Consider the following 57,476-nt stretch of genomic DNA (forward strand, 5'->3'; position numbering starts at 1 on the left):
CCCAGGGGACTTTTACAGTTTCGGTCTTGCCATCAGCTGTTTGTACTCTGGGAACCCGTGCATGAAGGAAACATTTATGTTGGAAAAAATTGAGATGCTGCCAGGTCCTTTCGACCGTATCATGGGTCTTCCCGTTCGGGAATTTAAAACCCTTCTCGAAGTCAAGATATATATCGATCTGGCCGTGGTGCCCAGCCTCAGGCTTTGTCATTATTATCTCCTTTACATGCCATGGCTTCTCTAGACCTAGGGCCATCTCAAAAATCTGATTGCTGTTCATGAAACTAAAATAGATACTTTCCCTAAATCAGTTTCCAGTTACCCACTATAAATCATCTAGAGCCTCTTTTACTCAAGTCAATTGGAATTACAGTTGAAGATATTTTTTCAAAGGTAACCTACGGCCACCACTGGAAGGAATATTCTGCGCAGGAAATCAAGCAGTATTTCTCATTACTATCCGATGATTTTGAGGTTCAAATCAATCCCTATCATTACAAAAACCATGAACTAAAGCCTCCCTTTTTGTTTTTTAAGCTTTTGTCAAAAATTGGAAACAAAACAAAAATCTTTGCTGATGATCTTGAAGTAATTGTTTCACTTAAGGATAAAACCAATTGGAAAATTGACCCTCCTCAATATTGATTTTAGCCAATATTAATTGTCGCGTTTCTCCAAAAAGTAGTTAACTCATTTCGAAAAAGAAGCAAAACAGCTCAATCAATTACAACTAGGCGATCAGGCGGGGTTTTATTTTAGGAGGTACTGAACATTTTGAATTTATAAAACCTCAAAAAATAAAATTAAATGCCCTTTATCTTGGGACTTTGTCTCACATCGAAGAATGAAAGAATAATAATTTTATCGCCTTTTAACCGATAAAGAATTCGTGTCTGGGGTGTAATTTGGAAACCTCTAATTTCTTTTTCTTCCACTTGTCCCATTTGAGGAAAGTTTTTGAGGAGATTGAAGATGTCATCTACCTTGACTATAAACGCTTGGGCTACGCCGTCTCCCCATTCTTTTTTGATAAAATCTACGATATTTTCAAAATTCCTCTTTGCTCTCGGAGTTAAGAAAATTCGGTTCATTATTTTTTCTTTATAGATTCCCAGTCAATTAAGTTCTGATCATCTTCAGATTCCTCGAAAGACAAATAAACCTCTTTCTTTTCTTCCTCAGATAAGGTTTTCCAAATCAGGCCTTCAGGAGCATTTTCTTTTAATTTAAGAAAATCATAAACAGTCTGGAGTAGCTCTTCATTTTCAATTCTATCTAGAATTTTATATAAGTCAGATTTTAATTCTAAAGTCCCCATTTTCTTTTTGATTTGTTTAAAATTACAAATTTTCTCTCAATCTATATTTCCCTTAATCCAAAAGTTCGAGGATGTTACTTTGCTCAAATCAGCTTAAATGCCACAAAGCCCAATCCCTTTGCCTACAATTAATCAGAAACTATTGAATAGTTGATTCTTCTAAATTTGGTACTCCCGCTCCAAACCGCCAAATTAGATATCTATTCTACGAAAAGGGTTTATGGCACAATTTTAACCACCGTTAGCAAGCAATCTTCCACAAATCTCCATTCTTTTGAAAGTCCTCCTTGATCTGCAATACCTCAATGTCGCCACCACCGGGATCAAAACCTACATGGTCGAGCTTGCCAAGGCCGCTCGAAAATACCCGCATCCGGAGGTGCAGTGGATTTTTACTCACGAACCTGAGGAGCAATCGAATAATGAAAAATTTAAGCAGTCCCAATCCAAATTGCAGCGACTCAATTACCACATGGATTACTTTCGCTGGAAAGAATTCCAACTTCCCGATTTGGTCAAAAAGCATGGTGCTGATGTACTGATCTGCCCTGATTTTGTCTCTCCTGCCGCCTCCTTGTCCTGCAGGAGACTGACAGTCATCCACGATGCATTTTTTTGGCAAACCCCTCAAAATTACCCGGCTTGGTGGCGCAAATATTTTATAAGCCTCATCAAAAAAGGGCTGAAAGAAAAAACCCATATTATCACTACCACTGCTTATTCGAAAAGATCTCTTCAAGAATATTTGAGTAAAGACTGGCCGATTTCAGTAATTTATCAGGCTCCGAAAGGCCTGAAAAATGCAGCCGACCCTCAGTTTTTAAATACCCTCAAACTTCAAGCCTCCGAGTACTTTATCCACATTGGGACCTTTGACCGAAGAAAAAATATCCCCCTATTAGTTCAAGCTTTCTGGGGTTATTTACAGCGCACCAATTCCAATAAAAAGCTGGTTCTAGCTGGTGGCCCTGGCCAAAGCAAGCAAATGAATGACTTTCCAAAAGTCCAAAAACTAGTCGAAAAACTTGGCCTGCAAGAAAAAGTCCTAGTGACAGGCTATCTCAGCGACACAGAAATCAAAGCCCTTTATGATAAGGCTTTCGCTTATGTTTTTCCTTCCGAAAATGAAGGCTTTGGCATTCCAATTCTGGAAGCCATGGGTTTTGGGATTCCCGTAATTCACTCCAATCAACCTGCCCTTCTCGAGGTAGCAGGAGAAGCTGGTCTTCCTTTTCAGACGGGAAGTTTGGAAGATCTAACTCAAAAGCTAATACTCTTGGATGAAGATGATAAACTCAGAAAAAGCCTGATCCAAAAGGGAAGTAAGCGATCAGAAGACTTTTCGGCTAAAAAATTTATTGATGGCTTTTATGATATAATCCTAAACGCAAAGCCTACTAAAAAGTGAAAATTCTGGCTTTACATTCCAGTGCTGATCTCTACGGCTCCTCCCGGATTTTTTTGCAGACAATGGAAGTCTATCTGGGGCAGAATATGGAAGTCCACGTGATATTACCGCATGCTGGCCCTTTAGAAAGAAAGCTCCTGGAATCAGGCGCCAAAGTCCATATCCAAAATCTTGGAATTCTCCGTAGAAAATATTTTAACCCAACAGGACTTGTTAACCGGCTAAAAAGAACGGTGCTTGCTTATCGTTTTTTGAATCAGCTCCATCAAACTCATCAGTTCGGTCTAGTCTACTCCAATACGCTAGCAGTAACTGTGGGTGCTTTTTGGGCTAAAAGAAATCAAGTCCCACATATATGGCATATTCACGAGATCATTCCTGGGCCTAAAATTCTCCTTCGATTTCTGGCGAATCTGTTAGATCAAAGTACAGCACAGCCCATTGCTGTTTCTCAAGCTGTGACCGATCATTGGCAAAAGCAATTAAGAAAATCCCAAATTCAGATTATTCACAACGGAATTTCCTATGAAGCTTTTTTAAAAGCCAAACCAATCCTCAGAAAGGAACTGAAGCTAGATGAAAACACCCTATTGATCGGAATGATCGGCCGAATCAATCCCGGAAAAGGGCAACTTTTCTTTCTCCAATTAGCTGAAAAGCTACTTTCTTCAAATCAAAATCTTCACTTTGTGCTGGTCGGCGATCCTTATCCTGGCTACGAATCGATTTTAGAAGAATTAAATAAAGAAATTAGAGCCAAGAAATTAGAAGCGAAAATAAGTTATTTGGGCTTTAGAAGTGATATTCCAGAAGTGATGACTTCTTTTGATATTTTTGTGCTTCCGTCCATTTTGCCAGATTCCTTTCCGACCGTGATTTTGGAAGCTATGGCTTGTGGCAAACCCACCGTGGCAACTCTTTCCGGAGGAGCAAAAGAGATGGTCAAACAGGGAGAAACAGGCTTTTTGATTCCCATTGGAAATGTAAATTCTGGGGTAGAATGGTTAGAAAAATTGATCCAAAACCCAGAGCTTCGCAACAAAATGGGATATGCGGCAAGGAATCGTGTCTTGCAGGAGTTTAGCTTGGAAGCTTACAAAGAGAAAATCGAAAATCACCTATGGCTGCAACTAAGAAAAAATTGAAAGTAGCCATAATGGGTGCCAAAGGATATCCCTACGTTTATGGCGGTTATGACACGATGATTAAGGAGCTTGGAGAGCGTTTGGTCCAAAAAAATGTACATGTCCGCGTGTACAATCATCGGGCACTATTTAGCGAAAAACCTCGCTTCGTTAACGGCATAGAATGCATTTACACACCCGCTATCGAGTCCAAAAGTTTAACTCAACTGACGCATACTTTTTTCTCAATGATCCATGCCTGCTTCTCGGATGTGGACGTAATTTTTGTAGTCAATTCCGGAAACGGACCTTTTGGATTGATCTCAAGAATCTTCCGAAAACCTACTGCCATCAATGTGGATGGATTGGAATGGCTCCGTCCCAAATGGAAAGGACTAGGCGCCAAGTATTTCTTTTGGGCCTCCAAAATGGCAACCAAATTTTACGATCAAATTATCAATGATTCAGATGAAATGCGAAGGGTCTATTTAGAACTTTTTGACACAGACTCCAAAGTCATCGCCTATGGGGCAAACTCCCGTGAAAGTGTCGACCAAGAGCCAATTAGAAAATGGAAACTTGAGAGCAGAGGCTATTACTTGATCGTCGGTCGGCTCGTTCCTGATAATAATGCTGATTTAATCATCGAGGGCTTTTTGAAGTCCCATTCGGATAAAAAGCTGGTCGTAGTCGGAGATGTGCCCTTTCAGGATACTTGGGCCAGTTCCCTAAAAAAAATTCAAGATTCCCGTTTATTGTTTACCGGCTATGTGACCGACCCGAATGAATTGGCTGCTTTGTATTCACACTGCTATGGGTATTTTCATGGGCATGAATTTGGGGGCACCAACCCCGCCATGCTAAAGGCGCTGGGCTATGGCTGTGCGATTTTGGCTTTGGATACGCCCTTCAATCAAGAAATGCTACAAAATGGAAAACATGGCTGGTACTTTACCAAAAAAGCAGATGCCGTAAAGCTACTTGTCGAAAAAGCAGAAGCCGAACCTCAAGTCATGGGTCAGCTCAGAAACACGGCCAGACAAGGATTGACCCAAAAATACAATTGGGATTATGTAACAGAACAGTATTTGAAGGTCTTTGAGGAATTGGCGAATAGGTAGATTTTAGCACCTGGGATAGGCGTTTGAATTTATTTTACGATATCCGACTCCAATTTACCGCTGTTTTCTTTTGGCTTCTAACCTGTCGAAGAATGGGTTGGTTTTGAGGCAAACTTAAATTGGGATCCTCAGCCAATACCTGCTGTGCCGCATCTCGTGCCAAAGTCAAGATCGGAGCATCCTTGCTCAGGTCCGCGATCAACAAATCGGTTATCCCACTTTGCTGCGTTCCCATCAGATCTCCCGGACCTCTCAGGCGCAGATCCACATCGGCGATTTCGAAGCCATCATTCGTTCTGACCATGGTTTCCAAGCGGACTCGGGAATCCTTCGAAAGCTCATATTTACTCATCAGGATACAATAGCTTTGCTCCGCACCCCGGCCGACTCGTCCCCGCAGCTGATGCAATTGTGATAGACCAAAACGCTCTGCATTTTCGATCACCATCACCGAGGCATTGGGCACGTTGACACCGACCTCAATGACTGTGGTGGCCACCATGATTTTGGTCTCGCCTTTGACAAAGCGCTGCATCTCATATTCTTTGTCCTGTGCTTTCTGAGACCCGTTGACGATGCTGAGTGGGTATTGGGGGAAAGCTCGGGCAATACTCTCATAGCCATCCATGAGGTTTTTTAAATCCAAGGTCTCGGACTCCTCAATCAAGGGGTAAACAATATACACCTGACGTCCTTTTTGAATTTCTTGATGGAGAAAACCAAACACCTTCAGTCGGTCTTTGTCATAGCGATGCACTGTCTGAATGGGTTTTCTTCCAGCGGGCAATTCATCAATGACAGACACATCCAAGTCCCCATAAAGCGTCATCGCCAAGGTCCTTGGAATCGGTGTGGCCGTCATCACCAAAACATGAGGATAATAGATTTCATTTTTAGCCCAAAGCTTGGCTCGCTGAGCGACTCCAAAGCGATGCTGCTCATCCACGATGGCCAATCCTAAGTTTTTGAATTGTACCACATCCTCCAAAAGCGCATGCGTTCCGATCAAAATTTTGAGTTCGCCAGACAGCAATTCCTCATGAATAATTTTTCTGCTCGATTTTTTCACCGAGCCAGTCAGCAAAGCGATTTTCATTCCCATCAGATCCGCATATTCTTTAAGCCCTTCGTAATGCTGATTGGCCAAGATTTCCGTAGGTGCCATCAGGCATGCCTGAGCTCCCGAACTGATAGCTATCAGCGCACAGATAAATGCTACCATGGTCTTCCCGCTACCCACATCGCCTTGGATCAGCCGGTTCATCTGTTTTCCGGATTTCATGTCATGATAAGCCTCACGAATTACCCTTTTTTGTGCTCCTGTCAGTTCGAAGGGAATATGGTTTTGATAAAAGTCTGTGAGCAACTCCGTGTTGTCTAGGACCTGTCCCCTGTACTTATCTGTTCGGGCGACTTTCATCATCAGGAGCCTGAGCTGAAGAAAGAAAAACTCTTCGAATTTGAGTCGCTTTCGGGCATTTTGTAATAGCGACGGCTCGGTCGGAAAGTGAATCTGTCTCACCGCCTCCCGCTTTCCGATCAGCTGATAGCTAGTTAAAATATCCTCAGGAAGAGATTCCTGAATATGAGCATAACTCACCTGAACGAGCTGCTCCATGATCTTGGAGATGCCTTTAGAATCCAGAAAACGGGCTCGTAATTTTTCGGTTGTCGAATAGACCGGTTGGAAAGTATTTCGCTTTTCGGAAGATTGTGTCAGAGGCTCCATTTCGGGATGGGCAATACTCCATTTTCTCCCATAAAGTGCCGGTTTTCCAAAGAAAATAAACACCGCTCCTGCCGGCAGTTTCTTTTGAACCCATTGGATCCCTTTAAACCAGGTCATTTCCATTTCGCCTGTCTCATCGGCTACATGAGCTACCAAGCGTTTTTTATTTCCCATTCCGATCAACTCTACTTTCTGAATTCGGGCGATCACTTGGACATTTTCGAGCTCGGCATGGAGGTGGCGAATTTTGTAAAACTTGCTGCGGTCTTCGTATCGAAAGGGATAGTGCTGCAGCAAATCCCCATAGGAAAAAATAGCAAGCTCCTTATTCAGCAGTTCTGCCTTCTGAGGACCTACACCTTTTAGAAATTCTATTTTCGTTTCAAAAAAACCGGGCAAAGCATCTGTTTTTAGCAAGAGGCAATTTAGTCCTCCGGTCAAAATTTTACTAGTCCATTGATACTTATTGTCTACTCAGGGTAGTTTTTTCCCAAATCAATTGGAGTTGACTCCGCTTTTCCTGCTGATCTCGAAGCAAAATCATTTGGTTTTTTGCACGATGTAAATTTTGCTCGGGATAATCGACCTTGTAATAGATATTTCCCTGGAGGTGATCGGTGAAAAATCGAAGTCCCATCATACAAGTCATTATTTCTCCTCCGATCAGCAACGACTGCAATTCTACTGCTGAAACAGTAGGCAAAATTCCCTCGAAATAACCCTCAAGAAGTGCTTCAAAAATACTTAGATCAAGCTGAATATCAGACCACTGGGTATTGATCTCCGAACGACTACAGGCCACGGTCCTTACCAAGTCCCCAAAATCATACAAAAGGTAACCCGGCATCACCGTATCCAAGTCGATAAGAGCAGCCACTTGCTTCAAGTTTTGAGAAAAAATCAGATTATTGATCTTCGTATCATTATGCGTCAATCTCAGCGGAAGGTTTTTGGTCTGCGCTTTATAATTTTCAATCAGGGGATTTTGACACAGGTAAAATCGCAGGATATCCGATTCCTCTTCGGTCCATGACGCTTTAGCTCCAGCTACCATTTGAAGCCTTTCGTAGCGAAGGTCTAGGCGATGAAAGTCTGGAATGGTTTCCTGAAAAAGTCTCATATCAAAAGTTGCAGTAGCTTTAGCAAATTCTCCGTAGGCCTTCCCTGCTAAGAATGCCAATTTCGGATCTGAGGTCTCCTGCACCGTCACTCCCTCCACAAAATCAAATAACCTGTACAATTTTCCATCTTCATCAAAGAGTGATTCTCCTGCTTCTGTCAGTTTGGGCAAAGGAAGCTCGTAGGGCAGCCGGTCAATATCAATTTCTGCTTTTAGCTGAGCTAGGTTGGAGGCTATCCTATCCGGGTACTGGAATACCTGATCATTAAAACCCTGGAGAACAAATTTTCCGATCTTACTTTCCACCAAAAAGGTCTCGTGAATTAATCCCTCTCCGAATGGGCGAAAGGAGAAATCGCCAAGACCATAAGATTGGGCTACTAAATTTTGAAGACTTTGCTGCATAGGGCAAAAATAGAAAGGAGTTTTGGGAATTAATTCGGCTACTTAATTTCTGTCGAAAATAATAGAAGAATAAAAAATCAGCCATTGTTTTTAAAAAATATTAAAAAAGTAAAAAGACATTTAGCCAAAATTTTGTTAATTGGCTCCTTCAAAAGAACCCAAAACCTATGAATGTCACCGCTATCGATTGGGCTATCATTGCTGCCTTTTTCGTTGTCTCATTATTGATTGGATTATTTACCTCCAAAAAAGCCGGTTCCTCTGCCAAAGAATTTTTTCTCTCTGGTAGAAATATGCCATGGTGGCTACTCGGTGTATCTATGGTGGCTACTACATTCTCTGCGGATACACCCAATTTGGTGACGGATATCGTTCGGAAAAACGGAGTAGCGGGCAATTGGGCTTGGTGGGCATTTTTGCTCACGGGTATGCTCACGGTATTTGTCTACGCCAAACTCTGGAGAAGATCCGAGGTGACTACCGATTTGGAGTTTTACGAATTACGGTATTCAGGCAAAGGCGCGGCTTTTTTGCGTGCATTTAGAGCGATCTATCTCGGGGTATTTTTCAATGTGGTCATCATGGCTACGGTTTCCCTGGCTGCGATCAAAATCGGCGGAGTAATGCTAGGTCTGAGTCCTGTAGAGACATTATTGATTGCCTCAGTCGTCACGGTAGTTTATAGCTCATTGGGAGGTCTCAAGGGGGTTTTGCTTACTGATTTCTTTCAGTTTTTCATTGCTATGATAGGGGCTTTTGGAGCTGCGTATTATATTTTGGATTTACCGGAAATCGGAAGCTTGCAAAACTTACTCACTCATGAAAATGTAGCCGATAAATTAGACTTTATCCCTGATTTCCAAGACCCCAATGTGTACGTTCCTCTCTTTATATTGCCAATCGCCATTCAATGGTGGGCTACTTGGTATCCGGGTGCTGAGCCTGGTGGTGGTGGCTACATCGCGCAGCGTATGCTTTCGGCCAAGGATGAACGAAATGCAATTGGAGCCACACTATTTTTCAATATTGCTCACTATGCCTTACGCCCTTGGCCTTGGATCATCATTGCCCTTTCCTCACTGATTATTTTCCCTAATATTTCAGATATGCAAGCGGCCTTTCCTGATGTGGCGGTGGATAAACTTGGGGATGATTTGGGCTATCCTGCCATGTTGACCTTTTTGCCCACCGGCCTACTTGGTATTGTACTGGCATCTTTGATAGCAGCGGTCATGTCCACGCTATCCACACACCTCAATTGGGGTTCATCCTATATCGTAAATGATTTCTACCTGCGATTTATCAAGCCGGAAGCCGAGGATAAGGAATTAGTAGCTGTGGGCCGGATTTCTACCGTTGTACTGATGGTTTTGTCGGCTTTTTTAGCCTTGGCTTTATCCTCAGCTCTTGATGCTTTTAATATTTTGCTACAAATCGGAGCTGGAACCGGATTGATATTCATTCTACGTTGGTTCTGGTGGCGTATCAATGCCTACACAGAAATTTCCGCCATGGCCATTTCTTTTGTAGTAGCGATTTTCTTTGAGGTAATCAATCCCAAGGTCAATTGGATCATGATCCCAGAAAACCAAGCTTACCTCAAGCTCGTCTATTCTGTATCTATCACTACGGTTGGTTGGTTATTAGTGACCTTTTTGACACGTCCTGAAAAAGACGAGGTGCTCCTTAGCTTTTATCGCAAAGTCTATCCTGCAGCCTATGGTTGGAAAAAAGTGTTGGATCGCTATCCAGAGGAAAAACAAACCGTCGGAAGTCTTCCCAAAGAAATTGGATTGATGCTCGTGGGTTCGATAATGGTTTATGCAGCACTATTTGCCACCGGTTTTTGGATTTACGGAGAAGTACTCGGCGGAGTCATCGCCACTGTAGTTGCTCTTGCCGGAGGCATAATCATCATCAAATCCTGGAAAAATCTCCGTTAATTATCAAATTTGACCGAATTCATCAGGTGGGCCATGTCCACCTTGATGTATTCGATTACGGGAGCGAGGGAGTCATTTTTCATCGCCGTATTGAAGTATAGCGCTCCTCTCAAAAAGTGATCCGTGGAGTCTGTCACAAAAAACTGAAACTGCGTAGGGACCTCACCGGTCAACTCCGCCACAACTCCAGTATATCCATTGGGAGTCAGCAATACCGCCTCTTCTATGCCATAGGCTTTGATCTGATGCTGCGCTGTCAGCTTAAAAGCATCTGTGGCAAGCGTCCTGAAATCAACATTTTGTTCACCGATGGCTTTATAAGTCAAATGAACCTTAGCGCCAAAATCTTCATAGTTGAGATTGATCCAATATTTTTCTTGGGGATTGAAAGAATCAAGCTCTACGGTACTATGCTGTGAATATTCCAACTCATAGGGAAACTCTCCTTCTAATTCCAAAAATTGATGGGGGGGAAGGTCTATCCTATTATATCCGGGAGGCTTGGGTAGATATGCTTTTTCACAAGCCATACAAAAAATCAACAGTAGGAAAGATAGTCTTAGAAAATACTTCATGGGGTAAAATTACAATTCGAATTTGATATGAATACTGAAACACCGAAATTTAAGCAACAAACTAAATAACAGTGATATGAAAAGAAAATTGGATACCCTTTTGAAAGTCCTATTCTCAGGACTAATGGTGTTTGCTTTTGCCACAGCCTCTGCACAGACGACTATGGAAGAGTTTATGGCCAAATGGGAAAACAGCAAGCAGTTTACAATAGATGTATTGAATAAAATGCCAGATTCGGGAATGGACTATAAAACAGACCCGGAGGCGATGACCTTCAAAGAACAAATTCATCATATTGGTTCTGCAGTCGCGGGTATTTCTCAAGGATACCTTATGGGACAAGACCCTGGCTTCAGCATAGACTTGGCTTCGGCTAGTAAGGCTGAGTTGGCGGATTATGTGGGGAAATGTTTTGATTATGCAGCAGCTACGATGAAAGCTTTGCCAGCTGATAAGGCGGGAGAGGTAATCGAGGTTTTCGGAAATCAAGTGAGCAGAAGACAAGTCATGGCTCTTTTAATGGACCACAGTACACACCATAGAGGTGCTGCGATAGCCTACCTTCGCGCCAATGGCGTCACACCTCCTGCCTTTGTAGGATTTTAATTTATTTCTAAAAAAGGGCTGTTGAAAAATCAACAGCCCTTTTTTTATTCTCTTATCCAGCCTACTTTATCAGCTATAGGTTCTCGCTTGCCGGTTGGCCACCTATCAGAAGCGGGCTTTGCTACGTAGAAAAAGCCCATCAGCATATCTTCACCTTCTAGACCAAAGTCCTCTCTCGCCTCTGGCCAAAAAGTCGGTCCACCCGTACCCCAATATGCAGCTAAACCATAAGCAGAGGCAGTCAAATACATGTTTTGAACAGCCATGGAAACCGCTGCTATTTCTTCCATCACAGGAATCCCTGAATTTTCGGTTCGCTTCATTAGGATTGCGATCACATGAGAAGCCTTTAATGGGTTTTCTTTAAACTTTTGATACGTAGCTTCGATAAATGGAGTCCCATTTTTCGCTGCTCTGCTCTTGTACATTTCTGCCTGATAGTTGGCAAATTTTTTCAAGCCTTCTCCCGTGTAGACGATAAATCTCCAAGGCTGAGTCAACTTGTGAGTAGGAGCCCAGTTGGCGTTTTCCAGCATTTCTTCTATGACGGAGTCGTCGACAGGGTCATTTTCTTTAAACTGTGCCACAAACATGGAACGACGCCCACGAATAATTTTGGTCACTTCTTCGATATTGAAATCGGGTTTTTCCATAAATCAAATAGGGTTTTATACTGCTTTTGCAGTTTCCATTTTGTCGATAATATCCGAATAATCCAGCTTGTCCCAGTTTTCTGTGATAAGGGGGTCAGCCATTACTTTGTCCATAATAGCTTGTTGCAATTTGCCCTGTGCATAGGCCTCTGCATAGCCCATATCAGAAAAAGTCACCATCGAATACAAAGGAATCCAATCATTAGGATACAATTCATTAAGTCTAGCCTCAATCTTCTTTCTAAGGATAAATTTGGGGTCAGCCACTGAATCTCGCATTTCTACAAAATTTTCCATGGCAAGCTGACAAATAGCATCCGTATCAGGCTTACGCTTCTTCTGAAATTTTTCGAAAACTAAGTCCCATGAATTCAATCCAAATTTGTCAATCAACTGATTGAGCACATAACAATCCTCAAATCCACAATTCATTCCCTGACCGTAGAAAGGCACCATAGCATGCGAGGCATCACCAATCAACAAACTATGTCCCTGCACCCAGGGATAGCATTCAATATTGATCAGTGCAGAGGTAGGATTCCTGAAAAACTCCTCTTTCAGATCTGGCATCAGTTGATAGGCGTCATCAAAATAAGATCTGAATACTTGCTCCAAATCTGCCGGATCATTAATTTTTTCGAAACATACCTTAGTCCCCTCAAAAGGAAGGAAAAGTGTGCAGGTGAAAGACTTATCTGGGTTGGGCAATGCAATCAGCATAAACTTACCTCTAGGCCAGATATGGAGGGCATTGGGATCCATGGCAAATTCTCCCTCCACTGTAGCAGGAATCGTCAATTCCTTGTATCCATGAGAAATATACTCTTGCTGATAATTGAATCGAATCTGCTTTTGCATGGCCAGTCTAAGGGATGAGTAAGCTCCGTCAGCTCCGATAATTACAGGCGCTGTTAGCTTTTTAATTCCTTCTTTGTGCTCAAAGCTGATCTCTTGTGTACGGAAATCTACATCCACACATTTGTGCTCAAACTCGATTTCGGCACCTAATCGCTCGGCTTCTTCGGCTAGCAATTGATTGAATTTTCCCCGTGAAATAGAATAAATAGCCTGATCTTCTTTTCCATAGGAGATAAAAGTCGTCCCCCCATGCTCATCATGCACTTTTCGACCGTACATGGGTATAGCCAAAGGCATGACCTTATCTTTCAGGCCTACCTGTTCTAGACTTTTCCAGCCTCGATGACTCAAAGCCATATTGATGGACCTTCCACCTTCGAAATAGGGTGTTTTTCTTTTGTCAGGACGCTTGTCGTAGACAGTGACAGCTAGTCCTTGTTTTCTGAGATATATGGCCATGAGGGAGCCGATCAAACCGGCACCCAAAATGGTAATTTCGTTATTTTCCATGAGGAGGTTGTTTCCCACGCTTTATTTAAGCGAATTTTTTGAGGGATTGTTCCAAAATCTTTGCAAAGCGGAACACATCCATGTAGCTGTTGTATAGCGGGGTAGGAGCAAGGCGAATGACATTGGGATTTCTCCAATCACCTACTACACCTTGCTGATACCATTCATCGAAGACGGCTTTTCCGCCACGATGAATCAGCAAAGATAGCTGACATCCCCTTTCACTAGGGTTTTCCGGAGTAATTATTTCCAAAATACCAGTACTGCCGCTGATTTCTTTGATTAGAAACTCCAAATACCCAGTCAATCGTTCACTTTTCTGACGTAGACGCTGTATTCCAGCCTCTTGAAATATATCCAAGGAAGCCTGATGCGCAGCCAAAGCCAAGACATTAGAATTAGCCAACTGCCAGCCATCAGCTCCATACATCGGAATAAATCCCTTTTCCATAAGAAAACGCTGCCCTTCATCATGTCCCCACCATCCTGCAAAGCGAAGTAAATCCGGGCGCTGAGCAAAGCGCTCATGAATGTAAATTCCAGACACATTCCCTGGTCCTGAGTTCATGTATTTGTAGCTACACCAAGTCGCAAAATCCACGTCCCAATCGTGAAGAGCCAAAGGGACATTGCCGGCTGCATGTGCCAAATCAAAGCCTGCAAGGGCTCCCACTTCGTGAGCCGCTGCTGAAATAGCTTTCATATCAAACACTTGACCTGTATAATATTGTAATCCAGCCATATTGACCAAGGCGAGTTGCTCGCCCTGCTTTCGAATCTCCGCTAAAATATCTGCTGTCCTTAGGGTATGCTCTCCAGGTCTCGGATTGAGTTCTACAATCACATCATCAGGGTTCAAGCCATGATATTTGACTTGAGTCTCCAACATGTATTGATCGGAAGGAAAAGCTCCTTTCTCAATTATGATTTTAAATCGCTTAGCAGTAGGCCGGTAAAATGAAACCATCAGGAGATGTAAGTTGACCGTCAGGTTATTCATCGCCACCACTTCATGCTCATGGGTGCCTAGGATTTCCGCCAAAGCCGGTTTGGACTTTTTCCGAATATGGTACCAAGCGTCTTCTCCATGAAAATGTCCGTCCACAGCCAAGTTTGCCCAGTTACTTAACTCCTTATCAATGTATTTCGAAACTGACTTGGGCTGTAAGCCTAGGGAATTACCACAGAAATAAATGGCTTCTTGACCATACACTTTTGGGAAAAAAAACTGACTTCTAAAATGGGAAAGGGGATCCTCTCGGTCCATTCTCAATGCAAAATCCTCCGAAAATTCAAAATTCATCTCGCTCATGTATCGCTATCTATCTACTACTTTTCCATGACAGTACCGCATTTTTTGCAGGTCCTGTTTTCCATATTGTTCCAAAAACGCTCCATAATCGGAGGCAGCTGATTGACTATGTCTGTGAGCTCTACATACTCTTCGTGGAGTAAGTTCCCACAATTTTCACAATGCCAGATAAAACCATCTTTCTCTCCGGCCCTTCGATAGCGCTCTACTACCAAACCGACGGTATTGGCCGGCCGACGTGGTGAATGGGGTACTCTTGGAGGTAATAAAAAAATCTCCCCTTCTTTGATTTCAATATCTTTTGGCTTCCCATCCTCAATCACCTTGAGGACAATGTCTCCTTCCAGCTGATAAAAAAACTCTTCTCCTTCGTCGTAATGATAATCTTTACGGGAATTGGGTCCTCCTACGACCATGATAATAAAATCATCATTTCCTTTGAATACCTGCTGATTTCCTACAGGAGGTTTCAGAAGATGTCTATTTTCATCAATCCAGGTTTTAAAATTAAAGGGTGAGCTCAAGGCCATAGTATTTGTTTTTTTGGGTGAAAGGATCTTTCCCTGATAAAACTAATTTTCAACATAAAAGTATTAAAAAAGCCCCGTTTTTTTGATTTACTTTGTTTAAAAGCCTACTCGAATGCCATTACCTATCTTTGATCTGCATTGTGACCTGCTCTCTTATTTGGCAAAATTTGATGATACTGATCCTTTTGACCCAAAAGAAATAGCCTGTGCCGTCCCTCATCTTTTAAAAGGAAATGTAAAGGCTCAGGTAACTGCCATTTATACCGATGTCAGGGCTGATTCGATGAACTTAGGGCTGAAGCAGGCAAATTTATTTGCTAAGCTAATCGAAAACTATCCCGAGACTTTTTATGCTTACGAGCCTGGAACAGCCTTTCAAAATGAAGGCATTGGGATTTTTGCAGCTATCGAAAACGCAGCTGGACTGGGGACAGAAAATGCCACTTGGAGTGAAATTTACCATCAATTCGATTGCATTGTAGAAAAAGTCGGTACTCTGGCTTATGTCAGTCTGACCCATCATACTGAAAACCGCTTTGGAGGAGGTAATTATACAGAAGGAGTCGGGCTGAAAGAGGATGGCAAAAAACTATTGGACCATCTATCCGGCAAAAAAATACCCATCGACCTCTCGCATACTTCAGATCTGCTGGCTGAGGGAATTTTAAACCATATCAATGCTCAAAAACTCGATATTCCCGTGATTGCCAGTCATTCCAATTACCGCACTATCTGGAATCATAAACGTAACCTCAGTGATGAATTTGCCCAGGAAATCCTTCAGCGAAAGGGGATCATTGGGGTGAATTTCTTAAGGGCATTTTTGGACAATGACGTCCCTGAGCGGCTTTTTGAGCATATTCTACATGGATTTGAACTAGGTGGCGAGAATGCACAGTGCTTTGGGGCTGATTTCTTTTATACCAAAGATTTTCCTGATAAAAGCAGACACCCTTTTTATTTTCCTTTGGCAGAAAATGCTTCCAAGTATCCCTCCATCCTGTCTAGTCTTAGCGAGCAGCTGACTCCTTCTCATTTAGAAAGAGTGGCTTGGAAAAATCCTTTTGAGTTTTATAAAAACCTCCACAGCTGATGTCTTCTCACCATTTTGTAAAAGAACAGCAAGAACCTGCAGTCGTAATCTTAAACACTGATTCAGTACGGTTTGAGCAGGTAGCCCCACTTTTGGAGTGGGTTCCTACGGTTTTGGTTTGGCAAAACTGTCTGGATGATGTCCTAAGCTGGGGTGTAAAAATTGACGTCATACTGGCAGAAGAAGAATTCCAAAGAAAAAATCTTCAGCTCTTGGAGGAGCAGTACCCCATTCGGTTTTTGAGTACTACACCACAAAATGTAGTTTCAGATAGCTTGCATTATTTAAAGGCTTCCTCCCATAGCGCTGCTCATTTGGTAGGTTTTCAGCATACTGAGGTTTCACAGTTGGAGTCTTTTTTGGATTGGATGGACCTTACACTTTTAGAAGGGAATTGGCGGTTTTACCCTGTAAAATCTAGGCATTTCAAAAAATGGTTTCCTAAATCCACAATAGAAATCTACGGAGAAGAAAAACTGCCGCTGGAAATCGAAAATTCAAATGGTAAACTTCTATTTCCCCTTTATTATGCTACCCTACTCGATGTCCCAGAAGGAATCACCGAGATCCAAGCACCAAAACTTTTTTGGATAGGGGAGAAGGTTTGATTTAGATTCGTTCTGCGAGGATGGACATGATTTTTTCCAGTCCTGTCTGATCCTGCTCATCAAAATCATTCAACTGATCACTGTCTACATCCAAAACCATTATTACTTGGCCCTCCTTGATTACAGGAACTACAATCTCCGATTTACTTGCTGAACTGCAGGCAATATGACCGGGAAAGGCATCTACATCGGGTACCAATTGGGTCTTAGCTTCTTTCCAAGCCGTCCCACAAACACCCCTTCCATAAGAAATCCTAGTACAGGCAATTGGGCCCTGAAAGGGTCCTAAAACCAACTGGTTTTCTTTTACCAGATAAAACCCCACCCAAAAGAAATCAAAAGTTTGCTTAAGCGCAGCGGCAATATTTGAGAGGTTGGCATAGAGATCCGGCTCTCCTGTGATCAGCGCCTCTATTTGAGGAAGGAGGGCTTCATATTTTTCTGATTTATGGGCAGTAGAAGGAATAAATAAATTCTCAGACATGGTAATAAATAGCTAATTGATCAGATTGAATTTGGATTTGCTCTGAAGGCATTTGGTTCATGAATGGGGCTTTGATCCCCATTTCAAATTTATTTTGGCTAGTAAACACTCGAGCTTCATCCCAAAGTTCGGCCTCCAAAAATTGATTGATCACAAAGGGTCCTCCCTCCACGATCAAGCTTTGTGTTTTTCGCTCCTGAAGGTCAGATACTATCTCATGAACGATAGAATCAAATGAGATTTTTTTGAATTCAAGATTTGCTTTGATCTCATCTAACTTTTGGTTGTAGCAGACCGTCGGCACAGCTTGATCAAACAATTTCAACTCTTTGGGGAGCGAAAGCTGCCGGTCTATCACCAGCCTAAGTGGGTTTTTCCCCACCCAATCCCTGACATTCAAAGCTGGATCATCATAGAAGGCCGTATTTTTTCCTACCAGAATAGCATCTTCTTCTGCTCTCCACTTATGAACCAATTGTCTACTTTGAGCATTGGAAATCCATTTGGATGAAAAATCATTTCTAGCTACCAGACCATCTCGGGTTTGTGCCCATTTGAGGATGATATAGGGACGGTTTTTTTCAATTGAGGTGAAAAAACGACGGTTTTGCCAGCGGGCAGCCTTTTCCAAACAACCCGTTTCAACCTCAATTCCTGCTTTTTTTAAAATTGCAATTCCTTTTCCTCCCACCAGCGGATTAGAATCTACAGCGGCGATGACGACTTTTTTTACATTTTTTTCTACTAGGAGGTTAGCACAAGGGGGGGTTTTACCAAAATGAGCACAAGGCTCCAAAGTGACGTAGACTGTCGCTTCTTTCAGCAATTCTTGATTTTCTACCGCATGAATTGCGTTGACCTCGGCATGAGCTTCACCATACTGCTGATGGTATCCTTCACCGATGATAGCATCCTCATGAACTATCACGCAACCTACAAGAGGGTTGGGACTGACTGCTCCACGGCCCCACTCGGCTAGCTCCAATGCCCGACGCATGTACTGCTCATCCCTATTCATCGTCCACAGGGGCAAGGTTGAAGGTAATCGGTTCCAGAGAAAGAGATTCTCCTAGGATGACCTCTACATTTCTGAGTGTGTCCGGTAAATACCGGTCGTCTTTTGGGTCTAGATACAAGTCGTAAGTGCCAGGAGAAAGTCTCATTACAAAGCTACCCGAGCTATTGGTATGCGTGCTGCTTGAGCCGCTACTTCCTACAGCCAAAATCGACGGCTTAATAGTAGTAGGTCCAAGCCTCCCTTGAATCTCACCAAAAGTACCAGGTAAAACAGCATCCACCTGCGGGGTCAATGCTAAGGTGAGCGGATCGGATTGAATCGTTTGGATAGATTGCTCTAGATCAAAATCTAAGATTACATCATAGGAAAGACCCGCTTCAAGGTCAAAAAGAATGGGTATTGGTACCTCATCGGAAAAATCGGAAGCAATAGGGATAGCAAAACGATCTTCATCTTGCCATAAAAAATGTCGAGTCCCAAGAATCATTTTCATACCAATCAATCTACCCGGAGGTAAAACGCCTCTGCCCAAAAGCAAGACTTCGCCAGCCACAAGATCTGAAACTTTGATTTGCTTATCTCCTAGGTCATAGGGAATAAAAATACTTTGGGATTCGGTCTCCCTTCCCACCGCATTGATTGATACCTCTACTCCTAGGATTTCTACAAAAACAGAATCATAAGAAGGAGGTGCGTCTACAAGAACTATGTTTAAAAGTGCTTCAGGACGATTCTCTGAGCTAGTACATGCCCCCAAAATACAGGAGCACAAAATTGAAATAAAGAAAAAGCGGCTAACAATCACAGTATAAATTTAGTCCAAATTTGACAAAGGAAGAAAGGTATAAAAATAAGAAAGCCGGTTCGCCGGCTTTCTAAATTGTCTTACTCTTTTTCTTCCAATGTAATAGGGTCTACGACCGTCATTTTTCCATCTTCTACCAAGACTCCCTCTCGAGCAATGGGAGAAAAGGAATCGTTTGGAGTAATCAAAAGAGCATAGGTTCCAGGCTCTAATCCCTGAATTTTAAAATTACCATTAACGTCAGTGAATGTGGAAAATACTTCTCCATTCCTTTCAGCTTCCACCGTGACTGGACCTGCCTCAGTAGGCAAAACTTGTCCCATGATCCCTGCTGCTTCTTCCATGTAGGCTCTCAATACGGGCTTCAAAATGATATTCCCAGAGTTGCCGGCCACTACAATAGACTTGGCTACATCAAAATCAATAATCAGATTGTAGGATTGGTTAGGCTCGATTACCTCATCCACTTTCAGCTTTAGCCCGCTCTGCTGAGCACTAGGCGTTTGCATTGCAATCTTTTGACCCTCTGAGATTACAAAATTATTGTCTCCCAGAATCAATCTAATTTGATGAATTCTTCCTGATTCAAAGCTTGAATTTCCGAGGAGCTGAGAATTATTTCCTGTCAGATCCATCAGATTGACCATTTTGCTGCCTTCCTCGTAAGGGATTTCTTCCCAAGTCGAATCGTCATCATCATCTCCGGCCAATTCATCTCCTCCGGCTTTCACTCGAAGTGCCAAAACTTCCACCCATACCTCTTCAAAATCTCCCGGTGCATCGACCAGGTAAAAATTCACTTGCGCTTGACCCTCTTCCATTTCGGGAGAATCATTCAAATCACAACCCAATGTGAAAATGCCCACAAGAGCAAACATAAAATAGGAAATGTACTTTTTCATAACAATAATTGGTTTAGTGCTGACTCTATAAAGCCAATGACCGTGCCACAAACTTGTCTTTCTTATAAGGCATTGTCTCAATACCTTCTTATTTTTGGGCATGATGAAATGGGAAAGACTCCTCGCCAGAGGTAGGTTTGGTGATACGCCAGGTTTTATAGCTACTCAAGCCGCTAGAAGTGAATTTGAAGTGGATTATGACCGAATTATATTTTCGGCTCCTTTCCGAAATCTTCAGGACAAAACCCAGGTTTTTCCACTTCCGGATCAGGCTTTTGTTCACACACGATTGACGCACAGCTTGGAAGTCTCTTCCGTGGGTCGCTCTTTAGGTAAAGCAGCAGGCGCCTATTTGCTTGATAAATATCCAAATTTGCAAAAAACCGCCATCTCCTCCTCTGAGATTGGAAGCATCGTCGCTGCTGCGGCTTTGACTCATGATATTGGCAATCCCCCTTTTGGCCACGCGGGAGAAGAGGCTATTTCGGACTTTTTCAAATTTCACCCGGCCGGTCAGGTATGGGAATCCCATGTACGCCCTGAGCAGTGGATGGACCTTTGTAATTTTGAAGGAAATGCTCAGGGGTTTCGGATGCTAGTGTCCAAACAGTTTGGGCTGAAGCTGACCTATGCTACGCTGGCAGCTTTTACCAAATACCCCCGTCCGAGCTTGATCAGTCACCGGGATGTCGCTCGAAGAAGTCAGAAAAAGTTTGGCTTTTTTATCAATCAACTCACGGATTTTGAGCAACTCAGTGCATTCTTGGGAATAGAGCAATCAAGTGAGGAGTGTTGGTACAGGCATCCTTTGGCTTTTTTGGTAGAAGCTGCCGATGATATCTGCTATAGTATAATAGACCTGGAAGATGGATGTACCATGGGTTTGGTGGATTTTGACACGACAGTAAAACTGCTAGCTCCAATCCTGAAGGACAAATTTGTTCCTGAAAAACTAAAAAACCGAAGTCAGGCTCAAAATCTCGGTGCTCTGAGGGCTTTAGCGATCGGAGAATTGATCGAGGAAACAGTGGAAGCTTTTATCAAATACGAGGAAAGTATGTGCAAGGGAAATTTTGACAAAGCTCTGACCGATATTATCCCCTCAGCAAAGGCCCTCCAAAAAATCACTGAAATATCCATACAGAAAATTTATCGCTCTAAAATCGTCCTTGAAAAAGAAGCTGCTGGTTTCCAGGTTTTAGAAGGCCTTCTCTCGGTTTTTGGCCAAGCCCTATATCATCAATTTTACCAAACTGAGCGATTTTCTGGTCAAGATAAAAGTATTCTACGTCTGCTTCCTGAGGATTTTCCGCTCAAAGGATGGGGCGCAGAAGTCAACCCTTATCCATTATTGCGGTCTTTGATTGATTTTATCTCAGGGATGACTGATAAGTACGCGCTAAACTTGTACCGTAGAGTCAAAGGAATATCTTTTCCGGGAGTATAAGCCTGTCGTTAATTTTTATCAAACGATTCATTCCGCCTTTCTTGGAATGAATCAATTCCGTATGTCTTTCGTTTTGAACATGTAAACCAAGCTTAACAATGAAAAAAGCCCTAATCATTATCCTAAGTGTATTTGTATTTTTAATCGGCACCGCATTGGCTATCCCTTATTTTTTCAAGGATGAAATTGTGGCTCGGATCCAACAGGAACTGGATGAGCAAATCGACGCTACCGTCTACTTTGATACACAAAAAATAGCTCTCAGTCTCTTCCGAAATTTCCCTTCTGTAAGTGCCAATATCGCCGATTTTGGAATAGTCGGAAAAGAGATGTTTCAGGGAGATACATTAATTCAGGTCGATCAGCTGGCATTAGATTTTAGTCTTTCTTCAGTTTTATTTGACGACTATCCATCTCTTACCGGACTGCATATCAATGGTGGAGATGTATTTATCCGTGTGCTGGAAGATGGCACTGCCAATTATGATATCGTCAAATCTACAGAAGAAGAAAGCGATGCTCCTGAAAGTAATTTCAAATTAGGAATCGATGAAATCAGCGCATCCGGTATCAACTTAATTTACGATGATCGCTCCCTCGACTTTACTATGGCACTTGCAGATATTAAAGCAAAGGGAAGCGGGGAGTTTACACTAGATGTTTACGATTTACCACTAGAAGCAGAAGCGATTATCGCAGACGTGATTTATGAAGGGGTTCATTATTTGAATGATAAGGCCTTTAAAGGGAGAACAAAACTTCAAGTGGACTTAGAACAGATGAACTTTGTGCTTGAGGAAGGTAAGTTTGCTCTCAATGACTTCTTGTTTGACCTAAACGGTTTAATCGGTTTGCCAGAGGAAGGGGTACTTTTTGATCTGACATTTATGAGTCCCGATACCAATTTCAAAAACCTCCTTTCCCTAGTGCCTGGCATGTATTCTGCACAGTTTTCGAAGATAAAAACCTCAGGAGAATTGGCCTTTGACGGATTTGTGAAAGGACTTTACTCGGAAGAAGCTTATCCAAGTTTTGATGTCAATCTTAAAGTAGAGAATGGTGAATTTCAGTATCCCGATCTTCCTACGGGAGTGAGTGCCATTAATCTTCTTTTTCAAGCAAAAAACAACACTGAAAATCTTGAAAATACTCAGGTTATCATTCCTAACTTTTCTTTGAAAGTCGGTAGCAATCCTATTTCAGGAAATTTTAGACTTGAAAACTTGCGAGATTACCTGATGGAAGGAACGCTTCGTGGGCAGCTTAATTTAGCTGAGTTAACCAGCATATTCCCAATAGAAGGTACACAGCTATCCGGAAATTTAGCTTTTGATGCCACTGCCAAGGGAACTTACGACTCTACACTTAAAAAGCTTCCGGTCATCAATTCCTCATTTACCCTTCAAAACGGTCTGGTCCGAAATGACGAGTATCCGAGTGCACTGGAAGATATTCATGCCAAAGTTAGTCTCTCCAATCAAAAGGGCACCATGGGTGATTTCTTTGTGGATGTTCAATCCTTTGGATTTGAGCTTGAGGATGAACGCATCGAAGGGAAGTTTCAGCTCAGAGATTTTGAAAAGTTGAACTGGGATGGTAATCTAACCGGAACTGTGGACCTCGAAAAAATCACGCAAATCATTCCGATTGAGGACACCGAGCTGAAAGGAAAAATCAACGCCAACCTGAGTAGCACGGGCTCCTATGCCGCGGTGGAAAACAATCAGTATTCTGCGATTCAGGCCTCAGGTTCGATGGGTATTGCAGGCTTTTACTTTAAATCTACCGACTACCCACAAGGTGTAGAGATCATAAAAAGTACTCTTGATTTTAACCCAAGACAGGCAAACTTGACAGAGTTTGATGCCAAGCTGGGAAAAAGTCCGCTTCAGGCAAGTGGAAGTTTGAACAATTACCTAGACTATCTGCTATCTGAAACCGGCGTACTTCGGGGCGAACTTAATCTGAAAAGTACCCGCTTTGATATCAACGAATGGCTAACAGAGAGTAGTTCAGACAGTGAAGAATCCGAAATGGAGGTGGTTCCGTTACCTAATAATGTGGACTTTGCGATGAATTTTGTGGCAGATGAGGTTTTGTATGACAACCTAAATCTCAAAGAAGTCCAAGGAAAAATGATGCTCAAGAATGGGGTTTTGAGTTTTGAAGAAGCAGGCATGAAGACTTTGGGTGGTCAGATACGCATGAACGGTAATTATGATCCTCGAGACTTGACGGCTCCAAAGTTTGATTTTGATCTTTCGGTAGCAGAGCTCAGTATAGCGCAAGCTTTTCAGAGCCTAAATAGTATAAGAGCTTTTGCCCCAATTGCTCAGGATATCACCGGAAAATTCAATTCCTCTTTCAAGTTTTCGGGGCTTCTTGGACAAGACATGATGCCTCTTCTATCTTCGATTAATGTAGAAGGTATTTTGAAAATTGCTGAAGCAGCACTCAGAGACAGTAAAATTCTAGAAGGAGTGACCCGTCTTACCCAACTCAAAGATGCCAATACCCTTCAGCTCAAAAACCTTTCGATCCCGATACAAATCGAAGATGGGAGAATGGATGTCAAGCCTTTTGATGTCAGGCTCTGGGACTATCAAACGACCATACAAGGTACTGCCGGATTTGATGGATCGATCAATTATTTGCTGAATATGCAAGTCCCAGCTGGTCGATTTGGTGCTCAGGCTAACTCAATCTTGGCCAGCATAGCCGGAACAGAAGCTAATGAGTCCACTCTTATTCCGCTAGCCATAAATCTTTCGGGTTCATACAGTCAGCCTCAAATCAGTCTTGCAGGAGGAAATAGCATGGAGTCACTACTAAGCAATGCACTGAAGTCCCGATTTGATAGTGAAAAAGAAAACCTGCAGGAAAAGGCCACCGCCGAATTTCAAGCTGCACAAGATAGTATCAAACAACAACTGAAGCTCAAGGCAGATTCTGCACAGGATAGCCTGAAAAAGGCACTGGACAAAAAAACCGAAGAGGCAAAAAGTGAAGTAGTCAAAGAGGCGAAAAGCATTTTGAAAAACATAGTGAAGCCTAAGAAAACCGAGCCTGACACTTCAAAAACCAATAATTAGGAAAAAATAAACCTCCAGTCTTGTATTTGACTGGAGGTCTAACCTTAGAGGTAAATCTTCCTTTTGATTAAAAGGGATATTTACCTGCTTCTATCATGTAATCAGCTATTTGTCTTCTTAGAGATTTGGTATCTATAGGATCCATTTTTGTATATCTCTTCAATCCCATGAGCATGACTTTCTGTTCGTCACCCTTGGTAAAGGAACCAATAGCTTCTTTGGCCGCTCCATTAATTTTATCCACAGCCTCGGATAGGTAAACTTGAGAAATAGCAATTTGATTTTTACAAGCTTCTTCTCCCTGGATACCAACTAGTTTTTCGGTACGAAGGATTGCGGATTCTGCAGCATAGATTTCGATCATCACATCAGCTAGATTCATCATGATCTCTTGTTCATCTTCTATTCGGTCCTGAAGGGCCATAGCTGCTTTTCCTCCTACCATCAAGAAGACTTTCTTGAGTTTTTTGAGTACTTCTTTTTCAGCTGCAAATAGCTCAGAAGTATCTATCGTTTCAAAGGATGGCACTGATGTCAATTCATTAGAAACTGCCATAGCTGGCTCGAATAGGTTGATTTCACCTTTCATAGCACGCTTTAATAGCATTCCCACCATTAGCATACGGTTGATCTCATTGGTTCCTTCGTAGATTCTGGCAATTCTCGCATCCCGATACGCCCGCTCCATCGGTGCATCGGAAGAATAACCCATACCTCCATAAACTTGAACTCCCTGATCCACTACAAAATCCAAAACTTCAGAACCATGCACTTTTGCAATCGCAGCTTCAATAGCAAATTGCTCCAAGGCTTTCAACTTAGCCTCTGCATCAGGCATTCCTTCCGCAGCCAAAGCATCCATTCGGTCCTCAATATCTTGACCTGCACGATAGCAAAGTGACTCTGAAACATAGCTACGGATAGCCATTTCTGCCAACATTCGCTTCACTGCTCCAAAGGAGTTGATACTGCTACCAAACTGCTTGCGCTCTGTAGAGTATTTCACCGCCATAGAAGTAACCGTACGAACTCCTCCCAATACACCTGCGCCTAATTTAACCCGACCTATATTGAGAATATTCACAGCGATTTTAAATCCGTTTTGACGATCAGACAGCATATTTTCTATCGGTACTTTACAGTCATTGAAGAAAACCTGACGAGTCGAGGAACCTTTAATTCCCATTTTTTTCTCCTCTTCGTTCATGGTGATCCCACCAAAGGACTTCTCCACGATGAAAGCGGTAAGATTTTTATCATCTTCAATCTTGGCAAATACAATAAAGAGATCCGCAAAACCTGCATTCGATATCCACATTTTCTGACCATTGATCAGGTAATGCTTACCATCCTCAGTCAGGGTGGCTTTGGTTTTTCCACTATTCGCATCAGAGCCTGCATCCGGCTCTGTCAAACAGTAGCAGGCAGCCCACTCTCCGGTAGCCAACTTAGGAAGGTATTTTTGTTTTTGATCTTCTGTCCCGTAATACAGAATAGGCAAAGTACCGATACCGGTATGCGCTCCATAAGTCGTAGAGAAAGAACCTGCCGCACCGATGATGTCGGCTATTAGCATGGAAGTGTTAAAACTCATACCCATTCCCCCATATTCTTCAGGGACGGAAATTCCTAAAAGACCCAGTTCTCCAGCTTTTTTAAAAATACTTGGAACCAAGTCCGGATTTTTCATACTGTCTATTTCTTCGATATTTGGCGTGATTTCCGTATCGATGAAATCCTGACAGGCCTGAGCCATCATTTTTTGCTCTTCGGTAAATTGCTCGGGGATAAAAACGTCCTGCGCTTCTGTCTCCCGAATGAGGAATTCTCCTCCTTGAATTGATTTTGAAAGGGTTGTCATTTTATTTTTTGAATAACAGATTAGACTTTAGATGCTTATTTGAGTAACTCGTAGATGCCGGCTACACCTTGGCCTCCTCCTACGCAAGCAGTGACCATACCGTATTTCTTTTCTCTTCTTCTTAGTTCATTGAAGAGTTGAACAGAGAGTTTAGCTCCTGTACATCCCAGTGGGTGTCCCAAAGCTACCGCTCCACCATTGACATTGACGATATCTTCATCCATATCCAGCTCTCTGATGACAGCCAGAGCCTGAGCTGCAAAAGCTTCATTGAGTTCAATCAAATCGATATCATTAAGAGACAGCCCAGCTTGCTTTAGTGCTTTTGGCACAGCCTCCTTTGGACCTATCCCCATGATTCTAGGGTCCACACCCGCTACGGAGTAAGACATCATTCGTGCTATTGGGTCCAAATTAAGCGACTTCATCAGTCGCTCGCTCATCACGACTACGAAAGCTGCCCCGTCTGAAGTTTGTGAGGAGTTTCCAGCTGTCACTTGTCCTCCATTTTTAAAAGCTGGTTTTAAATTAGACAATACCTCCATCGAAGTACCCGCGCGAGGCCCTTCATCAGTATCGACGGTGAATTTTCTTGTCTTGCGCTTTCCTTTTTCATCCAGGTAAATTTCTTCAACCTCTACTGGCACGATTTCATCCTTAAACTTTCCACTGGAGATAGCATCTAATGCTCGCTGATGGGATCTGACAGCAAATGAATCAGCATCTTCTCTCGTGATGTTATAATCTTTGGCCAGTTCCTCAGCAGTCAATCCCATACTGAGGTAATAGGAAGGCGTTTCGGAAGCGATTTTCCAATTGAGTGCTGTTTTGTAACCCATCATGGGTACCAAGGACATGGACTCTGTACCTCCTGCAATGATGCAGTCAGCCATACCTGCTTTGACCTTTCCGACAGCAAGTGCAATCGCTTCTACCCCTGACCCACAGTACCTATTCATGACAAAGCCGGGATTGTCTATGCCCAAAGCCAACAAAGAAATCATGCGCCCCATTTGCATGCCTTGTTCCGCTTCTGGAACTGCATTTCCTACGATTAAGTCATCTACCATTTTTGCCTCCAATCCAGGCGTATTGGCTACGAGATGCTTGATGACATCTGCAGCCAAATCATCCGGTCGATAGAAACGAAAGCCTCCTTTTTTAGCTTTCCCAACCGCCGATCTATATCCGTTTATTATATATGCGTCCATTAGTTTCTATATTTTTTAATGTTGAATAGATTGAAGTATCTAGTATTTAGATTTAAGTATTAGGACTGTCCCACTATTGAAGACTTAATTCCTATAATCATCTTTTTATCTGAGAAAAGTCCGATTTTAGCTTTCTCGCTTTTTCTGATTGAAGTATTCTCCTCTGCTGGAAAGGACTTTGTGATAGAATAGACGTTTTTTGCAAAATCTACTGCTTCTTTCCAAACCTTTAGTGCTTTGAAATTATGCATGATTATAAATTTTTAATACTCAATTCTTGATACTAAATACCTGATAATTAATTTCTAAGCGGTTTGCCCTTAAAGAGTATGCTGTGAATTCGCTCAAGTGTTTTCTTTTCACCGGTAAGACTCAAGAATGCCTCTCTTTCCAAATCCAAAAGGTACTGCTCGGAAACTTCGGTAGGAGAAGATAAATCACCACCTGACATCACCCATGCCAATCTTCTGGCAATCTTGGCATCATGCTCGGAAATGTATGCTCCGTACTGCATTCCTGTTATACCTGCTTCAAACAAGGCTAGGGATGTTTTCCCTAAGACTTTGATATTGGTCTGTTGTACAGGCTGAGTATATCCTGATTCATGAAGAGCAAGAACTTTAGCTTTAGCCTCGGCAAGTTGTCTTTTTCGATTCAAGGTTATACCATCTTGATTTGTAAGATATCCTAGATTTCTAGCTTCTTCTGCGGAAGTAGAGACCTTAGCCATGGCAATATTCATGAAGTATTCTTGAAGCTGATTGAGCTCTACATCTCCCGATATCACCGAATTGGCGAATCTCCTCGTCATTTCTTTGGTTCCTCCTCCAGCAGGAATCAAACCTACTCCCACTTCGACCAAACCCATATACAATTCGGCATGCGCCTGAATGTGATCAGCATGTAGTGACAATTCACAGCCACCACCCAATGCCATATTGTGCGGAGCTACTACAACCGGTACAGAAGAATACCTGGCTCTCATCATGGTGTTTTGGAACTGTGCGATCATCAAGTTGATCTCATCAAAGTCCTGATCTCCGGCAAACATAAAAAGCATAGAGAGATTAGCTCCAGCCGAAAAGTTTCCACCTTCATTACCGATGACAAGTCCTTTATGTGATTTTTCCGCCATCCCTATTGCGGTATTGATACCCTCGATGACTTCCTGACCCATAGAGTTCATTTTGGTATGAAACTCCAAACCGATCACATCATCTCCTAGGTCATAGACGGTCGATCCTGCATTACCCCACAGCTTTTTATCTGCTGCTTTTAAAGTATCGAGGATGATGAATTCGTCCACTCCTGGAATAGCTTTGTAGCTTTTTGATGGAATGTCATAATAACACTTTTTGCCACCTTCTACTTTATAAAAGGATTCATGACCAGCATCCAGCATTTCATAGACCCAAGAAGCTGGTTTTTCACCGGCAGCTTCCATTTTGCTTACCGTATCCTTTATGCCAAGAATATCCCAATTTTCAAATGGACCATATTCCCAACCAAATCCGGCACAAACTGCCTGATCTATGCGGTAGAGTTCGTCGGAAATTTCCGGAATACGATTAGAACAATATCTGAAGAGATCATAAAAAGTAGCGCGGTAAAACTCTCCTGCTTTGTCATCAAAATTGACGAGAAGTTTGATTCTGTTTTTAAGATTCTCGTGTTCCTTTGCAGCTTCTAAGGCTTTGAATTTTGGCTTTTCTACATCCTTGTATTCAAAGGTTTCGAAGTCAATTTCTTTAAGCTCCTTTCGTCCGTCTTTGTGACGGATCATTTTAAAATAACCTTGACCCGTTTTGTCACCAAACCATTTGTTTTCGTAGAGGACCTCGACGATTTTTGGTAGCTTAAATTTATCTCTAGACTCATCATCTGGAAGTGCTTTGTAGAGGTTATTGGCAACGTTTACCGTAGTATCCAAACCGACTACGTCCATGGTTCTAAAAGTTGCTGACTTGGCTCGACCAATTACAGTTCCAGTCAATTTGTCAACCTCAGATACGCCCATTCCCATCTTTTCGATGGTATGCATACCTGAAATAATAGCATAAACTCCAATTCTATTGGCTATAAAAGCAGGTGTATCTTTACAGAGTACTGTCTCTTTTCCCAAAAACCTATCTCCGTAATCCATGAGAAAATCGATTATTTCTGGATTGGTCTTAGGCGCAGGAATGATCTCCAGAAGTTTTAAATATCTCGGAGGATTGAAAAAGTGTGTACCTGCGAAGTTTTCTTGAAAATCCTCACTTCTGCCTTCACACATCATGTGCATAGGAATACCGGAAGTGTTGGAAGTGATCAAAGTACCAGGCTTCCTATATTTTTCTACTTTTTCGAAGAGTTGCTGCTTAATGTCCAAGCGCTCTACAACAACTTCAATAATCCAATCTACCTCCTTAATTTTGGGTAAATCGTCGTCAAAATTTCCAGTGCTAATTCTACTGGCAAATGCCTTGTCATAAATTGCCGATGGGTTAGACTTGAGAGTACTTTGCAGCGCTTGATTGACAATTCTGTTTCTTACTAGAGAATCTTCCTTCGTAAGACCTTTCTTTTTTTCCTCGTCTGTAAGTTCAAAAGGAACGATATCCAGCAGTAGGACTTGCACTCCAATATTGGCAAAGTGGCAAGCAATCCTGGATCCCATTACTCCTGAACCTAATACGGCTACTTTTTTTATGGTTTTATTCATTTTTTTGGGTTTTTAGTAGGTTTAAGTCTACTCATACCTATTGAGTTATAATTCGAAAATTGGCTTATTAGCTTCAGCTCCACTAAATTGATCGATAACCATTTGGACTTTTTCGAAGACATCAAAAAAAGTCCTCAAATCAGATTCATCGATTACCTCTCTGATTTGTTCATTAAATTCTTTAATTGTCCTTACGGAAATTTCTTTCTTTTCCTTTCCCTCCTCGGTCAAAAATATCCGAACAGAACGCCGGTCTTGAGGATCAGGTTTTTTGTAAACCAATCCCTTTTCTTCCATGGTTTTTAGCATTCTCGTGAGACTTCTTGTCTCCAAACCAATCATCGGAGCGATTTTGGTAGCGGGAGTCCCTTCCTTTGAATTAATATTAATTAGGACAAAACCAATCGCAGTGGTAAAACCTTCTTGCGCAGCATGCTGATTATACATACGCGATATGGCATGCCAAGCACTCTTTATGTGATAATCTACCGTCTCTTCTCGCTTCATTCTTCAGTGGTATTGATTTAGAGAGACTTAAATTAAGAAAAAAATGGTAGGCATGCCTACTATATTTGAAAATTAATTAGGCATGCATCACAAATTATTATTGGAAAATAATAATTATAAAGAATAAAATTCTTTAGTTATAATTAAAAGTAAGTAAAAAAAAATATTCTTAAGGTTTTTATTCGAATTCCGAATTTTGTTTCGATGCCTTATTTTACTTCTAAAAATGGAAAAATTATGTCTTTTTGATTCAAATCAAAGTAAATCAAGACTGATATATCTGTTCTATTTGCTTTTCGTATTTTTCTTTAATCACTTTTCTTTTGAGTTTCATCGTAGGTGTCAACTCTCCCGAATCAATTCCCCAGGGTTCAGCCAAAAGTTTAAACCGCTTGATTTGTTCCCATTTTCCAAAGTACTTATTCAAGTAGTCAATTTCAGTTTGATACTTATTGATTATTTCTTCCCTAGCAATCATTTCCTCATCAGAAGTAAAGGGAATATCCTTTCTTTTGCAATACTCTCTGAGGTTTTCAAAACTTGGAACTATCAAAGCAGCCGGATAATTTTTACCATCTCCCACTACCATCAGCTGCTCGATTAAAGTGGATTCTTTGAATTTATTTTCCATGACTTGAGGAGCGATGTATTTTCCGCCGGAAGTTTTAAACATCTCTTTCTTCCTGTCAGTGATTCTAAGGTAATCGCCATCCAACTCACCGATGTCTCCAGTATGAAACCAGCCATTTTTAAGCACTTCTGCGGTCATATCAGGTTGCTTGTAGTATCCTTGCATGACATTGGGTCCTTTGACTAGAATTTCCCCATCTTCCGCGATTTTGACTTCTACATCTTTCACCAATTTCCCGACCCATCCAATTCGTATTTCTTCATAGTTGCTCAAAGATGCAGATACCACCGGTGAAGTCTCCGTCAAGCCGTATCCCTCACAAACTTTGATGCCAGCTGCCCAGAATACCCTAGCTAGTCGAGGCTGAAGAGCTGAGGCGCCAGAATTGATCTGCATGATGTTGCCACCTAAAGCTTCTCTCCACTTCGAAAAAATCAGTTTGTTGGCTAATTTTAGCTGAAAATTGTACCAAGGTCCTTTATCTTCTCTAGGATCATACTTCAAGCCTAAGTTCAAAGCCCAGAAAAACAATTGTTTTTTAACTCCTGTGAGTTCATAGCCTTTGGCAACTATTTTATCATATACTTTTTCTAAAAGTCGAGGAACTGTATTAAATACATGCGGTTGTACTTCTTTCAAGTTCTCGCCAATAGTCTCCAAATTTTCCGCATAATACACGGTGAAACCCAAGTACATGAAGCAAAAGGAAGCCGTTCGCTCAAAAATATGACAAAGTGGCAAAAAGCTTAACACTTTGGACGTGCCCGGAGGAGGGCTCATAATATGTGAAACTGAGAGTACATTGGAAAGTACATTGTGATGAGTCAGCATGACACCTTTTGGTCTGCCTGTAGTGCCAGAAGTATAAATGATCGTAAATAGGTCCTCTGGCTTGACTTGCTCTTTGGATCGCTCTAGTCTTGCTAGATCACCTTTGGATCCCTTTTCTAATAGTTCACTCCAATGCTCTACTCCCTCGAGTTGATCAAAAGTATAAATCTTCAAATCACCTGCTACATCTATGGCTTTTTCATAAATGACCTGGTCTCCCGCAAAGATCATTTTTACCTCCGCATGATCAAAAATATAAGCATAATCATCACTGGTAATCGTAGGATACATGGGTACAGACACAGCTCCTATCTGCTGTAAGGCTAAATCAACGAAATTCCATTCGGGTCTATTTTCTGAGATGATCGCTACCTTGTCTCCTGGGGTGATTCCCTGATCTAAAAATGCCAGACTCAAATTGTCTACAGTTTCTTTGAATTGACGCGAAGAATAAGATTTCCATTCTCCATTTTCCTTTCTAGAAAGGGCAATTTTTTTGTCAAATTCTTTAATCTGATAAGGGATTAAATCAAAAAGGCGGGTAAGGTTCATATTGGGTTTTCTTGATTTGGCTGCATCTAATATAATCAAAATCTAACCCGAATTGCAAGAGCTTATTCACATGATCAACAGCTCTATATCTTTATTATTTTATTTAATTAGAAAAAACTATTAAGGTTATTAGCTCTGTTGATATGTGGATAATAGAAATTTATTTATCAATTAACAATATTGAAATAGCTCTTCATCACTTATCTACCACTTATCCATAGGTTTTACACATGGGATTTACTGGTAATGAGTGAGTTGTTTAAATTTCTTTGTTTTTGTGGACTACTGATAGAATTTACTGTGTGTGAAAGTTCAGTGTGGATTACCATGTGTGTGAGTGTGTAGAATTCTGGGGTTTTCCCCAAGTGAAATGGATTTACTTTCCATTCATTAATTTGGTGTGGAGAACTCAATTTTATGAACATTCTTAATTCAAGTTATCCACTTCTATTTCTCGATTATCCACTGAATTATTTTTGATAATTCCTGTTGATTTCGAAGGATTGATTACCAAATCCTCAGTTGTCCATCCACTTTTGATAATGATTTCTTTGCTTTTATTTTCTTCATTTAGGTAATAGTAGACCTTTTCTGCTTGCCTGTTTTCGTAAAAACTTGCAGGATCCCACCTTCTATTTTCATTCATATCTTCGATAACACGAATCGTATATGTGCCCGCTTCAATATTTTCAAAAGAAAATGTAGACTCCTCATTTAGGTGCTTTTCTTGGTGGACTTCTCCCTTTTGATTTAGGAGTTGCACGATGAGGGGATAATTTTGGGCATTGATGCTTCCCGATATTTTATCTGCTAAAGTATTGGGATTGATTCTTCTATAGTTTGCAATCAGAGGCTTTAAATTGTATTGATTTTGAATATCCTGAAAGGTAGAGTCTGCGATATTTAAGGAGAATATCTGTAGCTCAAGGGAATCAGGAATAGGAATGTTGATCAGAAGAATATCCCTTTTTAGTGAATCCTTAAAGGAGAGCATATCAGGCTCTATTTGGATTCGATTAGTACTATCCAGTGGAATGTATAGGGAATCGTAATAAACCTGTGTAATGGGCTTATTGAAGCTTAGTTCGGCTTGTAATTCTTCTAAAAAATTAAGACCTGATTTTGCGCTTAATGTCAATTCTTCAGGCTTTCTTTCAGTCTGTGGGAATTTTGCCCAGATACTTGTGTCTTGTCTGAACCCTATAGAGTCCGCTAGCTGAAGATTCACTAGAAGGCTATCATTTCCCGTTTCTTTTGAAAACAGTTTTAGGTTTTTCTCCCCTTGTGTATAGAAGATGGTTTCGCCAAAACCCTCCGCATCAATCTTAATTTCAATAGGATTCTTGTTTAAAACCAAATCATAACTACCATTGGAAATAGATGATCTCTGAAATTTGAACTCAGTCAAATCTGCTAAGGACAAGTTGAATTGAATGAAGTTTTGATTATCCTCTATGTTGATGGTGTCTTTTAAAAAATCAAATGCTTCAGTTTTAAATTCAGCCTTTAATGTGTTGTTTTCATCTTTCCAGGCATAGGCTCTATAAGCTCCTTCTTTGATATTGCCGATGGTAAAATTTCCTATACTATCTACTTGAGAAATGTAATATGGAGGTCCTGTGAATAGATCGGTGGTATCTCCTTCCGGATAAAGACCGACTAGGATGTCCTCGAAATCATTTCTTCCTTTGGGATAGTAAATGGAGACATTTCCATTAACTTCTAAGCTGTCAATTGTCTCCCCTGTCGAAAATACAAGCTTTAGGTTTTCAGCAGGGTTTCCTTCGGATAAGTCTTGAATGGATTTTTGGAAATTAAATACGTATGTGGTGTTTTCTTCTAGCTCTTGATTGAGTTCTATCCTGACTTCATTCTTTAAGGCTTGAATATTTAGCTCATCTTTGTTTATTCTTGGGGTAATGATGATGTTTTTATTTGCATTATCTAGCTTGACGTATTCATCAAAGGTTAAAATTATTTCTTCTGGTTTAGTATTTAAACTTTGATCCTCAGGGATCATAGATAGGAGTTTTGGCGGATCCTTATCTACAGGTCCTCCCATAGGCGCACTTTGCTTTGCACAAGCTGAAATTATTAATAAACAGCTGATAATCAGTATTTTATTTATATTTTTCACTTCTTTTTCAAGATGTAGAGAATGCTGGAATATTCTTTTGTTTTCTTTGCTTTCTGATTGGATTGCCATCCTAGCCTCATTGCATTAATATAATTGGAAAAAGCATTTGACTCTGGATTTTTATATTTTTCTGAGAGTAGAGAGACATAATAGCTATCAAAAATCATGGGTATTTTTTCATGCACGGCCAGATTGAATTGATCGGCTAGGTTTACTATGGATTCATTGGAAAAGTGGTATAAATGTCTCGGTACATCCCAACCTGCCCAAGATTCTTGGTATTTGACTGCATCAAGACTTTTATAATTGGGAACGGCAATCAATATATAGCCGTTCGGATTAAGTGCCTTTTTAAGTTTATTTAGAGTTTTGCGAAGGGAATGGATATGCTCCAAAACGTGAAATAAAGTGATCACGTCATATTTTGGCTTTTCTTCAAAAAAGGCAGTTGATTTATAAATTTTCTGATTGGTCAACTGTGATGCTTTTTTTCTAGCCTTTGTATTAGGCTCCATTCCGTCTATCTCCCAGCCCCTCGTTTTTAAAGCCTGCAGTAAAAACCCTGCCCCGCACCCATAATCCAATATTTTCCCTTTGGGAATAAGTGATTCAATCAGTCGTACTTTTTTTCTAATGTTTACCTTTCTGACTCTGTTATAAATCTTTTCAGTAAAAGTGGATGTAGAATCAGTATGGGAGTAATATTGTGGAAATTCGTAATAGGGTTCAATTTCCTTTTTTTTAGGTCTTGGATTGGTAAAAAGTAAATTGCATTGAGTGCATCTGCATAGGATAAATTTTTCCTTGCTTACGGCATGATCTATAACTTCTCTATCATTTAGAAAATGCCCACTTTTACATAGTGGGCATTTGTTGAGTCTTTCGGACATTTTATCTTCCAAGATAAACGGTTAATATGGATAGGTCGGCAGGTGATACGCCACTGATTCTAGAAGCCTGACCAAGTGTCTCTGGTCGTATTTTATTCAATTTTTGTTTTCCTTCGGCTGATAAAGCAGGTATAGCCAAGTAGTCAAATCTGATTGGAATTTTAAATCCTTCCATATTTGAAAGTTTCTCTACCATTTGCTGTTCTTTTTCAATATAGCTTTCATACTTAATTTGAATCTCAGCTTGTTCTAAGACATTTTTGTCAAACTGATTAAAAAAGGTATTCAGTTCTTCATTTAAGTTTCTCAACGCGTCTATATTGATTTGAGGACGTTTCAAGAGCTTTTCTATACTTATTTTTTCTTTGATAGAAGCAGTCTCAATTTGCTCCAAACCTTCATTAATAGCTTCTGGCTCTAATTTTTTCTGTTTGAGATCATTGATCAATCTTGCAGTCTCAGATTTCTTATGAGTAACTTTTTCTAATCTCGAATCATCAGCTAATCCTATCGCATGCCCTAGTTCTGTAAGTCTCAAATCAGCATTATCTTGTCTCAAAAGGAGTCTAAATTCTGCCCGTGAAGTGAACATACGATAGGGCTCTTCGGTCCCTTTATTGATCAAATCATCTATCAAAACTCCGATATATGCATCAGATCTTTTGAGTAAAAACGGATCTTTTTCTTGTGCCTTTAAGCTCGCATTGATACCTGCAATTAGGCCTTGTGATGCTGCCTCCTCGTATCCTGTGGTACCGTTGATTTGACCTGCGAAATAGAGATTTTCTACGAGTTGAGTCTCTAAAGTAAGTTTGAGTTGCGTAGGGGGAAAGTAATCGTATTCTATTGCATAACCGGGTCGAAACATTTTAGCGTTTTCGAAGCCCGCTATTTTTCTTAATGCTTTGTATTGGACATCTTCTGGCAAAGAAGTGGAAAAGCCATTTACGTAGATTTCTACAGTATTCCATCCTTCAGGTTCTACAAAAATTTGATGTCTATCTCTTTCGGCAAAGCGATTTATTTTATCCTCAATAGAAGGACAGTACCGTGGTCCTAACCCTTGAATTCTGCCATTAAACATCGGAGATCGATCAAAACCAGTTTCCAATGTTTCATGTACCTGCTTGTTGGTATAGGTAATCCAACAGCTTTTTTGCTCCTTTAGGCTTGAAGTTTCGTCGGAAAAGCTGAATTTCTCCGGGTTTTCATCACCGTATTGAACTTCCATTTTTGAATAATCCAAACTCCTACCATCCACTCTTGGGGGTGTTCCGGTTTTCATTCTTCCAGCTTCGAAACCCAACCCTATCAATTGTTCGGTGATTCCTTTTGCTGCAGACTCCCCTGTTCTTCCGCCTCCAAATTGTTTTTCTCCTATATGAATCAATCCATTGAGGAATGTTCCATTTGTGAGTACAACAGAATCTGCCTCTATTTCTATACCTATCCCTGTTTTTACTCCTTTGACCCTATTATCTTTTACTATAATTCCTGTAACCATTTCTTGCCAAAAATCTACTTTCGGAGTAGATTCTAAGGCTAATCTCCATTCTTCGGCAAAACGCATCCTATCATTTTGTGATCTTGGAGACCACATAGCGGGACCTTTGGACCGGTTTAGCATTCTAAATTGAATCATGGATTTATCAGATATAATACCAGACATACCTCCCAATGCATCAATTTCTCGTACGATTTGACCCTTCGCTACTCCACCCATTGCTGGATTGCAAGACATTTGGGCAATAGTATTCATATTCATCGTGCATAATAATACAGATGAACCCATCTTTGCTGCAGCATGTGCGGCCTCGCAGCCCGCATGCCCTGCCCCTACTACTATTACATCATATTTTGGAAACATGATCTCTGATTTGTTGATGTTCCACGTGAAACAGTTGTTTAATCTCTTTGTGAGAGGAGTAAGTGTTCCACGTGAAACAGTTAAATTTCTTTGAATAAATTAATTGCGAAAAGCTCTTTGTTTCGCATTGTTTTGATTTCTTCTTGCTCTTTGTCTTTATAACCCATGAGATGAAATAAACCATGACTGATGACTCGGCTTAGTTCTTCTTCTAAGGGTTGGTCCAATCGTTCGGCATTCTCTATGATTCGATCTACACTAACGAAAATGTCTCCTTCTATTTTAGCCTTATTTTCGGAGTTGTCAAAGGTAATGATGTCGGTGTAGGTATCATGCTGAAGATAATCTACATTGATTTGATACAGGTATTCATCCGAGCAAAAGATATAATTGAGTTCTTTAATCTGATGATCCTCTAAAGCAGCAAGCTCCTTCAACCACTTCTTGCGCTTTAGTTTTTGAGGAAGGTTATAATCGATGTCTTCTGAAAAGAAATTGATCGCCATAATTAATCCATATAAAATGATAAAATTGTTCTTTTACCATTTTCCTCAAATTTTACATCATCTGTTAAGTGCTTTATTAAGAAAATTCCTCTTCCCCCTGGTTTTGCAATATTTTCCGGTGAAGTAGGATCGGGTAGACTTTCTAATTCAAAACCGGACCCTTCATCCTCAATTACAAACTGCAGTATGTCCTCTTCTGCTCTAAGCTCTAATTTCACAAGCTTATTTTTATCATTCTTATTTCCGTGAATGATGGCATTGCTTATACATTCAGTCACTGAAATCATGATATTTCCATAGATATCATCATTTATTTCAAACTTTTCTCGTGCGTTGTCGATAAAGCTTTCAATCATTTTGATGTTTTCGATCAAAGATGGAATAGAAATTTTTATAGAATTCATTTGGATAATATTCTATGGATTAGCTTCAATTGTTTTTATTCATGTATTTCTAGTGCAATAGGACAATGGTCTGAATGTACTACGTCCGGTAAAATTACTGCACTTTTTAATCTTTCTTGCATGGATTTGGTAGCCATGTGATAATCTATTCTCCATCCTAAATTTTTTGCTCTAGCATTGGCTCTATAGCTCCACCAAGAATATTGATGAGGTACATCCGCGTGGAAATGACGGAAAGTGTCTATAAATCCAGAGTTGGTAAACTTATCCATCCATGCTCTTTCCTCAGGAAGAAATCCTGATGAGTTTTTGTTTGACACTGGATTATGAATATCAATTGGCTTGTGACAAATATTATAGTCCCCACTTAATATGATGTTGGGATTTGTTTTTCTTAAATCCTGCATATATCCGTGGATATCATCAAGAAATTCATATTTGAAATCTTGTCTGATATCTCCTGTAGTACCTGAGGGAAAATAAGCAGATAGAAAAGAAAAATTCTCAAAATCTGCTTGAATCAGCCTTCCCTCATCATCGTATTTATCCAAGCCCATTCCTATTTTAATGGATTTGGGTTTGATTTTGGTGAATATTGCTACGCCCGAATAGCCCTTTTTGATGGCTGGAAACCAATGCAAGTCATAACCTAAATCAGTAAATAGACTAGTATCAACTTGGGTTATTTCTGCTTTAAGTTCTTGAATACCAATGATATCGGGGTTTTCTTTTTTCAACCAATCCACAAATCCTTTGTTGATTGCTGCCCTTATACCATTGACATTGTAGGAAATGATTTTCATTAATTAATCTCTATTTGATACTCTTTTTCAAAATAATCTAAGACTTGAAGCTTTAGCAGCTTTTCTTGATCCAATAGATCGAAATGTGGAAGTTCCTTTACTAATTTCCAATGCGGCCAACCTTCTTGATCTATATATTCCAGTTCGTAAAATCCGGCATAACTCAATACCTTACAGACTGCAATATGCATCAAATCTTGTTTTTGTTCTTTTGAAAAAGTCTTTATTCCTTTTCCAAGTTCCTGTACTCCAATAAGAAACAATACGCCATTTAAGTCCTTGGGTTTTTTTCCAATGGTTTCTTCAAGACCTATTAATAATCTGGCCCATCGTTTTTCAAGTTCAAGATCTCTTTTAAACATCCTTACTTATTGATTTTCAAGTTCTTCCCAATATTCTACCGCTCTTCTCAAGTGTGGAATAACAATAGAACCTCCGATGAGCGTAGCGATTGAAAATACCTCAAATACTTCTGAGCTTTTCATTCCTACTTCATGACATTTTCCAAGATGGTATTTGATACAATCATCACAGCGTAATACCATCGAGCAAGCCAGACCGATCATCTCTTTGCTTTTTACGTCCAGTTCTCCAGATGCATACGCATTGGTATCCAGATTGAAAAAGCGTTTGATGACTTTATTGTCGGCAGCCATGATTTTTTCATTCATCTTGGCTCTGTATTCATTGAATTCCTCTATTGGATTCATTAAATTAAGGGTTTAAGAAATTATTAGCGACAAATATACTGCTTAAAAACCAGCAGATTGAATAACAGAGATTTTAGGCTATGCGTTTACTTTTGATCAAAGATTTTTTGGACCTGATTTTTCCGGAAAATTGTCTCTTGTGTAGTCGGGCATTAGTTGAAACTGAGAATTGCCTCTGCTCTATTTGTAAAGGGAGTTTGCCGATTACTAGCCATTATCTGCGCTCGGAGGACAACGATCTGACTTCAAAAGTTCAGGGATTAATCGAAATCGGTAGAGCCATGGCTTTTTTGAAGTTTTCTAAAGACGGAAAAAGCCAAAAACTACTTCACTTATTAAAGTATAGAAACCATCCCGAGCTGGGTGAAGCTTTAGGAAAGTGGTTTGGTGATGTGATAAAATCTCAAGATTTTTTCAAAGAGTGGGATTTGATTGTTCCGGTTCCTTTGCATAAGATGAAAAAACGGAGACGTGGCTACAATCAAAGTGAAGAGTTTGCCAAGGGCTTATCGCAAAGTCTGAATATTCCTTATCGTAATCTGATTCGGAGAAAAATTTTCACTGAAACTCAAACCAAAAAATCAAGGCTTCAAAGATTAGAAAATGTGGATCAAGTATTTGAAATTCAAGAAGATACAAACCTTCTCTATCAAAATGTCTTGCTAGTAGATGATGTAATGACCACAGGGGCTACACTCTGTTCATGTGCGAACGTGCTTTTGGCTAATGGCGCAAAAAACGTAGATTTGGCTACCATCGCCGCTGGTGGTAGAATCTAATAGCCCATGACGGATATAGAATTTCTAAAATACCCCATCGGGAGATTTAAGCTCCCTGAAAATGTTTCAGAATCCACCTTGAAAGAGGCGATTGAAACGGTTCGCTCACTTCCAGATTTGTTGGAAGAGGCTGTTCTTACTTATGATGATCAAAAGCTAAATACGCCCTACCGTCCGGGAGGCTGGTCTGTAAGGCAAGTCATACATCATCTCGCCGATAGTCACATCAATGCATTTATGCGATTTAAACTGGCGTTGACAGAAGAAAACCCTACGATTAAACCCTATGACGAGTCCTCTTGGGCCGAACTGCCTGATAATCAGCTTTCGGTTCTCCCTAGTTTGTCTTTGATTAAGTGCATCCATTTTAAATGGGTGTTTTTGATGGAAAATATGAGCAATGAGGATTTCCAAAAGACCTATTATCATCCGGAGAATAAAAACTCGCCTACCCTGATGGAAGTGGCTCATATGTACAGTTGGCATGGGGTGCACCACCTGGCTCATATACAGCACTTGGCTATCCGTGAAAATTGGCTTTCCAAATCTATTTCTGAATAATTCTAATGCAGATTTCCTTAAAAAATCAACGTATTCTTGTCACAGGTGCCTCTAGAGGTATAGGGCGGGCCATAGCCAAGCAGCTTTCCGATTCAGGAGCTGAGGTGATTATTCACTACAATTTCAATCGATTAGAAGCTGAGTCACTTTTAGCGGAGCTTGATTCTCTCGCGCATTTGGCAGCTTGTGATCTCTCTCAATCTGATGAGGTGGTGGGATTTATTCCCCAACTGGTCCAAAAATACGGCCCATTGACAGGCTTGGTGAATAATGCAGGAATTTCTCCTTCTGCTCCTGACACTCTTCCTACTTCAGAATGGTTGCAGATTTGGGAAAAAACCTTAGCTGTCAACACTACGGCCATAGGAATCCTTTGCAAAGAATTTTTGGATCAAGCTAAAAATCAGGGAGAAGGCCGTATTGTGACGATTTCTTCTCGTGCAGCCTTTCGAGGAGATACGACGGATTACTTGGCCTACGCAGCTTCTAAAGGAGCCTTGGTCAGTCTGACGCGATCCATTGCTCGACATTATGGCAAAAAAGGAATCAAAGCATTTTTGATCGCTCCTGGATTTACCCGTACGGATATGGCAGAGCAGATTTTATCGGAGTATGGGGAAGAGTTTGCGCTTAATGACATTGCGCTCAATGAATTGACCCGGCCTGAGGATATTGCCCCTATGGTCACTTTACTCTGCTCTGGTCTAGCTGATCATGCGACTGGTACTTCCATAGATATTAATGCAGGCTCTTACGTAAGATAACATGACCAAGGAAGAATTTAGAAAGCAAGCTCACCTATTGGTGGATTGGATGGCTGATTATCTTGAAGAAAAGGAGAATTATCCCGTTACTCCTTCAGTAAAACCCAAAGCTATTTTCAATCAACTGCCCGGTTCGGCTCCTGAAAATGCTGAATCTTTCGAACAGATTTTTGAAGACTTCAAAGAGATAGTTCTTCCGGGGATGACGCATTGGCAACACCCCTCATTTTTTGCCTATTTTCCAGCGAATAACTCTGAGCCCTCAATTTTAGCAGAAATGCTGATGTCTACGCTTGGAGCTCAATGCATGTCTTGGCTCACCTCTCCTGCAGCTACAGAGCTGGAGGAGCAGGTGTGTGATTGGCTCAGAGATGCCAAGGGGATCGATTCCTCATGGAAAGGAGTCATCCACGATACCGCGAGTACCGCGACATTGAGTGCTATCCTCACGGCGAGGGAGAAAGCTACTCGCTTTCAAATCAACGAAAGGGGCTTTTCAGGCAATCAGGTTTTCCGAATCTATTCCTCCTCCCATGTGCATTCTTCGATTGATAAGGCTGTAAAAATAGCTGGGATAGGAGTCCAAAACCTGGTAAGAATCCCTGTGGATGAGAATTTTTCTATGATTCCTTCGGAGTTGGAAAAAGCTATTTTAGCAGATAAGGAAACTGGATATTTACCACTTTGTGTGGTTTCAGCCTTGGGCACGACGAGCTCAACAGCGGTAGATCCCATAGATGAAATTACCCAAATCACCCAGAAATACGGTCTTTGGCACCATATTGATGCGGCTTTTGCTGGTACGGCTTTGCTTTTACCCGAATTTCAGCATTTGATCCAAGGACATCAAGGGGCAGACTCTTATGTCTTCAACCCTCATAAATGGATGTTTACCAATTTTGACTGTACGGTATTTTTTATACGAGAGCCGCAGTATCTGGTCAACACGTTTTCTCTCACGCCCGAATACCTCAAAACCCAACTTGATGATCAGGTCAATAATTATCGGGATTGGGGAATACAACTGGGTAGAAGATTTCGTGCGTTGAAGCTTTGGTTTGTCATCCGAACCTATGGAATGGAAGGTATTCGTGCCAAACTCAGAAACCACCTGGTGCTGGCCCAAAAAGCTAAGAGTTGGATCGAAAATGAAGCAGATATGGAGATTTTGGCTCCGGTGAACTTTAACACCATTTGCTTTCGGATGAATCCTGCAAATCTACCCTCAGACCAACTCAATTCACTTAACGAAAGCTGGATGAATCGTGTCAATCAGACGGGAAAAGTTTTTTTCTCTCATACCAAGCTGAATGGTTCCTACGTGATTCGCTGGGTCATCGGCCAAACTGACGTGCAGGAGAAACATATAGCAGCGGCTTGGAGTTTGTTGAAAGAAGAAAAACAAAAGCTATTAGCTGAGCAAACTCCCTAAGAATGCCCCATAGAGATCCAATTTTGACACCTGAATTGGTTAAAATCCTAAAAATTTTCGGTTTAGGTTCTTTGATTTTTGTCTTGACCCTTTCCTTTTTCAATACCTATCGGGCTTCAAATTCTGGAGAGGATTTGACCTTCCGGTATTCGGATTCTGCCAGAATTTACTTTCTCAATCTTAAGGCTATAAATTATGACCGGGAGTTTAGAAAAGATGCCGGCATGACCCTTTACAGGCACAATGGCTTTGTCCAAACCGATAGTTTTCCCGGTTTGGTTTTGGCCCTGATTCTCAATCCTGCTAAAGATGAAGCCTACCTTTATCTGGAGCCTTATCAAACCGAATGGCCTTTGGAGTTGCAAATAGAAGGAAGTAGTGATACTCTTTTAGAATTAAAGAATGGAAACAAGTTTGACCATCTTCAACAAATAGAACAGCTTCTTCCCTACCTCAGCGAAAACGCAGACTTTTCCCTTCTTATCCAAAATCAAAAAATTCCAATTTGGAGTGAGGAATCCGAAAGGGAAGCTCTTAAAGCTACTTTTGAGGACTATTTTAGACTTATAGACCTGTAAAATATTAAAAATGACTAATCCACAACTTGAGTTTTTCAAATCACAAATCGGAAAAACACTGGATAAAACGCCTTCTGCGGCAGGCAATTGGCTTGCCGGAAAACTCTTGGCTATCGAAGCAGGCTACATTGAGGTCCAATATACCATCAGGCCTGATATGTGTAATCCTGCGAAAATTCTTCACGGAGGAGTGGCCTCTTTAATGATGGATGATGTGATTGGGATGGCTAATTTTGTGGCGGGTTCGGAGTATTTGATGACTAGTATTAATTTGTCTGTAGATTTTTTATCCTCCGCAAAAATTGGTGAGGAGTTGATAGTGTCCGCAAAATTAATTCGATCCGGCTCCAACCTTAATCATTGGGAAGCCGTAATTACTAAAGATTCAGGCAAAATTGTAGCCAAATCAAGTTCTAATATGATCAAAACACACCTGAAATTGAAGGATTTGGGTTTCTAATAGATTTTAATCAACTTAATTTTAACCAATGAAAAAAATTTTATTTACAGCGATTTTTGGCCTATTTTCCTTGCTAAGCTATTCGCAGACTACCGTTTCTTATCATCAAAGCAACCTTCCTTTTGTAGGGATAAATACACAACTGGGTGAACGATGGCTGCCTGAACTTCGAATAGGGACAGACAATTTTGTAGAAAATCTCAGTCTTGAAGTCGTAGGAAACTACATGGTCAAGTCTGACGAGGACAAGCAAATTTACCTAGGTCTAGGTGGTAGACTCAACTTGTTTGAAGGGGTAGTAGTACCATTGGGGATTAATTATTACCCTTTTGATAAAAAAGATTTTGGCTTTCACATGGAGGCGGCACCCATCATTACTTTTAATAATGGGGCCTTATTCAGAGCGTCGTTTGGTATACGCTACCGATTTTTGAAAGATTAGAGGGTTTAAAACTGCTCCAATTTTATCATCAAATCCCAAACTGCTATTCCGAGAGAAACAGAAATGTTGAGCGAGTGCTTGGTTCCCAATTGAGGGATTTCAAGCACTTGATCACATTTTTTTAAAACGGCATCTTCCACTCCAAAAACTTCATTGCCAAATATCAAGGCGTATTTTCCCCCTTTTTTGGGAGTAAATTCATTAAGCATTACCGAGCGATCCACTTGCTCCAAGGCACAGATTTGATATCCGTCGGCTTGGAGTTTATCCACCGCGTCTAGGGTATTGAGACTGTATTCCCACTCCACTGATTCGGTAGCCCCGAGAGCAGTTTTTTGTATATCCCGATGAGGGGGAGTTCCGGTGATACCGCAGAGGTAAATCTTTTCTATACGGAAGGCATCTCCTGTTCGAAAAGCAGAACCCACATTGTTTAGGCTGCGAACATTGTCAAGCACCAATACAATTGGGGACTTTTCCTTTTCCTTAAACTCCTCTACTGAGAGCCTTTCGAGCTCCTCCATGCTTAATTTCTTCATCTTTTTTGATCTACCTTGCTTATCGGTTATTTTCAGACTTTATTCGAAGCCCCAAATTTAAAAGAAATATATCCCTACCTATGAGCAAGTCCAAAGATGGAAAAGAAACTCCACTGATGAAGCAATATAATGCGATCAAAGCCAAGCATCCTGGTGCTTTGCTCTTGTTTCGTGTGGGGGATTTTTACGAGACTTTTGGCGAGGATGCCATCAAGGCCTCCAAGGTCCTTGATATCGTGTTGACCAAGCGCGCAAATGGTGCTGCCTCCCATATTGAATTGGCAGGTTTCCCCCACCATTCCTTGGACACCTATCTGCCCAAACTGGTCCGTGCGGGAAATCGAGTGGCCATCTGTGATCAGCTTGAGGATCCTAAATCAGTGAAAGGGATTGTCAAAAGGGGTGTGACCGAACTGGTAACTCCCGGCTTATCCTACAATGATCAAGTATTGGATACCCGAAAAAACAATTACCTGGCCTCTATACATTTTGGAAAGGAAACCCATGGAATTGCATTTTTGGATGTCTCTACGGGAGAATACATGTGTGCAGAGGGAAATGCCGCCTACATCGAAAAGCTACTTCAAAGTTTTGCTCCTGCAGAACTCATCTATTCCAAAGCGGCTAAAAAGACTGCTGCGGAAGTCGTCAAAAATGATTTCATCACCTTCCACTGTGAGGACTGGGTATTTCAATTTGATTTTGCTTATGAAAAACTCAAAAATCATTTTGAAACAGCCAATCTGAAAGGCTTTGGGATAGAGGATTTAGCTTTGGGAATCACTGCTGCCGGAGCTATTTTGTATTATTTGGAAGAGACGGAGCATCGGGAGGTTCAGCATATTTCGGCGATTTCCCGCATAGCTGAGGAGAAATATGTCTGGCTGGATAAATTTACGATACGTAATTTGGAGTTGGTTTTTCCTCAGCATGAGGGCGGAGTTCCTTTGATTCAGATTTTGGATCAGACAGTCACCCCCATGGGTTCTAGAATGATGAAAAAATGGATGGTTTTGCCATTGAAAGAAAAGTCCCAAATAGAGGAGCGCCTAAATGTGGTTGATTTTTTTCATCAAAACCATGATTTGATCGAAGAGATCATCTCTCAGTTGCGGCATATAGGTGACTTGGAGCGCTTGATTTCCAAAGTAGTCGTAGGTCGTGCCAATCCAAGGGAAATGAATCAAATCAGACGGGCACTGAAGTCTATTTTACCGATCAAGGAGCTCCTGAAAAATCAGGAAAATGCAACTCTCAAACGGCTTTCTGATCAAATATACCCTTGCGAATACCTCCTTGAAAAAATCGAAAATGAACTCCAAGAAGATGCCCCCATGCTGGTACATCAGGGAGGAGTCATAAAAGATGGAGTTGATCCACAATTGGATGAATACCGTCAACTGGCTAATTCAGGAAAGGATTACCTTGTACAAATACAGCAGCGGGAAGTACAAAAAACCGGTATTTCCTCTCTCAAAATAGCCTTTAACAAAGTCTTTGGCTATTATCTGGAAGTGACTCATGCACATAAAGACAAGGTGCCTCAAGACTGGATTCGTAAGCAGACACTAGTCAATGCCGAGCGATACATCACGCCGGAACTGAAAGACTATGAGGAAAAAATCCTGAATGCCGAGGAGCGAATGATTATTCTAGAGCAGAGGTTTTTTCAGGAGTTAGTTCAGGAGGCAGCACAGTATGTCACTCATATTCAGCAAAATGCCCGAATAATTGGTACCTTGGATGCCCTACTTTCTTTTGCCAAAGTAGCTTTGACCAATAATTATTCCCGCCCCAAAGTGTCGGATACCGAAAGTCTGGAAATCAAAGACGGCAGGCACCCGGTGATTGAGAAGCAATTGCCCCCCGGAGAGGAATACATTCCCAATGATATCTATTTGGATCACGATAGTCAGCAGATCATGATCATCACCGGACCCAATATGGCGGGTAAGTCGGCCCTCTTGAGACAGACTGCTTTGATTGTTCTGATGGCGCAGATGGGTAGTTTTGTGCCTGCATCCTTTGCCAGATTGGGAATCATCGATAAGGTATTTACTCGAGTAGGTGCTTCAGATAACCTTTCCCGTGGTGAATCTACCTTTATGGTGGAGATGACCGAGACAGCAAGTATTCTGAATAATCTCTCGGATAGGAGCTTGGTCTTGATGGATGAGATCGGGAGAGGCACATCTACCTACGATGGGATTTCTATTGCTTGGTCCATCGTGGAGTTTTTACATAATCATCCCACTTTCAAAGCCAAAACCTTATTTGCAACTCACTACCACGAATTAAACCAACTGACGCAGGATTTTCCCCGGATCAAAAACTTTAATGTAGCTGTCAAGGAAGTAGGAAATAAGGTGATTTTTATGCGAAAACTGAAAGAAGGGGGTAGTGAGCATAGCTTTGGTATTCATGTAGCACAAATGGCCGGAATGCCCAATCCTGTGGTACTGAGAGCGGCTGAAATCATGTCTCATCTAGAAAAAGACAAAGCGATGCAAGAGGGAAAAGACTCGGCGAAATCCATTCCCAAAAACAATTATCAGTTGAGCCTTTTCGAGATGGACCCTAAATTCAAAGAAGCTAAAGAGCTGATTGATCAAATCGACATCAACTCTATATCTCCGATTGAGGCACTTTTAAAGCTTCATGAGGTCAAAAAGAAACTAGAGGGATAAAAATTGGTTTTTATATGTAAATTATCGCAATTAAAGCGAATACGTGATTTGAATGGATAAGGTATTATTAAAAGACCTCCGCAAACAGGATAAATACACTAAGTTTTTCAGTGATTGGGCCAAGCAGGAGTTTAAGGCACATCCCAATGAAAAAAAGCTGATTGAAAACTTAGAGGTACTCAGCCAAAACATTGGTATGAGAGAAGGATTGGTTATTGCCTGTTTCGATTATAGAAATTTAAGCCTTGCTTTTTTTACGGGAGAGGTAGAAAGCCTGACGGGTTATCCGGAGTCGGTATTTCGAAAAAAAGGAATGGAGGCAGCTTTTACCATGATTCATGAAGAAGATCGTGCTGAGCTTTTTAGATTTCAAAAAATAGTCTTCGAGGCTTTTCATCAGTTGACATTGCAGCAGCGCCATTCCTTTGAGTTTTCATATACGACCCGATGGGTGCATCGCACCACTCGAGAAGTAATTTGGGTGATGGGAAAAGTGCGTCCCTATTTGATTGATGAAAAGGGCAATTTTGCCATGGATCTACATATCATAGTGCAGCTATTGACTCCACCCAAAGAAAAGGGTTATGATTGGACCTATTCTTATACCAAAGAAGACGGTACTAGGGTTTTGGTCAGTAAAAACTCTCCTGACAGAAGGCAAATCAAGCTGACGAAAAAAGAAAAGGAAATTATCAAAATGATCTTGGAAGGCCTAGGGTCCAAAGAAATTGGTGAAAGCATGAATATTTCCATCAATACGGTTTCTACCCACCGAAAAAATATTCTGCGGAAATTAGGAGCAAAATCTACGGCTGAAATGGTGAAGATTATTGCTTCTTATGATTTTTAATACAAGCTGAATATCAATTAAATGCAGGGATAGAAAGAATATTTGTAAAATTTTCCTCTACGAAATATTGTAAAAATCAAAGAGGAACTTACCTTTGCATCCACAAATCACTCGGATCACGTTTCGGGTTTTGACATAAGCGAGAGTAGCTCAGCTGGTAGAGCACGACCTTGCCAAGGTCGGGGTCGCGAGTTCGAATCTCGTCTCTCGCTCAAGACAAGCCCTTGCAAAAGGGCTTTGTCGTTTTAAGTTAAAAGTAGCTCAGGCATAGTTCGGAGTGAAGCCGGGATGGTGGAATTGGTAGACACGCAAGACTTAAAATCTTGTGTCCATCTGGACGTGCGGGTTCAAGTCCCGCTCCTGGTACAGAAGCCTCGCAGAAATGCGGGGCTTTTTGTATTTTGAGGCATTATTTACTTTTAACCACCAGAACATGGACTTAAGGAGCTACTTTACCTTCGATTGGGATTCCTATCAACACATCGCTATTACCGCAGCTATTGCGATAGCGATCCTTATTGTATTTTATTTGGTGGCCAATTTACTTCAAAGGCTCCTCAGAAAGCGCCTTATGCGCCGAATGGATGATCCCCTTCTAGCCAATTTTCTCTCGGTGATTTTTAGATTGTTGATCTTATTGATTGGCTTTATGGTCGTCTTCCGAGTAGTGGGTCTTACGGGAGTGGTTTCTGGGCTTTTGGCTGGAGCCGGCATCACGGCTTTCGTCATTGGTTTTGCCCTCAAGGACATAGGAGAAAATTTTCTTGCAGGAATACTCCTAGCCTTCAAACGACCCTTCCGGGTAGGAGATGTCGTGGATATCAATGGAATAAGCGGAAAAGTAGTGACTCTAAATCTCCGTGATACTCAAATCAAAACTGCAGATGGCAAAGATGTCTTCATCCCGAATGCTAACATCATCAAAAATGCTTTGGTCAACTTTACCATTGACGGGTATCTTCGATATGATTTTGTGATCGGGCTAGATTACGGATCCGATTATCAAGGAGCCATGGACCTGATTATTCAAGAAGTCAGTCAAGTAAAGGGGGTACTCAGTGAAGTAAAGCAGCCGAATATTTGGATTGCTGATTTGGCAGAAAGTACCTTGAATCTTCGAGTGACCTTCTGGGTGGATACTTTTAATCCTACAGTATCAGATCTGAAAGTTAAATCTCAGGTAATTATTCGTGTGCTTCAGGCGCTAGAAAAGGCTGGTTATAATCTTCCTTCCCGTATCCTAGAGCTTAAAAATCACCAAAACCTGCCTTTATCGATCCAGAATCCCCTTTAAGTCTGCCGGAGAATAGTTGACAGACTTGAGTGTTTTACGATCACCCTCTCTAAATACCAAGAAGAGATCTCCTTCTTTTTCATAAAAACATTCTGTGCCTTTGAGCTTATAATGGGCTACAGTGGCTTGGGCTTCAGCCTCAGTCAGACAGGCTTTGCTCATGTTGGACCGCTGTACCTCGTCGAAAAGCATCTTGAATTTTTCTCCTAGCCCAAACTCCAAAATGGCACCTGATAACACATACTGCAAATCACAAAGCGCATCTGCAATCTCCACCAAGTCTTTTTGCTTGATTGCCTCCTCTAGTTCTTTGAGCTCCTCTGCCAAAAGTGATACCCGAAGAGCACAGCGGGTTTCATCTGGAATTTGAGGACTGGGAAGGACAGGGTGCTTAAAAGTCTCATGAAAAAGTGCTACCGATGTGAGTGATTTAGGATCTTGCATGGATTGTTGTTCTGGTTTTGGAAGGTCGAAGTAAATAAAAAAGAGGCTGATGGTAAAAATTCACCAGCCTCTTTTTTGATCTTATTTAATATTATATAGCCGCGGAGAATCGATCGGCTACGGTTTTCCAGTTGATAATATTCCAAAAGGCAGAAACGTAATCTGCTCTTCGGTTTTGATAGTTTAGGTAGTAGGCATGCTCCCACACATCTAGCCCAATCAGCGGGGTTCCCTTAAAATCAGAAATATCCATCAAAGGGTTGTCCTGATTGGGGGTAGATCCGATCGCCAATTTTTTGTCTTCTCCGACGACTAGCCAAGCCCAACCGGAACCAAACCGGGTTCCCGCAGCGCTTTCAAATTGCTCAGCAAAAGACTCAAAACTTCCAAAAGAATCGGCGATTGCATCGGCGAGGGCCCCTTCCGGTCTTTCTGCTGCATCGGGACTCATGATTTGCCAAAACAACTCGTGGTTGTAATGCCCTCCTCCGTTATTTCTCATTTTGGTGCTGTATTGGGAGATAGATGCTAAGACATCTTCCAAGGGTTTACTGGTATCGACATTTTCTTCTCCTAGGGCATCATTCAGGTTTTTGGCATATCCTGCAGCATGCTTAGTAAAGTGTATCTCCATCGTCATGGCGTCGATATGTGGTTCCAGCGCAGAAAAATCAAAACTAAGAGGAGTCTGTGTGTAGCTTGTTGCCAAGATGGAAGTTCCCTCCCCTTTGGCATCATTGCTACAGGCAGAGAAGATCCCTGTGCCTACTACTCCTACAGCAAGACTTGCCTTGGAGCTGTTGGATAAAAATTTACGACGAGATATTGAGTAGTCTGTAAGTTTCATTTTTGTTTAACAGTTTTATTTGAAATCGGTTAGAAAATCAACCTGAAAGTACACATTCTAAAAGGAAATCGGAATTGCTAATCAGACAATTCGTCCGATTTTCTGTCAGTTTGGTTAAGTTTGCAGCTTAACAGGGTCTTGGACAAGTTTTTGAACCCTAGGTTTCTTCAAAAATTAAAGAAATGATATTCTATAAATATCAAGGCACGGGAAACGACTTCGTCATGATTGATGATCGTGAAAATCAGTTTGATGATCAGGATTTGAAGTTGATCTCCAGCCTTTGTGACCGCAAGTTTGGGATTGGAGCAGATGGGTTGATTTTGATTCGGAATCATCCCGATTATGATTTTGAGATGATTTATTTCAATGCAGACGGTTCACAGAGTATGTGCGGAAATGGTGCCCGGTGTGCTGTAGCTTTTGCGGGATTTTTGGGGGTAGTACAAAAGGAAACCCATTTTTTGGCAATTGGTGGACCTCATGAGGCTGTCTTAACCGATGAGGCAGTAGAGTTGAAAATGGGAAATGTCTCAGGAGTACATGAAGCGGGTGATGATTGCTTTGTCGATACCGGCTCTCCTCATCACATTCGCTTTGTCGATCAGATAGAGCAATATCCCGTAGTGGAAGAAGGTAAGCAGATTCGCTACGATGAGCGCTATTCTCCGGGAGGGACTAATGTTAACTTTGTCTCTCCTATCCGTGAGGACGAGCTATTTGTCAGAACCTTTGAGCGGGGAGTAGAAAATGAAACTTTATCCTGTGGTACGGGCGTGACTGCTGCAGCGATTGCCTATGCTCAAGATAAAAAGGAGGCTAATGTGAAAATAAAAACCTTAGGAGGTCAACTATCCGTTCGATTTAAAAGGAATTCGGATGAATCTATAGAGGATATTTGGCTGACAGGTCCTGCAAAACAAGTCTATAAGGGACAAATCGACCTTTAAACCCAAAGCCGCTTCAGGGCTATTGGATTTATTATCAATTGTAATAAAAAGGCCTTAATTTTAAAGCCTGATTTCAGAATCAAAAAACAGACATGCTAGATTTTATTGCTAAAGGATTGGCCAAAGTGTTTGGTACCAAATCCGACCGAGATATAAAAGAACTCTTTCCAAAGGTAAAAGAGATCAATGATATTTTTGAGGGATTTAAATCTCTCACAGATGATGAGTTGAGGGCGCAGACTGAGGAGATCAAATCTGCTATCAATGAGCATTTGAAGAGTTTTGATGATCAAATTGCCAACTACAGAGTTGAAATTGAAAAACTACCCGCCGAATCGATTCATGAAAAGGATCAGCTTTTTACCCAAATCGAACAAGTAGAAAAGGACCGAGACGAGGCATTAGAGGTGATTTTGGAAAAAGTCATGCCTAAGGCATTTGCAGTGGTCAAGGAAACTGCACGACGATTCAAAGAAAATGGAAAGCTTACCGTAGCAGCATCGATCAAAGATAAGGAAATGGCTGCGGTCAAACCTCATGTGGAGATTGATGGTGAAAAGGCAACCTGGCACAACAAATGGCTTGCAGCCGGTACAGAGGTCATTTGGGACATGGTGCACTATGATGTGCAGCTCATCGGAGGAATGGTCCTTCATAAAGGAAAAATCGCAGAAATGGCAACGGGTGAAGGTAAAACCCTCGTGTCTACCCTCCCTGCTTACCTTAATGCATTAGCAGGAAGAGGAGTGCATATTGTGACAGTCAATGATTATCTAGCAAAGCGGGATTCCGAATGGAATGCACCACTTTTTGAATTTCACGGCTTGACGGTGGACTGTATCGATAAGTATCAGCCTAACTCTGCCGGAAGAAAAAAAGCCTATGGCTGTGATATCGTCTATGGTACCAATAATGAATTTGGCTTTGATTACCTCCGGGACAACATGGCTCGTGATTCCGGTGATTTAGTACAAGGCAAGCATCATTTTGCCATGGTGGATGAGGTCGATTCAGTCTTGATCGATGATGCTCGTACTCCATTGATTATTTCCGGACCTGTACCGAGAGGAGATGTACACGAATTTGATCAGATGAAGCCGCGGGTATCTACTCTAGTGGAGGAGCAGCGTAAACTAATGCAGGGATTTTTGGCTACAGCCAAAAAACAGATTGCAGAAGGGAACGATAAAGAAGGAGGTTTGGCACTTTTCAGAGCGTACCGAGGGATGCCAAAGTATAAGCCATTGATCAAATATCTTTCTGAACCAGGTATTCGGGTGATTCTTCAGAAGACCGAAAACTTTTACCTACAAGACAATAAGCGAAATATGCCTGAGGCAGACGAACCGCTTTTGTTTACAATCGATGAAAAGACCAACATCGTGGACCTCACTGATAGAGGGATAGAAACGATGACTACCAAAAATGAAGATCCGGATTTCTTTATCATGCCTGATATTGGTGTAGAAATCGCCGAACTGGAGAAAGACGAAAGCCTAGATGACAAAGAAAAACTGATCAGGAAAGAGGAAGTCATCAAAGACTATGGCATAAAGGCTCAGCGAATTCATACAGTCAATCAGCTATTGAAGGCCTATTGTATGTTTGAGCGAGATACGGAATACATCATCGTGGATGGCAAAGTGAAAATTGTCGATGAGCAAACCGGTCGAGTAATGGAAGGAAGACGCTATTCCGATGGCTTGCATCAGGCTATAGAGGCTAAAGAAAATGTCAAGGTAGAAGATGCGACCCAGACCTATGCAACGATTACCCTCCAAAACTACTTTAGAATGTACCATAAGCTGGCCGGTATGACAGGTACAGCAGAGACAGAAGCGGGAGAGTTTTGGGAAATCTACAAGTTGGACGTAGTCGTCATACCGACAAATAGACCAATTCAGAGAGACGATAGGGAAGATAAAGTCTACAAAACAGTTCGTGAGAAGTTCAACGCAGTAGTGGATGAAATCAACGAATTGGTAGCCAAAGGGAGACCGGTACTTGTTGGTACTACATCCGTAGAAATATCCGAGGTGCTCAGTAGAATGTTGACACTGAAGAAAATTCCACATCAAGTATTGAATGCTAAGCAGCATGCAAAAGAAGCAGATGTGGTAGCCGAAGCAGGTAAACCAGGTACAGTAACTATCGCCACGAATATGGCAGGTAGAGGTACAGATATCAAATTGACGCCAGAATCGAAGCAGGCGGGGGGTTTGGCTATCATAGGTACCGAGCGCCACGAGTCTAGACGAGTAGATAGGCAGTTGAGGGGTCGAGCGGGTCGTCAAGGAGACGTGGGTTCCTCTCAGTTTTTTGTGTCATTGGAGGATAGTTTGATGCGACTTTTTGGTTCGGATCGAATCGCCAAATTGATGGACAGAATGGGGCTGGAAGAAGGAGAAGTTATCCAGCACTCCATGATTACCAAGTCTATCGAGCGCGCTCAGCGTAAAGTGGAGGAAAACAACTTCGGTACACGAAAGCGACTCCTCGAATACGATGATGTGATGAACTCCCAGAGAGAGGTAGTTTACAAGCGTAGAAGAAATGCTTTGAAAGGTGAACGCCTGGAATTGGATATACTCAATATCATGTATGACGTCTGCGAAAGTGTCATTGACATGGGTAAGTCCACAGAAGATCTGGAAAATCTCCGAATGAATATTTTCACTTCATTGGGAGTAGATTATCAGATCTCCGAAAATGACTTGAAAACCAAGGACAACCAGCAGCTGACTCAGGAGCTCTATTCCGAAGCGTTCAAGTTTTATAAAGAGAAAAACGAGAAAATCACCCAGACTGCCATGCCGATATTGCAGCGGGTACATGCAGAAAGAGGCGCTACCGTAAAGGATATTATGGTGCCGATTTCGGATGGAATCAAGCAAATAGGTGTCGTGGTGAACCTGGAGAGAATGCTGGAAACAGAAGGGCGCGAACTGATCAGAGCTTTGGAGAAAAGTGTCACGCTCGCGATCATTGATCAAAACTGGAAAGAGCACTTGCGAGACATGGATGACCTTAAGCAGTCCGTACAAAATGCAGTTTATGAGCAGAAAGACCCACTTTTGATCTATAAGTTTGAAGCTTTTGAAATGTTTAAGCGCTTTATAGGCAAGCTCAACGAAGACATGATATCCTTCTTGAGTAGAGCAGACCTGCCTAAGCAAGATCCAAACCAAGTCAGCGCCGCTCAAGTACCTCCTAGACAGCAGGCAGATCAAAACGTACAAGCTTCTAAAGCTGAAGTAGCTAGCTCTTTGAATCCTGGAGCAGGTCGTGCGGTAGCGGCTGCAGCCACTGCAGGGAGGACAGCACCTCAGGTAGTCGCACCTAGAAAGTCAGAAAAGACCTATGGTAGAAATGACCGAGTCTCGGTGCAGTACACCAACGGGAACGTAAAAAATGACGTAAAATATAAAAGTGTAGAGCAGGACATCCAAGAGGGGAAATGTGTAATTGTAGAAAACTAATCTCATGAAGTACATCGGGGTATTGGCTTTAGTCGTTTTTCTTGGTGCTTGCAAAAGTTCCAGTCCGACAGTGGACAAAGCGGCCTCTTTTGAAAATTATCAGGAAGACCTCAGTAGTTATCTGCCTAACTATCCTGATTATCAGCAGAAAGTGAAGGAAACGGATCAAGTAGATTCGGAAATATCTGCTGAGGCCATCGATGAGGATCTTGCAGCACTTGCCAAGGAGGAATACGACAAGAAAAAATCTGACCCTTACTTCAATGGTTACAAAGTTCTCATTTTCTCAGGACTTGACAGAGAGCAGGCCTTTAAAACTGTAGAGGATATGGAAGAGCTTTTCCCCGATATCCAAGCAGATATGCAGTATCAACAACCTCGATATATGGTCAAGGTCGGTCGGTTTGCTTACAAAGTGGAGGCCTTGAAATATTACAATCAATTAAAAAAAGAATTTCCTACGGCACGGATTATTCAAGACAGAATTCTTCGTCAAGAATTTACCGTACCAAGCCAAGAAATAGATGCTGAAAGACAAAATTAAATCCCTTGCCCAAAATCTTAAAGAGGAAGTAATCGCCAACAGAAGGCATCTTCATGCCAATCCGGAGCTTTCTTACAAAGAATATGAGACGGCTCAATTTGTCAAGCAAAAACTAGAGGAGATAGGCGTCAATCGTATAGAACAAAAAGCTAGCACAGGATGGACCGCTTTGATTGAGGGAAAAAACCCCACAAAAAAAATTGTTGCGCTTCGAGCAGATATGGACGCGTTACCAATTATTGAGGCTAACGATGTACCCTATAAATCAAAAAAAGAAGGTGTAATGCATGCTTGCGGACATGATGCCCATACTGCTTCCCTTCTTGGTGCTGCAAAAATTTTATATGGGGTCAAAGACCAATTTGAGGGGACAATCAAATTAATTTTTCAACCTGGAGAAGAAGTAGCACCTGGTGGAGCTTCCTTTATGATCAAAGACGGAGCATTGGAAAACCCCAGACCTAATGGAATTATAGGACAGCATGTGATGCCATTTATTCCTTCGGGTAAAGTCGGTTTCAGACAGGGAATTTACATGGCGAGCGCAGAT

The 57,476-nt window shown here is 41.4% G+C and carries 54 protein-coding genes, 2 tRNA genes and 1 pseudogene (1 of these 57 running past the window's edge); 26 read left to right on the forward strand and 31 right to left on the reverse strand.

Features of this window, described 5'->3' with window-relative positions; translation table 11 throughout:
- From BLQ57_RS21675 to BLQ57_RS12225, 3 genes are all read right to left on the reverse strand, one after another.
- On the reverse strand, positions 1 to 280 hold a 280-nt coding region (locus BLQ57_RS21675; protein WP_175444671.1), incomplete at its 3' end, for a transposase family protein.
- Positions 281 to 803: 523 nt separating this feature from the next.
- Entirely contained in the window at positions 804 to 1,091 is a 288-nt protein-coding gene (locus tag BLQ57_RS12220) for a type II toxin-antitoxin system RelE/ParE family toxin (protein ID WP_087939846.1), read from the reverse strand.
- Positions 1,091 to 1,318, reverse strand: coding sequence for a hypothetical protein (locus BLQ57_RS12225; protein ID WP_087939847.1), 228 nt, complete (start codon positions 1,316 to 1,318; stop codon positions 1,091 to 1,093). Before BLQ57_RS12225 ends, BLQ57_RS12220 begins: the two co-directional genes overlap by 1 nt.
- A gap of 274 nt (positions 1,319 to 1,592) precedes the next feature.
- Between BLQ57_RS12225 and BLQ57_RS12230 the strand changes: the two genes are divergently transcribed.
- The 3 genes from BLQ57_RS12230 to BLQ57_RS12240 are packed head-to-tail and all read left to right on the forward strand — an operon-like array spanning position 1,593 to position 4,971.
- Positions 1,593 to 2,726, forward strand: coding sequence for a glycosyltransferase family 4 protein (locus BLQ57_RS12230; protein ID WP_087939848.1), 1,134 nt, complete (start codon positions 1,593 to 1,595; stop codon positions 2,724 to 2,726).
- Positions 2,723 to 3,871, forward strand: coding sequence for a glycosyltransferase family 4 protein (locus tag BLQ57_RS12235; RefSeq protein ID WP_240507815.1), 1,149 nt, complete (start codon positions 2,723 to 2,725; stop codon positions 3,869 to 3,871). Before BLQ57_RS12230 ends, BLQ57_RS12235 begins: the two co-directional genes overlap by 4 nt.
- The gene (locus BLQ57_RS12240; protein WP_087939849.1) at positions 3,847 to 4,971 is read left to right on the forward strand and encodes a DUF1972 domain-containing protein; all 1,125 of its coding nucleotides are present in this window, start codon (positions 3,847 to 3,849) and stop codon (positions 4,969 to 4,971) included. The genes BLQ57_RS12235 and BLQ57_RS12240 overlap by 25 nt, the downstream gene beginning before the upstream one ends.
- A 34-nt stretch (positions 4,972 to 5,005) precedes the next feature.
- Here the strand turns inward: BLQ57_RS12240 and recG are convergent, their stop codons facing one another.
- Together recG and BLQ57_RS12250 are read right to left on the reverse strand one after the other, a co-directional pair.
- Positions 5,006 to 7,099 (reverse strand): ATP-dependent DNA helicase RecG, encoded by a 2,094-nt coding sequence (gene recG / locus BLQ57_RS12245; protein WP_087939911.1) that lies wholly within the window; start codon positions 7,097 to 7,099, stop codon positions 5,006 to 5,008.
- Positions 7,100 to 7,163: 64 nt separating this feature from the next.
- Positions 7,164 to 8,225 carry a phosphotransferase enzyme family protein gene (locus tag BLQ57_RS12250; protein ID WP_087939850.1) on the reverse strand — a complete coding sequence of 354 codons (1,062 nt, stop codon included), beginning with the start codon at positions 8,223 to 8,225 and terminating at the stop codon, positions 7,164 to 7,166.
- A 167-nt stretch (positions 8,226 to 8,392) separates the two neighbouring features.
- Here BLQ57_RS12250 and BLQ57_RS12255 point away from each other — a divergent pair, with 167 nt between their 5' ends.
- Positions 8,393 to 10,168: a sodium:solute symporter family protein gene (locus BLQ57_RS12255; RefSeq protein WP_087939851.1), complete on the forward strand. Its 1,776-nt coding sequence runs from the start codon at positions 8,393 to 8,395 to the stop codon at positions 10,166 to 10,168.
- On the opposite strand, the gene gldD is transcribed toward BLQ57_RS12255, so the two are convergent.
- Complete coding sequence (gldD, locus tag BLQ57_RS12260; RefSeq protein WP_087939852.1) at positions 10,165 to 10,743, reverse strand: gliding motility lipoprotein GldD; 579 nt, start codon at positions 10,741 to 10,743, stop codon at positions 10,165 to 10,167. The genes BLQ57_RS12255 and gldD overlap by 4 nt on opposite strands.
- 76 nt (positions 10,744 to 10,819) lie before the next feature.
- On the opposite strand from gldD, the gene BLQ57_RS12265 reads away from it, so the two are divergent.
- Positions 10,820 to 11,350, forward strand: a complete 531-nt coding sequence (locus BLQ57_RS12265; RefSeq protein WP_087939853.1) for a DinB family protein — start codon at positions 10,820 to 10,822, stop codon at positions 11,348 to 11,350.
- Positions 11,351 to 11,394: 44 nt separating this feature from the next.
- On the opposite strand, the gene BLQ57_RS12270 is transcribed toward BLQ57_RS12265, so the two are convergent.
- The 4 genes from BLQ57_RS12270 to BLQ57_RS12285 are packed head-to-tail and all read right to left on the reverse strand — an operon-like array spanning position 11,395 to position 15,213.
- Positions 11,395 to 12,003 (reverse strand): nitroreductase family protein, encoded by a 609-nt coding sequence (locus tag BLQ57_RS12270; RefSeq protein WP_087939854.1) that lies wholly within the window; start codon positions 12,001 to 12,003, stop codon positions 11,395 to 11,397.
- Positions 12,004 to 12,018: 15 nt separating this feature from the next.
- The gene (locus BLQ57_RS12275; RefSeq protein ID WP_087939912.1) at positions 12,019 to 13,371 is read right to left on the reverse strand and encodes an FAD-dependent oxidoreductase; all 1,353 of its coding nucleotides are present in this window, start codon (positions 13,369 to 13,371) and stop codon (positions 12,019 to 12,021) included.
- A 25-nt stretch (positions 13,372 to 13,396) separates the two neighbouring features.
- Positions 13,397 to 14,683: a kynureninase gene (gene kynU, locus BLQ57_RS12280; RefSeq protein ID WP_087939855.1), complete on the reverse strand. Its 1,287-nt coding sequence runs from the start codon at positions 14,681 to 14,683 to the stop codon at positions 13,397 to 13,399.
- Positions 14,684 to 14,700: 17 nt separating this feature from the next.
- On the reverse strand, positions 14,701 to 15,213 hold the full coding sequence (locus BLQ57_RS12285; RefSeq protein WP_087939856.1) for a 3-hydroxyanthranilate 3,4-dioxygenase: 513 nt from the start codon (positions 15,211 to 15,213) through the stop codon (positions 14,701 to 14,703).
- Between the two features lie 112 nt (positions 15,214 to 15,325).
- Here BLQ57_RS12285 and BLQ57_RS12290 point away from each other — a divergent pair, with 112 nt between their 5' ends.
- Together BLQ57_RS12290 and BLQ57_RS12295 are read left to right on the forward strand one after the other, a co-directional pair.
- Positions 15,326 to 16,306: a dipeptidase gene (locus BLQ57_RS12290; RefSeq protein ID WP_087939857.1), complete on the forward strand. Its 981-nt coding sequence runs from the start codon at positions 15,326 to 15,328 to the stop codon at positions 16,304 to 16,306.
- On the forward strand, positions 16,306 to 16,914 hold the full coding sequence (locus tag BLQ57_RS12295; RefSeq protein ID WP_087939858.1) for a thiamine pyrophosphokinase: 609 nt from the start codon (positions 16,306 to 16,308) through the stop codon (positions 16,912 to 16,914). The genes BLQ57_RS12290 and BLQ57_RS12295 overlap by 1 nt, the downstream gene beginning before the upstream one ends.
- Before the next feature lies 1 nt (position 16,915).
- Here the strand turns inward: BLQ57_RS12295 and BLQ57_RS12300 are convergent, their stop codons facing one another.
- From BLQ57_RS12300 to BLQ57_RS12315, 4 genes are all read right to left on the reverse strand, one after another.
- Positions 16,916 to 17,398 (reverse strand): GAF domain-containing protein, encoded by a 483-nt coding sequence (locus BLQ57_RS12300; protein WP_087939859.1) that lies wholly within the window; start codon positions 17,396 to 17,398, stop codon positions 16,916 to 16,918.
- Complete coding sequence (ribD, locus tag BLQ57_RS12305) at positions 17,391 to 18,416, reverse strand: bifunctional diaminohydroxyphosphoribosylaminopyrimidine deaminase/5-amino-6-(5-phosphoribosylamino)uracil reductase RibD (RefSeq protein WP_087939860.1); 1,026 nt, start codon at positions 18,414 to 18,416, stop codon at positions 17,391 to 17,393. The genes BLQ57_RS12300 and ribD overlap by 8 nt, the downstream gene beginning before the upstream one ends.
- Positions 18,409 to 19,221, reverse strand: a complete 813-nt coding sequence (locus BLQ57_RS12310) for a DUF4382 domain-containing protein (RefSeq protein ID WP_217639526.1) — start codon at positions 19,219 to 19,221, stop codon at positions 18,409 to 18,411. The genes ribD and BLQ57_RS12310 overlap by 8 nt, the downstream gene beginning before the upstream one ends.
- Positions 19,222 to 19,301: 80 nt before the next feature.
- Complete coding sequence (locus tag BLQ57_RS12315) at positions 19,302 to 20,123, reverse strand: DUF4382 domain-containing protein (RefSeq protein ID WP_169712753.1); 822 nt, start codon at positions 20,121 to 20,123, stop codon at positions 19,302 to 19,304.
- A 103-nt stretch (positions 20,124 to 20,226) separates the two neighbouring features.
- Between BLQ57_RS12315 and dgt the strand changes: the two genes are divergently transcribed.
- Together dgt and BLQ57_RS12325 are read left to right on the forward strand one after the other, a co-directional pair.
- Positions 20,227 to 21,570, forward strand: coding sequence for a dGTP triphosphohydrolase (dgt, locus tag BLQ57_RS12320; RefSeq protein ID WP_087939913.1), 1,344 nt, complete (start codon positions 20,227 to 20,229; stop codon positions 21,568 to 21,570).
- Between the two features lie 98 nt (positions 21,571 to 21,668).
- Positions 21,669 to 24,662, forward strand: a complete 2,994-nt coding sequence (locus tag BLQ57_RS12325; RefSeq protein WP_087939863.1) for an AsmA-like C-terminal region-containing protein — start codon at positions 21,669 to 21,671, stop codon at positions 24,660 to 24,662.
- Between the two features lie 67 nt (positions 24,663 to 24,729).
- Here the strand turns inward: BLQ57_RS12325 and BLQ57_RS12330 are convergent, their stop codons facing one another.
- The 14 genes from BLQ57_RS12330 to BLQ57_RS12395 all read right to left on the reverse strand — a co-directional run bounded on the left by BLQ57_RS12330 (position 24,730) and on the right by BLQ57_RS12395 (position 40,276).
- Positions 24,730 to 26,523: an acyl-CoA dehydrogenase family protein gene (locus tag BLQ57_RS12330; RefSeq protein ID WP_087939864.1), complete on the reverse strand. Its 1,794-nt coding sequence runs from the start codon at positions 26,521 to 26,523 to the stop codon at positions 24,730 to 24,732.
- A 35-nt stretch (positions 26,524 to 26,558) separates the two neighbouring features.
- Positions 26,559 to 27,734 carry a thiolase family protein gene (locus BLQ57_RS12335; RefSeq protein ID WP_087939865.1) on the reverse strand — a complete coding sequence of 392 codons (1,176 nt, stop codon included), beginning with the start codon at positions 27,732 to 27,734 and terminating at the stop codon, positions 26,559 to 26,561.
- A 59-nt stretch (positions 27,735 to 27,793) separates the two neighbouring features.
- A complete protein-coding gene (locus BLQ57_RS12340; protein WP_087939866.1) occupies positions 27,794 to 27,985 on the reverse strand; it encodes a four helix bundle protein in 192 nt (63 codons plus the stop codon).
- A gap of 47 nt (positions 27,986 to 28,032) precedes the next feature.
- Positions 28,033 to 30,438 carry a 3-hydroxyacyl-CoA dehydrogenase/enoyl-CoA hydratase family protein gene (locus BLQ57_RS12345; protein WP_087939867.1) on the reverse strand — a complete coding sequence of 802 codons (2,406 nt, stop codon included), beginning with the start codon at positions 30,436 to 30,438 and terminating at the stop codon, positions 28,033 to 28,035.
- Positions 30,439 to 30,483: 45 nt separating this feature from the next.
- The gene (locus BLQ57_RS12350) at positions 30,484 to 30,945 is read right to left on the reverse strand and encodes a MarR family winged helix-turn-helix transcriptional regulator (RefSeq protein ID WP_087939868.1); all 462 of its coding nucleotides are present in this window, start codon (positions 30,943 to 30,945) and stop codon (positions 30,484 to 30,486) included.
- A gap of 265 nt (positions 30,946 to 31,210) precedes the next feature.
- Positions 31,211 to 32,959 carry an AMP-dependent synthetase/ligase gene (locus BLQ57_RS12355; protein ID WP_087939869.1) on the reverse strand — a complete coding sequence of 583 codons (1,749 nt, stop codon included), beginning with the start codon at positions 32,957 to 32,959 and terminating at the stop codon, positions 31,211 to 31,213.
- A gap of 427 nt (positions 32,960 to 33,386) precedes the next feature.
- Complete coding sequence (locus BLQ57_RS12360; protein WP_240507816.1) at positions 33,387 to 35,021, reverse strand: Ig-like domain-containing domain; 1,635 nt, start codon at positions 35,019 to 35,021, stop codon at positions 33,387 to 33,389.
- A 71-nt stretch (positions 35,022 to 35,092) separates the two neighbouring features.
- Positions 35,093 to 35,998, reverse strand: coding sequence for a class I SAM-dependent methyltransferase (locus BLQ57_RS12365; protein WP_240507817.1), 906 nt, complete (start codon positions 35,996 to 35,998; stop codon positions 35,093 to 35,095).
- Positions 35,988 to 37,853 (reverse strand): tRNA uridine-5-carboxymethylaminomethyl(34) synthesis enzyme MnmG, encoded by a 1,866-nt coding sequence (gene mnmG / locus BLQ57_RS12370; RefSeq protein WP_087939872.1) that lies wholly within the window; start codon positions 37,851 to 37,853, stop codon positions 35,988 to 35,990. Before mnmG ends, BLQ57_RS12365 begins: the two co-directional genes overlap by 11 nt.
- A gap of 80 nt (positions 37,854 to 37,933) precedes the next feature.
- Positions 37,934 to 38,359, reverse strand: coding sequence for an rRNA maturation RNase YbeY (gene ybeY, locus BLQ57_RS12375; protein ID WP_087939873.1), 426 nt, complete (start codon positions 38,357 to 38,359; stop codon positions 37,934 to 37,936).
- Between the two features lie 2 nt (positions 38,360 to 38,361).
- Complete coding sequence (locus tag BLQ57_RS12380) at positions 38,362 to 38,763, reverse strand: ATP-binding protein (protein WP_087939874.1); 402 nt, start codon at positions 38,761 to 38,763, stop codon at positions 38,362 to 38,364.
- 35 nt (positions 38,764 to 38,798) lie between these two features.
- Positions 38,799 to 39,566, reverse strand: coding sequence for an exodeoxyribonuclease III (locus tag BLQ57_RS12385; RefSeq protein ID WP_087939875.1), 768 nt, complete (start codon positions 39,564 to 39,566; stop codon positions 38,799 to 38,801).
- Positions 39,566 to 39,928 (reverse strand): hypothetical protein, encoded by a 363-nt coding sequence (locus tag BLQ57_RS12390; protein ID WP_087939876.1) that lies wholly within the window; start codon positions 39,926 to 39,928, stop codon positions 39,566 to 39,568. Before BLQ57_RS12390 ends, BLQ57_RS12385 begins: the two co-directional genes overlap by 1 nt.
- A gap of 6 nt (positions 39,929 to 39,934) precedes the next feature.
- Positions 39,935 to 40,276, reverse strand: coding sequence for a carboxymuconolactone decarboxylase family protein (locus BLQ57_RS12395; RefSeq protein WP_087939877.1), 342 nt, complete (start codon positions 40,274 to 40,276; stop codon positions 39,935 to 39,937).
- Positions 40,277 to 40,356: 80 nt separating this feature from the next.
- Here BLQ57_RS12395 and BLQ57_RS21680 point away from each other — a divergent pair.
- The 8 genes and pseudogenes from BLQ57_RS21680 to BLQ57_RS12430 all read left to right on the forward strand — a co-directional run.
- Positions 40,357 to 40,479: pseudogene (locus tag BLQ57_RS21680) on the forward strand (double zinc ribbon domain-containing protein); the annotation flags it as partial.
- 78 nt (positions 40,480 to 40,557) lie between these two features.
- Positions 40,558 to 41,055: a ComF family protein gene (locus BLQ57_RS12400; protein ID WP_317042230.1), complete on the forward strand. Its 498-nt coding sequence runs from the start codon at positions 40,558 to 40,560 to the stop codon at positions 41,053 to 41,055.
- A gap of 6 nt (positions 41,056 to 41,061) precedes the next feature.
- Complete coding sequence (locus BLQ57_RS12405) at positions 41,062 to 41,616, forward strand: YfiT family bacillithiol transferase (RefSeq protein ID WP_087939879.1); 555 nt, start codon at positions 41,062 to 41,064, stop codon at positions 41,614 to 41,616.
- A gap of 5 nt (positions 41,617 to 41,621) precedes the next feature.
- Positions 41,622 to 42,380 carry an SDR family NAD(P)-dependent oxidoreductase gene (locus BLQ57_RS12410; RefSeq protein ID WP_087939880.1) on the forward strand — a complete coding sequence of 253 codons (759 nt, stop codon included), beginning with the start codon at positions 41,622 to 41,624 and terminating at the stop codon, positions 42,378 to 42,380.
- 1 nt (position 42,381) lies between these two features.
- Positions 42,382 to 43,812, forward strand: coding sequence for a pyridoxal phosphate-dependent decarboxylase family protein (locus BLQ57_RS12415; protein ID WP_087939881.1), 1,431 nt, complete (start codon positions 42,382 to 42,384; stop codon positions 43,810 to 43,812).
- A 2-nt stretch (positions 43,813 to 43,814) separates the two neighbouring features.
- On the forward strand, positions 43,815 to 44,390 hold the full coding sequence (locus BLQ57_RS12420; RefSeq protein WP_087939882.1) for a hypothetical protein: 576 nt from the start codon (positions 43,815 to 43,817) through the stop codon (positions 44,388 to 44,390).
- Positions 44,391 to 44,400: 10 nt separating this feature from the next.
- Entirely contained in the window at positions 44,401 to 44,850 is a 450-nt protein-coding gene (locus BLQ57_RS12425; protein ID WP_087939883.1) for a PaaI family thioesterase, read from the forward strand.
- Between the two features lie 28 nt (positions 44,851 to 44,878).
- Positions 44,879 to 45,292 carry a hypothetical protein gene (locus BLQ57_RS12430; protein ID WP_087939884.1) on the forward strand — a complete coding sequence of 138 codons (414 nt, stop codon included), beginning with the start codon at positions 44,879 to 44,881 and terminating at the stop codon, positions 45,290 to 45,292.
- A 5-nt stretch (positions 45,293 to 45,297) separates the two neighbouring features.
- Here BLQ57_RS12430 and BLQ57_RS12435 read toward each other — a convergent pair whose 3' ends face one another.
- On the reverse strand, positions 45,298 to 45,831 hold the full coding sequence (locus BLQ57_RS12435; RefSeq protein ID WP_087939885.1) for an RNA methyltransferase: 534 nt from the start codon (positions 45,829 to 45,831) through the stop codon (positions 45,298 to 45,300).
- An 80-nt stretch (positions 45,832 to 45,911) separates the two neighbouring features.
- Here BLQ57_RS12435 and mutS point away from each other — a divergent pair, with 80 nt between their 5' ends.
- The 5 genes from mutS to BLQ57_RS12460 all read left to right on the forward strand — a co-directional run bounded on the left by mutS (position 45,912) and on the right by BLQ57_RS12460 (position 50,662).
- Positions 45,912 to 48,518 (forward strand): DNA mismatch repair protein MutS, encoded by a 2,607-nt coding sequence (gene mutS / locus BLQ57_RS12440; RefSeq protein ID WP_087939886.1) that lies wholly within the window; start codon positions 45,912 to 45,914, stop codon positions 48,516 to 48,518.
- Positions 48,519 to 48,570: 52 nt separating this feature from the next.
- Positions 48,571 to 49,368 carry a helix-turn-helix domain-containing protein gene (locus BLQ57_RS12445; protein ID WP_087939887.1) on the forward strand — a complete coding sequence of 266 codons (798 nt, stop codon included), beginning with the start codon at positions 48,571 to 48,573 and terminating at the stop codon, positions 49,366 to 49,368.
- A gap of 139 nt (positions 49,369 to 49,507) precedes the next feature.
- Positions 49,508 to 49,580 (forward strand) — tRNA-Gly (locus BLQ57_RS12450).
- A gap of 70 nt (positions 49,581 to 49,650) precedes the next feature.
- A tRNA-Leu gene (locus BLQ57_RS12455) sits at positions 49,651 to 49,734 on the forward strand.
- A 67-nt stretch (positions 49,735 to 49,801) separates the two neighbouring features.
- A complete protein-coding gene (locus BLQ57_RS12460; protein WP_087939888.1) occupies positions 49,802 to 50,662 on the forward strand; it encodes a mechanosensitive ion channel family protein in 861 nt (286 codons plus the stop codon).
- On the opposite strand, the gene BLQ57_RS12465 is transcribed toward BLQ57_RS12460, so the two are convergent.
- On the reverse strand, positions 50,639 to 51,106 hold the full coding sequence (locus BLQ57_RS12465; protein WP_087939889.1) for a pyrophosphohydrolase domain-containing protein: 468 nt from the start codon (positions 51,104 to 51,106) through the stop codon (positions 50,639 to 50,641). The genes BLQ57_RS12460 and BLQ57_RS12465 overlap by 24 nt on opposite strands.
- A gap of 91 nt (positions 51,107 to 51,197) precedes the next feature.
- Positions 51,198 to 51,953, reverse strand: coding sequence for a superoxide dismutase (locus BLQ57_RS12470; RefSeq protein ID WP_087939890.1), 756 nt, complete (start codon positions 51,951 to 51,953; stop codon positions 51,198 to 51,200).
- Between the two features lie 182 nt (positions 51,954 to 52,135).
- Between BLQ57_RS12470 and dapF the strand changes: the two genes are divergently transcribed.
- The 4 genes from dapF to BLQ57_RS12490 form a co-directional block, all read left to right on the forward strand.
- Positions 52,136 to 52,903: a diaminopimelate epimerase gene (gene dapF, locus BLQ57_RS12475; protein ID WP_087939891.1), complete on the forward strand. Its 768-nt coding sequence runs from the start codon at positions 52,136 to 52,138 to the stop codon at positions 52,901 to 52,903.
- A gap of 92 nt (positions 52,904 to 52,995) precedes the next feature.
- Entirely contained in the window at positions 52,996 to 56,382 is a 3,387-nt protein-coding gene (gene secA / locus BLQ57_RS12480) for a preprotein translocase subunit SecA (protein WP_087939892.1), read from the forward strand.
- A 4-nt stretch (positions 56,383 to 56,386) separates the two neighbouring features.
- Positions 56,387 to 56,926, forward strand: coding sequence for a hypothetical protein (locus BLQ57_RS12485; RefSeq protein ID WP_087939893.1), 540 nt, complete (start codon positions 56,387 to 56,389; stop codon positions 56,924 to 56,926).
- Positions 56,907 to 57,476: the 5' end (the start) of a M20 metallopeptidase family protein gene (locus BLQ57_RS12490; protein ID WP_087939894.1), read on the forward strand. It continues 621 nt past the right edge of the window; 570 of the gene's 1,191 nt are visible here — the first part of the coding sequence; the start codon lies at positions 56,907 to 56,909; the stop codon falls past the right edge of the window. The genes BLQ57_RS12485 and BLQ57_RS12490 overlap by 20 nt, the downstream gene beginning before the upstream one ends.

The sequence above is a fragment of the Algoriphagus faecimaris genome (assembly GCF_900101705.1).
Taxonomy (GTDB): Bacteria; Bacteroidota; Bacteroidia; order Cytophagales; family Cyclobacteriaceae; genus Algoriphagus; species Algoriphagus faecimaris.

Bases quoted from the DNA above. Each gene is read 5' to 3' on its own strand.
- BLQ57_RS12420 (WP_087939882.1), top strand. From the start codon at position 43,815: ATGCCCCATAGAGATCCAATTTTGACACCTGAATTGGTTAAAATCCTA.
- BLQ57_RS12290 (WP_087939857.1), top strand. From the start codon at position 15,326: ATGCCATTACCTATCTTTGATCTGCATTGTGACCTGCTCTCTTATTTG.
- BLQ57_RS12255 (WP_087939851.1), top strand. From the start codon at position 8,393: ATGAATGTCACCGCTATCGATTGGGCTATCATTGCTGCCTTTTTCGTT.
- BLQ57_RS12265 (WP_087939853.1), top strand. From the start codon at position 10,820: ATGAAAAGAAAATTGGATACCCTTTTGAAAGTCCTATTCTCAGGACTA.
- BLQ57_RS12220 (WP_087939846.1), bottom strand. From the start codon at position 1,091: ATGAACCGAATTTTCTTAACTCCGAGAGCAAAGAGGAATTTTGAAAAT.
- BLQ57_RS12460 (WP_087939888.1), top strand. From the start codon at position 49,802: ATGGACTTAAGGAGCTACTTTACCTTCGATTGGGATTCCTATCAACAC.
- BLQ57_RS12315 (WP_169712753.1), bottom strand. From the start codon at position 20,123: ATGAAAAAGTACATTTCCTATTTTATGTTTGCTCTTGTGGGCATTTTC.
- gldD (WP_087939852.1), bottom strand. From the start codon at position 10,743: ATGAAGTATTTTCTAAGACTATCTTTCCTACTGTTGATTTTTTGTATG.
- BLQ57_RS12405 (WP_087939879.1), top strand. From the start codon at position 41,062: ATGACGGATATAGAATTTCTAAAATACCCCATCGGGAGATTTAAGCTC.
- BLQ57_RS12300 (WP_087939859.1), bottom strand. From the start codon at position 17,398: ATGTCTGAGAATTTATTTATTCCTTCTACTGCCCATAAATCAGAAAAA.
- BLQ57_RS12415 (WP_087939881.1), top strand. From the start codon at position 42,382: ATGACCAAGGAAGAATTTAGAAAGCAAGCTCACCTATTGGTGGATTGG.
- BLQ57_RS12465 (WP_087939889.1), bottom strand. From the start codon at position 51,106: ATGCAAGATCCTAAATCACTCACATCGGTAGCACTTTTTCATGAGACT.
- BLQ57_RS12430 (WP_087939884.1), top strand. From the start codon at position 44,879: ATGAAAAAAATTTTATTTACAGCGATTTTTGGCCTATTTTCCTTGCTA.
- secA (WP_087939892.1), top strand. From the start codon at position 52,996: ATGCTAGATTTTATTGCTAAAGGATTGGCCAAAGTGTTTGGTACCAAA.
- BLQ57_RS12385 (WP_087939875.1), bottom strand. From the start codon at position 39,566: ATGAAAATCATTTCCTACAATGTCAATGGTATAAGGGCAGCAATCAAC.
- BLQ57_RS12395 (WP_087939877.1), bottom strand. From the start codon at position 40,276: ATGAATCCAATAGAGGAATTCAATGAATACAGAGCCAAGATGAATGAA.
- BLQ57_RS12425 (WP_087939883.1), top strand. From the start codon at position 44,401: ATGACTAATCCACAACTTGAGTTTTTCAAATCACAAATCGGAAAAACA.
- dgt (WP_087939913.1), top strand. From the start codon at position 20,227: ATGAAATGGGAAAGACTCCTCGCCAGAGGTAGGTTTGGTGATACGCCA.
- BLQ57_RS12435 (WP_087939885.1), bottom strand. From the start codon at position 45,831: ATGAAGAAATTAAGCATGGAGGAGCTCGAAAGGCTCTCAGTAGAGGAG.
- BLQ57_RS12360 (WP_240507816.1), bottom strand. From the start codon at position 35,021: ATGGGAGGACCTGTAGATAAGGATCCGCCAAAACTCCTATCTATGATC.
- BLQ57_RS12285 (WP_087939856.1), bottom strand. From the start codon at position 15,213: ATGGCCTTGAGCTCACCCTTTAATTTTAAAACCTGGATTGATGAAAAT.
- BLQ57_RS12350 (WP_087939868.1), bottom strand. From the start codon at position 30,945: ATGAAGCGAGAAGAGACGGTAGATTATCACATAAAGAGTGCTTGGCAT.
- BLQ57_RS12275 (WP_087939912.1), bottom strand. From the start codon at position 13,371: ATGGAAAATAACGAAATTACCATTTTGGGTGCCGGTTTGATCGGCTCC.
- mnmG (WP_087939872.1), bottom strand. From the start codon at position 37,853: ATGTTTCCAAAATATGATGTAATAGTAGTAGGGGCAGGGCATGCGGGC.
- kynU (WP_087939855.1), bottom strand. From the start codon at position 14,683: ATGAGCGAGATGAATTTTGAATTTTCGGAGGATTTTGCATTGAGAATG.
- ribD (WP_087939860.1), bottom strand. From the start codon at position 18,416: ATGAATAGGGATGAGCAGTACATGCGTCGGGCATTGGAGCTAGCCGAG.
- BLQ57_RS12225 (WP_087939847.1), bottom strand. From the start codon at position 1,318: ATGGGGACTTTAGAATTAAAATCTGACTTATATAAAATTCTAGATAGA.
- ybeY (WP_087939873.1), bottom strand. From the start codon at position 38,359: ATGGCGATCAATTTCTTTTCAGAAGACATCGATTATAACCTTCCTCAA.
- BLQ57_RS12335 (WP_087939865.1), bottom strand. From the start codon at position 27,734: ATGGACGCATATATAATAAACGGATATAGATCGGCGGTTGGGAAAGCT.
- BLQ57_RS12340 (WP_087939866.1), bottom strand. From the start codon at position 27,985: ATGCATAATTTCAAAGCACTAAAGGTTTGGAAAGAAGCAGTAGATTTT.
- mutS (WP_087939886.1), top strand. From the start codon at position 45,912: ATGAGCAAGTCCAAAGATGGAAAAGAAACTCCACTGATGAAGCAATAT.
- dapF (WP_087939891.1), top strand. From the start codon at position 52,136: ATGATATTCTATAAATATCAAGGCACGGGAAACGACTTCGTCATGATT.
- BLQ57_RS12355 (WP_087939869.1), bottom strand. From the start codon at position 32,959: ATGAACCTTACCCGCCTTTTTGATTTAATCCCTTATCAGATTAAAGAA.
- BLQ57_RS12250 (WP_087939850.1), bottom strand. From the start codon at position 8,225: ATGCAGCAAAGTCTTCAAAATTTAGTAGCCCAATCTTATGGTCTTGGC.
- BLQ57_RS12410 (WP_087939880.1), top strand. From the start codon at position 41,622: ATGCAGATTTCCTTAAAAAATCAACGTATTCTTGTCACAGGTGCCTCT.
- BLQ57_RS12270 (WP_087939854.1), bottom strand. From the start codon at position 12,003: ATGGAAAAACCCGATTTCAATATCGAAGAAGTGACCAAAATTATTCGT.
- BLQ57_RS12330 (WP_087939864.1), bottom strand. From the start codon at position 26,523: ATGACAACCCTTTCAAAATCAATTCAAGGAGGAGAATTCCTCATTCGG.
- BLQ57_RS12445 (WP_087939887.1), top strand. From the start codon at position 48,571: ATGGATAAGGTATTATTAAAAGACCTCCGCAAACAGGATAAATACACT.
- BLQ57_RS12470 (WP_087939890.1), bottom strand. From the start codon at position 51,953: ATGAAACTTACAGACTACTCAATATCTCGTCGTAAATTTTTATCCAAC.
- BLQ57_RS12295 (WP_087939858.1), top strand. From the start codon at position 16,306: ATGTCTTCTCACCATTTTGTAAAAGAACAGCAAGAACCTGCAGTCGTA.
- BLQ57_RS12485 (WP_087939893.1), top strand. From the start codon at position 56,387: ATGAAGTACATCGGGGTATTGGCTTTAGTCGTTTTTCTTGGTGCTTGC.
- BLQ57_RS12390 (WP_087939876.1), bottom strand. From the start codon at position 39,928: ATGTTTAAAAGAGATCTTGAACTTGAAAAACGATGGGCCAGATTATTA.
- BLQ57_RS12380 (WP_087939874.1), bottom strand. From the start codon at position 38,763: ATGAATTCTATAAAAATTTCTATTCCATCTTTGATCGAAAACATCAAA.
- BLQ57_RS12400 (WP_317042230.1), top strand. From the start codon at position 40,558: ATGGCTTTTTTGAAGTTTTCTAAAGACGGAAAAAGCCAAAAACTACTT.
- BLQ57_RS12325 (WP_087939863.1), top strand. From the start codon at position 21,669: ATGAAAAAAGCCCTAATCATTATCCTAAGTGTATTTGTATTTTTAATC.
- BLQ57_RS12345 (WP_087939867.1), bottom strand. From the start codon at position 30,438: ATGAATAAAACCATAAAAAAAGTAGCCGTATTAGGTTCAGGAGTAATG.
- BLQ57_RS12240 (WP_087939849.1), top strand. From the start codon at position 3,847: ATGGCTGCAACTAAGAAAAAATTGAAAGTAGCCATAATGGGTGCCAAA.